This is a genomic window from Cupriavidus sp. IDO, assembly GCF_000812465.1.
Taxonomy (GTDB): Bacteria; Pseudomonadota; Gammaproteobacteria; order Burkholderiales; family Burkholderiaceae; genus Cupriavidus.
Genome location: NZ_JWMA01000178.1, coordinates 1 through 55,999, shown reverse-complemented (window position 1 = coordinate 55,999; position 55,999 = coordinate 1). Strand labels below are relative to the sequence as shown.

Annotated in this window: 53 protein-coding genes and 1 tRNA gene (1 of these 54 cut by a window edge); 31 read left to right on the top strand and 23 right to left on the bottom strand. The window is 66.7% G+C overall.

The features are described from left to right. Nucleotides 1-777, bottom strand: partial view of a 3-keto-5-aminohexanoate cleavage protein gene (locus RM96_RS32320; RefSeq protein ID WP_039015817.1) — the 5' portion only. Its footprint begins 81 nt before the window's first position; the window shows 777 of its 858 coding nt (coding positions 1-777); the start codon lies at nucleotides 775-777; the stop codon falls past the left edge of the window. Next, complete coding sequence (locus tag RM96_RS32315) at nucleotides 774-1,742, bottom strand: 3-hydroxyacyl-CoA dehydrogenase family protein (RefSeq protein ID WP_039015816.1); 969 nt, start codon at nucleotides 1,740-1,742, stop codon at nucleotides 774-776. The genes RM96_RS32320 and RM96_RS32315 overlap by 4 nt, the downstream gene beginning before the upstream one ends. Before the next feature lie 162 nt (nucleotides 1,743-1,904). Between RM96_RS32315 and RM96_RS32310 the strand changes: the two genes are divergently transcribed. The 12 genes from RM96_RS32310 (at nucleotide 1,905) to RM96_RS32260 (ending at nucleotide 11,947) form a co-directional block, all read left to right on the top strand. Then, a complete protein-coding gene (locus tag RM96_RS32310; protein ID WP_039015815.1) occupies nucleotides 1,905-2,861 on the top strand; it encodes a LysR family transcriptional regulator in 957 nt (318 codons plus the stop codon). Beyond that, on the top strand, nucleotides 2,858-3,013 hold the full coding sequence (locus tag RM96_RS39615; protein WP_193752566.1) for a hypothetical protein: 156 nt from the start codon (nucleotides 2,858-2,860) through the stop codon (nucleotides 3,011-3,013). Before RM96_RS32310 ends, RM96_RS39615 begins: the two co-directional genes overlap by 4 nt. A gap of 104 nt (nucleotides 3,014-3,117) precedes the next feature. Next, nucleotides 3,118-4,230: a PAS domain-containing sensor histidine kinase gene (locus RM96_RS32305; protein WP_052279876.1), complete on the top strand. Its 1,113-nt coding sequence runs from the start codon at nucleotides 3,118-3,120 to the stop codon at nucleotides 4,228-4,230. Nucleotides 4,231-4,234: 4 nt separating this feature from the next. After that, nucleotides 4,235-4,885 (top strand): response regulator, encoded by a 651-nt coding sequence (locus tag RM96_RS32300; RefSeq protein WP_039015814.1) that lies wholly within the window; start codon nucleotides 4,235-4,237, stop codon nucleotides 4,883-4,885. 322 nt (nucleotides 4,886-5,207) lie between these two features. After that, nucleotides 5,208-6,476, top strand: coding sequence for an amidohydrolase family protein (locus RM96_RS32295; protein WP_193752565.1), 1,269 nt, complete (start codon nucleotides 5,208-5,210; stop codon nucleotides 6,474-6,476). 62 nt (nucleotides 6,477-6,538) lie between these two features. Further along, nucleotides 6,539-7,078: a DUF1097 domain-containing protein gene (locus RM96_RS32290; protein WP_039015813.1), complete on the top strand. Its 540-nt coding sequence runs from the start codon at nucleotides 6,539-6,541 to the stop codon at nucleotides 7,076-7,078. 100 nt (nucleotides 7,079-7,178) lie between these two features. Next, nucleotides 7,179-8,888 carry a gamma-glutamyltransferase gene (gene ggt, locus RM96_RS32285; RefSeq protein WP_052279875.1) on the top strand — a complete coding sequence of 570 codons (1,710 nt, stop codon included), beginning with the start codon at nucleotides 7,179-7,181 and terminating at the stop codon, nucleotides 8,886-8,888. Nucleotides 8,889-9,154: 266 nt separating this feature from the next. After that, a tRNA-Leu gene (locus RM96_RS32280) sits at nucleotides 9,155-9,241 on the top strand. 53 nt (nucleotides 9,242-9,294) lie between these two features. Further along, nucleotides 9,295-9,663: a c-type cytochrome gene (locus RM96_RS32275; protein ID WP_039015812.1), complete on the top strand. Its 369-nt coding sequence runs from the start codon at nucleotides 9,295-9,297 to the stop codon at nucleotides 9,661-9,663. Nucleotides 9,664-9,702: 39 nt separating this feature from the next. Beyond that, nucleotides 9,703-10,656, top strand: a complete 954-nt coding sequence (pip, locus tag RM96_RS32270; RefSeq protein WP_039015811.1) for a prolyl aminopeptidase — start codon at nucleotides 9,703-9,705, stop codon at nucleotides 10,654-10,656. A 58-nt stretch (nucleotides 10,657-10,714) separates the two neighbouring features. Continuing rightward, a complete protein-coding gene (locus RM96_RS32265; RefSeq protein ID WP_039015810.1) occupies nucleotides 10,715-11,365 on the top strand; it encodes a dihydrofolate reductase family protein in 651 nt (216 codons plus the stop codon). Nucleotides 11,366-11,479: 114 nt separating this feature from the next. Next, nucleotides 11,480-11,947 (top strand): nucleoside deaminase, encoded by a 468-nt coding sequence (locus RM96_RS32260; RefSeq protein ID WP_039015809.1) that lies wholly within the window; start codon nucleotides 11,480-11,482, stop codon nucleotides 11,945-11,947. A gap of 21 nt (nucleotides 11,948-11,968) precedes the next feature. On the opposite strand, the gene RM96_RS32255 is transcribed toward RM96_RS32260, so the two are convergent. Further along, nucleotides 11,969-12,664 (bottom strand): GntR family transcriptional regulator, encoded by a 696-nt coding sequence (locus RM96_RS32255; protein WP_039015808.1) that lies wholly within the window; start codon nucleotides 12,662-12,664, stop codon nucleotides 11,969-11,971. A 3-nt stretch (nucleotides 12,665-12,667) separates the two neighbouring features. Next, entirely contained in the window at nucleotides 12,668-14,401 is a 1,734-nt protein-coding gene (locus tag RM96_RS32250) for an IlvD/Edd family dehydratase (RefSeq protein ID WP_039015826.1), read from the bottom strand. A 303-nt stretch (nucleotides 14,402-14,704) separates the two neighbouring features. Here RM96_RS32250 and RM96_RS32245 point away from each other — a divergent pair, with 303 nt between their 5' ends. From RM96_RS32245 to RM96_RS32235, 3 genes are all read left to right on the top strand, one after another. Continuing rightward, complete coding sequence (locus tag RM96_RS32245; protein WP_039015807.1) at nucleotides 14,705-15,724, top strand: Bug family tripartite tricarboxylate transporter substrate binding protein; 1,020 nt, start codon at nucleotides 14,705-14,707, stop codon at nucleotides 15,722-15,724. 326 nt (nucleotides 15,725-16,050) lie between these two features. Then, nucleotides 16,051-16,929, top strand: a complete 879-nt coding sequence (locus RM96_RS32240) for an NAD(P)-dependent oxidoreductase (RefSeq protein WP_039015806.1) — start codon at nucleotides 16,051-16,053, stop codon at nucleotides 16,927-16,929. 123 nt (nucleotides 16,930-17,052) lie between these two features. Beyond that, a complete protein-coding gene (locus tag RM96_RS32235; RefSeq protein ID WP_039015805.1) occupies nucleotides 17,053-17,229 on the top strand; it encodes a glycine zipper 2TM domain-containing protein in 177 nt (58 codons plus the stop codon). A gap of 92 nt (nucleotides 17,230-17,321) precedes the next feature. Here the strand turns inward: RM96_RS32235 and RM96_RS32230 are convergent, their stop codons facing one another. From RM96_RS32230 to RM96_RS32215, 4 genes are all read right to left on the bottom strand, one after another. Beyond that, nucleotides 17,322-18,596: a cytochrome P450 gene (locus RM96_RS32230; protein WP_039015804.1), complete on the bottom strand. Its 1,275-nt coding sequence runs from the start codon at nucleotides 18,594-18,596 to the stop codon at nucleotides 17,322-17,324. Nucleotides 18,597-19,538: 942 nt separating this feature from the next. Further along, on the bottom strand, nucleotides 19,539-20,330 hold the full coding sequence (locus tag RM96_RS32225) for a glycosyltransferase family 2 protein (protein ID WP_238587491.1): 792 nt from the start codon (nucleotides 20,328-20,330) through the stop codon (nucleotides 19,539-19,541). A 32-nt stretch (nucleotides 20,331-20,362) separates the two neighbouring features. Further along, complete coding sequence (gene fabG / locus RM96_RS32220; RefSeq protein ID WP_039015802.1) at nucleotides 20,363-21,100, bottom strand: 3-oxoacyl-ACP reductase FabG; 738 nt, start codon at nucleotides 21,098-21,100, stop codon at nucleotides 20,363-20,365. 45 nt (nucleotides 21,101-21,145) lie between these two features. Then, the gene (locus tag RM96_RS32215) at nucleotides 21,146-21,406 is read right to left on the bottom strand and encodes a phosphopantetheine-binding protein (protein WP_039015801.1); all 261 of its coding nucleotides are present in this window, start codon (nucleotides 21,404-21,406) and stop codon (nucleotides 21,146-21,148) included. A gap of 305 nt (nucleotides 21,407-21,711) precedes the next feature. Here RM96_RS32215 and RM96_RS32210 point away from each other — a divergent pair, with 305 nt between their 5' ends. The 9 genes from RM96_RS32210 to RM96_RS32170 are packed head-to-tail and all read left to right on the top strand — an operon-like array spanning nucleotide 21,712 to nucleotide 31,667. Then, nucleotides 21,712-22,443, top strand: a complete 732-nt coding sequence (locus tag RM96_RS32210) for an acyl carrier protein (protein ID WP_052279873.1) — start codon at nucleotides 21,712-21,714, stop codon at nucleotides 22,441-22,443. Between the two features lie 29 nt (nucleotides 22,444-22,472). Beyond that, nucleotides 22,473-24,236 (top strand): AMP-binding protein, encoded by a 1,764-nt coding sequence (locus RM96_RS32205; RefSeq protein ID WP_039015800.1) that lies wholly within the window; start codon nucleotides 22,473-22,475, stop codon nucleotides 24,234-24,236. Continuing rightward, complete coding sequence (locus tag RM96_RS32200) at nucleotides 24,230-25,204, top strand: LpxL/LpxP family acyltransferase (protein ID WP_039015799.1); 975 nt, start codon at nucleotides 24,230-24,232, stop codon at nucleotides 25,202-25,204. The genes RM96_RS32205 and RM96_RS32200 overlap by 7 nt, the downstream gene beginning before the upstream one ends. 11 nt (nucleotides 25,205-25,215) lie before the next feature. After that, on the top strand, nucleotides 25,216-25,827 hold the full coding sequence (locus RM96_RS32195; RefSeq protein ID WP_039015798.1) for a LolA-related protein: 612 nt from the start codon (nucleotides 25,216-25,218) through the stop codon (nucleotides 25,825-25,827). Next, a complete protein-coding gene (locus RM96_RS32190; protein WP_052279872.1) occupies nucleotides 25,824-28,271 on the top strand; it encodes an MMPL family transporter in 2,448 nt (815 codons plus the stop codon). Before RM96_RS32195 ends, RM96_RS32190 begins: the two co-directional genes overlap by 4 nt. Next, on the top strand, nucleotides 28,268-29,116 hold the full coding sequence (locus RM96_RS32185; RefSeq protein WP_039015797.1) for a polysaccharide deacetylase family protein: 849 nt from the start codon (nucleotides 28,268-28,270) through the stop codon (nucleotides 29,114-29,116). The genes RM96_RS32190 and RM96_RS32185 overlap by 4 nt, the downstream gene beginning before the upstream one ends. A 57-nt stretch (nucleotides 29,117-29,173) precedes the next feature. Continuing rightward, nucleotides 29,174-30,397 (top strand): beta-ketoacyl-[acyl-carrier-protein] synthase family protein, encoded by a 1,224-nt coding sequence (locus RM96_RS32180; RefSeq protein WP_039015796.1) that lies wholly within the window; start codon nucleotides 29,174-29,176, stop codon nucleotides 30,395-30,397. A gap of 9 nt (nucleotides 30,398-30,406) precedes the next feature. Then, a complete protein-coding gene (locus tag RM96_RS32175; protein ID WP_039015795.1) occupies nucleotides 30,407-31,219 on the top strand; it encodes a beta-ketoacyl synthase chain length factor in 813 nt (270 codons plus the stop codon). Then, nucleotides 31,206-31,667 carry a hotdog family protein gene (locus RM96_RS32170; protein ID WP_039015794.1) on the top strand — a complete coding sequence of 154 codons (462 nt, stop codon included), beginning with the start codon at nucleotides 31,206-31,208 and terminating at the stop codon, nucleotides 31,665-31,667. The genes RM96_RS32175 and RM96_RS32170 overlap by 14 nt, the downstream gene beginning before the upstream one ends. Before the next feature lie 3 nt (nucleotides 31,668-31,670). On the opposite strand, the gene fahA is transcribed toward RM96_RS32170, so the two are convergent. The 6 genes from fahA to RM96_RS38180 form a co-directional block, all read right to left on the bottom strand. After that, nucleotides 31,671-32,939: a fumarylacetoacetase gene (gene fahA, locus RM96_RS32165; RefSeq protein WP_039015793.1), complete on the bottom strand. Its 1,269-nt coding sequence runs from the start codon at nucleotides 32,937-32,939 to the stop codon at nucleotides 31,671-31,673. A 79-nt stretch (nucleotides 32,940-33,018) separates the two neighbouring features. Next, complete coding sequence (gene hmgA / locus RM96_RS32160) at nucleotides 33,019-34,338, bottom strand: homogentisate 1,2-dioxygenase (RefSeq protein WP_152624258.1); 1,320 nt, start codon at nucleotides 34,336-34,338, stop codon at nucleotides 33,019-33,021. A 48-nt stretch (nucleotides 34,339-34,386) separates the two neighbouring features. Then, nucleotides 34,387-34,602 carry a DUF2783 domain-containing protein gene (locus RM96_RS32155; protein WP_039015792.1) on the bottom strand — a complete coding sequence of 72 codons (216 nt, stop codon included), beginning with the start codon at nucleotides 34,600-34,602 and terminating at the stop codon, nucleotides 34,387-34,389. Further along, a complete protein-coding gene (locus RM96_RS32150; RefSeq protein ID WP_152624257.1) occupies nucleotides 34,593-36,284 on the bottom strand; it encodes an FAD-dependent oxidoreductase in 1,692 nt (563 codons plus the stop codon). The genes RM96_RS32155 and RM96_RS32150 overlap by 10 nt, the downstream gene beginning before the upstream one ends. A gap of 54 nt (nucleotides 36,285-36,338) precedes the next feature. After that, complete coding sequence (locus tag RM96_RS32145) at nucleotides 36,339-37,298, bottom strand: MBL fold metallo-hydrolase (RefSeq protein WP_039015790.1); 960 nt, start codon at nucleotides 37,296-37,298, stop codon at nucleotides 36,339-36,341. Nucleotides 37,299-37,751: 453 nt separating this feature from the next. Further along, nucleotides 37,752-38,132, bottom strand: a complete 381-nt coding sequence (locus RM96_RS38180; protein ID WP_082016817.1) for a helix-turn-helix domain-containing protein — start codon at nucleotides 38,130-38,132, stop codon at nucleotides 37,752-37,754. A 292-nt stretch (nucleotides 38,133-38,424) separates the two neighbouring features. On the opposite strand from RM96_RS38180, the gene RM96_RS32130 reads away from it, so the two are divergent. The 3 genes from RM96_RS32130 to RM96_RS32120 all read left to right on the top strand — a co-directional run bounded on the left by RM96_RS32130 (nucleotide 38,425) and on the right by RM96_RS32120 (nucleotide 40,546). Then, complete coding sequence (locus tag RM96_RS32130; RefSeq protein WP_039015821.1) at nucleotides 38,425-39,042, top strand: TetR/AcrR family transcriptional regulator; 618 nt, start codon at nucleotides 38,425-38,427, stop codon at nucleotides 39,040-39,042. 161 nt (nucleotides 39,043-39,203) lie between these two features. Next, entirely contained in the window at nucleotides 39,204-40,241 is a 1,038-nt protein-coding gene (locus tag RM96_RS32125; RefSeq protein WP_052279877.1) for an alpha/beta fold hydrolase, read from the top strand. Next, nucleotides 40,217-40,546: a DUF2917 domain-containing protein gene (locus RM96_RS32120; RefSeq protein ID WP_039015789.1), complete on the top strand. Its 330-nt coding sequence runs from the start codon at nucleotides 40,217-40,219 to the stop codon at nucleotides 40,544-40,546. Before RM96_RS32125 ends, RM96_RS32120 begins: the two co-directional genes overlap by 25 nt. A gap of 161 nt (nucleotides 40,547-40,707) precedes the next feature. On the opposite strand, the gene aliA is transcribed toward RM96_RS32120, so the two are convergent. The 4 genes from aliA to badH form a co-directional block, all read right to left on the bottom strand. Beyond that, nucleotides 40,708-42,351 carry a cyclohexanecarboxylate-CoA ligase gene (aliA, locus tag RM96_RS32115; protein ID WP_039015788.1) on the bottom strand — a complete coding sequence of 548 codons (1,644 nt, stop codon included), beginning with the start codon at nucleotides 42,349-42,351 and terminating at the stop codon, nucleotides 40,708-40,710. Nucleotides 42,352-42,399: 48 nt separating this feature from the next. Continuing rightward, nucleotides 42,400-43,551 (bottom strand): cyclohexanecarboxyl-CoA dehydrogenase, encoded by a 1,152-nt coding sequence (gene aliB / locus RM96_RS32110; protein ID WP_039015787.1) that lies wholly within the window; start codon nucleotides 43,549-43,551, stop codon nucleotides 42,400-42,402. Nucleotides 43,552-43,614: 63 nt separating this feature from the next. Beyond that, nucleotides 43,615-44,397, bottom strand: a complete 783-nt coding sequence (gene badI, locus RM96_RS32105; RefSeq protein ID WP_039015786.1) for a 2-ketocyclohexanecarboxyl-CoA hydrolase — start codon at nucleotides 44,395-44,397, stop codon at nucleotides 43,615-43,617. A gap of 26 nt (nucleotides 44,398-44,423) precedes the next feature. Further along, entirely contained in the window at nucleotides 44,424-45,191 is a 768-nt protein-coding gene (badH, locus tag RM96_RS32100) for a 2-hydroxycyclohexanecarboxyl-CoA dehydrogenase (RefSeq protein ID WP_039015785.1), read from the bottom strand. 136 nt (nucleotides 45,192-45,327) lie between these two features. On the opposite strand from badH, the gene RM96_RS32095 reads away from it, so the two are divergent. From RM96_RS32095 to RM96_RS32080, 4 genes are all read left to right on the top strand, one after another. After that, a complete protein-coding gene (locus tag RM96_RS32095) occupies nucleotides 45,328-45,840 on the top strand; it encodes a MarR family winged helix-turn-helix transcriptional regulator (protein ID WP_039015784.1) in 513 nt (170 codons plus the stop codon). A 121-nt stretch (nucleotides 45,841-45,961) separates the two neighbouring features. Then, the gene (locus RM96_RS32090) at nucleotides 45,962-46,390 is read left to right on the top strand and encodes an antitoxin Xre/MbcA/ParS toxin-binding domain-containing protein (RefSeq protein ID WP_039015783.1); all 429 of its coding nucleotides are present in this window, start codon (nucleotides 45,962-45,964) and stop codon (nucleotides 46,388-46,390) included. Beyond that, the gene (locus tag RM96_RS32085; protein WP_039015782.1) at nucleotides 46,390-46,857 is read left to right on the top strand and encodes an RES family NAD+ phosphorylase; all 468 of its coding nucleotides are present in this window, start codon (nucleotides 46,390-46,392) and stop codon (nucleotides 46,855-46,857) included. Before RM96_RS32090 ends, RM96_RS32085 begins: the two co-directional genes overlap by 1 nt. A gap of 307 nt (nucleotides 46,858-47,164) precedes the next feature. Further along, nucleotides 47,165-47,458 carry a GYD domain-containing protein gene (locus RM96_RS32080; protein ID WP_039015781.1) on the top strand — a complete coding sequence of 98 codons (294 nt, stop codon included), beginning with the start codon at nucleotides 47,165-47,167 and terminating at the stop codon, nucleotides 47,456-47,458. A gap of 68 nt (nucleotides 47,459-47,526) precedes the next feature. Here RM96_RS32080 and fdhF read toward each other — a convergent pair whose 3' ends face one another. From fdhF to RM96_RS32055, 5 genes are all read right to left on the bottom strand, one after another. Beyond that, nucleotides 47,527-50,358 carry a formate dehydrogenase subunit alpha gene (fdhF, locus tag RM96_RS32075; RefSeq protein ID WP_039015780.1) on the bottom strand — a complete coding sequence of 944 codons (2,832 nt, stop codon included), beginning with the start codon at nucleotides 50,356-50,358 and terminating at the stop codon, nucleotides 47,527-47,529. Between the two features lie 9 nt (nucleotides 50,359-50,367). Next, nucleotides 50,368-52,077 carry an NADH-ubiquinone oxidoreductase-F iron-sulfur binding region domain-containing protein gene (locus RM96_RS32070; RefSeq protein WP_039015779.1) on the bottom strand — a complete coding sequence of 570 codons (1,710 nt, stop codon included), beginning with the start codon at nucleotides 52,075-52,077 and terminating at the stop codon, nucleotides 50,368-50,370. Nucleotides 52,078-52,272: 195 nt separating this feature from the next. Then, nucleotides 52,273-53,592: an oxalate/formate MFS antiporter gene (oxlT, locus tag RM96_RS32065; protein WP_039015778.1), complete on the bottom strand. Its 1,320-nt coding sequence runs from the start codon at nucleotides 53,590-53,592 to the stop codon at nucleotides 52,273-52,275. A gap of 788 nt (nucleotides 53,593-54,380) precedes the next feature. Beyond that, nucleotides 54,381-54,599: a hypothetical protein gene (locus tag RM96_RS32060; RefSeq protein ID WP_039015777.1), complete on the bottom strand. Its 219-nt coding sequence runs from the start codon at nucleotides 54,597-54,599 to the stop codon at nucleotides 54,381-54,383. A gap of 151 nt (nucleotides 54,600-54,750) precedes the next feature. Further along, complete coding sequence (locus tag RM96_RS32055) at nucleotides 54,751-55,674, bottom strand: LysR family transcriptional regulator (protein ID WP_039015776.1); 924 nt, start codon at nucleotides 55,672-55,674, stop codon at nucleotides 54,751-54,753. Between the last annotated feature and the right edge of the window lie 325 nt (nucleotides 55,675-55,999).

The window sequence follows — 55,999 nt, the reverse complement described above, 5'->3', positions numbered from 1 at the left end:
TTGTGCCACCAGCGCCGCATTGCCAGCCGCCAGGCTGCCATCGCGCAGGAACAGGTTGTTCTCGAACCCCACCCGCACGTGTCCGCCGAAAGCGGCGGCTGCGGTGACGCAAGCATTCTCCTCGCGGCCGAACGCACAGATCGCCCACGGCAACGTGCCGTCCGCCACCTGCAGGAATGGCAGCAGGTCGCGGGGCGAGGATACTTGCCCGGCCGAGTAGCGGCCCAGCACATACAGCACCGACCACGCTCCCGGCGGCACCAGCCCACGCTCGCGCATCGACTGCCAGCGCTGCACGTCCGCCGCGTCATACAGGATGATCTGGGCCATGATGCGCTCGCGCGCGATCCATGCAAAGAATGCCGCCAGCTCGCTCTCCGGAATGTCGGGCACGGCAACTTCGCGCAGGCCGATCGAGACTGCTTCCGGCCGCAACTCACGCACCATTGCCATCTGCTCGGCCGCCTTGTAGATGCCGGCGGCCTCGCTGGTGACCTGCACCAGCAGCGCATCGCCCACGGCCTGCTTCACGGCGGCCAGGGCGTCGCGGTAGGTCTGCGCGTCTAGCGAGTGCCGCCCTTCCGCATCGCGCACATGCATGTGCATCATCGCGGCGCCGGCATCGAGGCAGGCCTTCGCATCGGCCGCCAGCGCCGCGGCGGTCAGCGGCACGGCCGGATGGTCGGACGCACGCTTGTAGGCACCATTCGGCGCGACGGTGATAATCAGCGGCGAATCGGCAAGCGGCACGCCGGCAACGGTAGTGGGTTGGGTCATGGCTGGATCTCCGGCAGTTCTGGTGCAATCAGGTCAAGGCCGGCGCGCAGCAGGCGGTCATAGCGCGCACGTTCGGCGGCAATGGTTTCCGGCGTCCACGGGTAGAAGCCTTCCCCTCGCTTCATGCCGTGGCGCCCGTCCGCCGCGCGCTCGGTCAGGCAGCGCGCCGGATGGTCATCGTTGCAGAAAGTCGGGTACATGGTAGCGCCGGCCGCCGCATGCACTTCGATGCCGGCATGGTCGCGCTGCAGCACGGGGCCTGCTGCCAGGAAGCGGAAACCGAATCCGAACCGCACTGCTGCGTCCACGTCTTCGGGCGAGGCAATGCCGCGATCGATCAGGCTGAAGGCCTCGCGCGACAGCGCATGCTGCAGCCGGTTGGCAAGGAAGCCTGGCAGGTCCTGCCGCACCTTGACCGGCACCATGGCGCAACGGCGCATGAAGGCGATCAGCGCATCCGCGCAGGCCTCGTCGCTGTCGGCGCCCATCACCACTTCCACCAGCGGCACCAGGTGGGCCGGCATGAAGAAGTGCAGGCCCAGCATCCGCCCGCGCGTGGGCAAGCCGGCGCCGATGGCGCTGATCGGGAAGCTCGAGCTGTTGCTGGTCAGCACGGCGTCGGGCCGCGCGCGGGGCACCAGGTCGGCAAACAACTGCTGCTTGAGCTCCAGGCGCTCGGGAATGCACTCGATGACGAGGTCCACCGTGGACCAGTCGATGGCATCCAGATCCGCGACCACAGCCAGCCGGGTGGCGCCTTCTGCACGGCCGATGGCGGACAGGTTTTCGGCAACGCGCACGGGCAGCGCGGCGGCGCGGCCTGCGTCGGGCTCGACCACGGTGGTGCGGCATAGCGCGCGGGTCAGGACGACAGCCACGTCGGCGCCCATGGTGCCGCCGCCCACCACCACCGCATGTGCGGCGCCGGGGCGGGTCAGGGTGACCGGAGCGGTCGGATTCTGCATAGGATCTCCAGGAATAGCGGTACGCCAGCACCACGGATCGGAATGGCAGCAGTGTAAAGAAGCCGCTTTGATAGATGAAGTCGATTTTATGGATAGAATGATCGCCAACCCAGATCAATCTCATTCCTTTTCCATATCGCCCTCCCGGGCGTCCGCAGGCTTATGAAGATCAACCTGTCGATGCGCGATATCGAGACCACGCTGGTCCTCGGCCGCACCCTGAACTTCCGGCAGGCGGCCAGCCAGCTGCACCTGTCGCAATCCGCCCTCTCCACCCAGATCCTGCGCATCGAAGAATCGCTCGGCGTGCGCCTGTTCGACCGCACCACCCGCACCGTGCGCCTGACGGCGGCCGGCAAGGTCTTCATGCAGCAGGCCGCGCTGCTGCAGACCGCCTTTCGTGGCGCCATCGATGCGGTGACCGGCATTGCCAGCGCCGAAAAGGGCCAGGTGGCCGTAGCGGCGCTGCCGTCGCTGGCGGCGCGCATGCTGCCGCGCGTGCTGATGGCCTACCACCGCGCGCGGCCGGAAGTGGCGCTCAAGGTGTTCGATACGCTGTCCGGCCCCGCCTTCGACCTGGTGCGCTCGGGCGACGTGGATTTCGCCCTGACCGCCGCCGACCCGCAGCAGGCCGACCTGCACTATGAGCCGCTGCTGTCCGACCGCTTCGTGCTGCTGATTCCGGCGGCGCACCCGCTGGCGCGCGCCTCCGGTCCGCTGCGCTGGGCCGATACCGCCAGCGCGCCGCATGTATCGATGACCCACCCGAGCAGCGTGCGCCAGTACGCCGAGTGGGCCTTCCTGCAGAACCGCATCCGCTTCCAGCCGGTATTCGAGGCGGAGCACCTGGCCACCATCGCGGCCATGGTCGAATGCGGCTTTGGCGTGGCGGCCCTGCCGGAAATTGCCGCCGGCACGGTGCGCCAGCCCGGCATTGTCGAGCGGCTGCTGACGGCGCCGCTGACCGAACGCTCGATCGGGCTCGTCACGCTGCGCAACCGCAGCCTGTCCCCGGCTGCAACCGAGCTGGCCGAGGCGGTACGCGCACACCTGAAAGGCGACGGGAGCGGCAGCGGTGCCCACACCAGCCAGGAAAGCGGAGCGGAAGCTGGAGCATGACGATGCGCGAGGAAACCGTGATCTCGAAGGCAGCGTTCAACCAGATTGCGCAGGTGATACAGCATGCGTGGCAGGCGAACCTGCAGCGGCCGGCATTGCGCAGTGGCGGCACGCACGGAGAGCGCTGGCACGATCCCACCGCGTGCCAATAGTGGAAAACTAGCAGAGCATTCCCCCCGCTGCCGATCTATATTGCCCACAGCCCGGCAACAGCACCTGCCGCAATGCCGCGACTGATGAGCCATCGGCATCAATCATGGCGATTGTCGCGATCGGCGCATACGACACGACCGGAGCGTTGGGGGAGACGGTGGACATCTATTCGGCACTGCACAGGGCCATACTCAACAACATTCCCGACCAGGCCTGGCTGAAGGACCGGGATTCGCGCTACATCCTCGTCAACGACGCCTTCATGGCCGCCTGCGGCCTGCCCGAGGAGAACATCCTCGAGCGCACGCCCGCCGACGTGTGGTCGGCAAGCTGGGCGCGCAAGTACCTGCGCACCGACCGCGCGGTGGTGCGCAGCGGCCAGCGCAGCCGCTATGAGGAAAGCCGCTGCGGCAAGGACGGCAAGCTGCGCTGGTACGACACCATCAAGACGCCGATCCGCGACGAACACGGCGAAGTCATCGGCACCGTCGGCATCTCGCGCGATATCACCGAAAGCAAGCGGGCGCAGCAGGAGCTGCTGGCCTCGCGCACGCAGCTGCGCGAATTGTCGGCCTACCTGGAGTCCGTACGCGAAGCGGAGCGCACGCGCATCTCGCGCGAGCTGCACGACGAGCTGGGCCAGTCGCTCACCGCGCTGCGGCTCGGCCTGAACCTGCTTGAATCCCAGGGCCATGGCGCCCACGACTGGCGCACGCAAGTGCAGATGCTCAAGGACATTGCCGATTCGACGGTGGAATCCGTGCAGCGGATCGCCGCCGACCTGCGCCCGCCCATGCTGGACGAGCTTGGCCTGATCGCCGCCATCGAGTGGCTGGCGGAATCCATGGCCGAGCGTGGCGGCATGCAATGCACCCTGCGCCTGCCCGCCACGCCTTGCGCGTTCGGACGCGAACTCAGCACCGCCATTTTCCGCATTACCCAGGAGTCGCTCACCAATGCCTGCCGCCACGGCCGTGCCAGCCATGTGCTGGTGGTGATGTGCGAAGAGCCGGCGCTGGTCCGGCTGCGCATCTCCGACAACGGACGCGGCATCGATTCCAGTCCGGACAGGCGGCATCGCAGCCTCGGTCTGCTCGGCATGCATGAACGCGCGCTGATGCTGGGCGGCCGCCTGACGGTGCAAAGCGAGCCGGGCGCCGGCACCTGCGTGGAAGCAGAACTCCCGAAAGCCGGCGCACGCGCCGCAACGGAGTGACGCGATGATACGCATCATGATTGCCGACGATCACGCCATCATCCGCGACGGCCTGAAGAAGATCATCGCGCTGGAGCCGCAGATGTGCGTGACCGACGAGGCCGCCGATGGTGACGAGGTGCTGGCCAAAGTCCGGCAGAGCACCGCCGACATCCTGCTGCTCGACATGTCGATGCCGGGCCGCAGCGGCATCGCCCTGATCCGGCAGATCCGCGCCAGCCGGCCCGAACTGCCGGTGCTGGTCCTCAGCATGTACCGCGAATCGCAGTACGCGGTGCAGGCCATCCGCGCCGGCGCCGCCGGCTACCTGACCAAGAATGCCGAGGCCGTTCAGCTGGTCGGCGCCATCCGCAAGGTCGCGCTGGGCGGCACCTTCGTCTCCGCGCAGATCGCGGAGAAACTGATCCGGCAGATGCATCATCCGGAAGCCGATCTCCCGCACACCTCGCTGAGCGCACGTGAACTCCAGATCTTCACGATGCTGGTGGAGGGCAGCGGCATCAACGAGATCGCCAACGCGCTGTCGCTGAGCAACAAGACGGTCAGCACGCACAAGGCCAACATCCTGCACAAGATGGACATTGCCTCCACCGCCGGACTGGTGCACTACGCCATCCGCCACGGGCTGCTCGGCGAAGTTTGCGGCGCGCCATGAACTCACCGGCTGGCGGCTAAGAGACGCTATCAAAATGAAGCGAAGCGGTTCTGGCTAGGCGCGCGGCCGCAGACAGTACAAGTAGTACGGCAAGGCCGCGCAACGACGCCAGAATCATTTTGATAGCGTCTCTAAGGAAATCCTTAGGCAAAAACCAGCCGATCCCGATGCCATCCTCCGGCTCGGACGTCTAGCCTTACTTCCAACGCAGCGCCTGCGCGCTACCGTCCAGGTCCATCGGAACCCGCGGGAGCCCCGGGAAATGCCGACCTGCGCCCGGTGCGCCCCCTGCCAGCCATCCGAACACTGAAGGAGACCAGCCATGCCCATGGACCTGCTGATCCGCAACGCCTGCGTCCGCGACGATGAACCGCTGACGGATATCGCCATCCGCGACGGACGCATCGTGCATATGGAGCCCGGCATCGACATCGGCGCTGCCGAAATCATCGACGCCGGCGGCCGCGCCGTCATCCCGGGGCTGGTGGAACCGCACCTGCACCTGGACAAGGCCTTGCTGCATCGCCGCCTGCCGGCGCGCTTCGGCACGCTGGACGAAGCCATTCGTGTCACCGGCGTGCTCAAGAGCAAACAGGAGCGCCACGATGTGCTGGACCGCTCGCGCCAGGTGCTCGACATGGCCGTCAGGAACGGCACGGTGGCGATCCGCGCCCATCCGGACGTCGACCTTATCCAGGGGCTGATCGGCGTGGAGACCGCGCTTGAACTGAAGGACGAGTACAAAGACCTGCTCGACCTGCAGATCGTCGCCTTTCCCCAGGAGGGCATCCTCAAGTCGCAGGGCACCACCGACCTGATGCTCGATGCGTTGCGCCTGGGCGCCGATGTGGTGGGCGGCTGCCCGTACAACGAGCTGAACTGGGACGATACCCGGCGCCATATCGACATCGTGTTCGAGCTGGCGCAGCGCTTTGACCTGCCCATCGACATGCATGCCGACTTTGCCGACGATACCGGCGACCAGCGCTTCGCGGCGGTCTCGTACATCGCGCAGAGAACCATCGAGACCGGTTATCAGGGCCGCGTTTCGCTCGGGCACGTGACCAGCCTCGGCGCGCTCGATCCGGACCAGCTCGGGCCGCTCATCGATCAGTTGCGCGAGGCGCAGATCAGCATCGTCACGCTGCCTGCCACCGATCTCTATCTCGGCGGCCGTAAAGACCGCAGCAACCCCCGGCGCGCACTGACGCCCGTCAAGGCCTTGCACAGCGGCGGCGTCAACGTGGCGTACTCGTCCAACAATATCCGCAATGCCTTCACGCCTTTCGGCAAAGCCGACATGCTGCTGATCGGCAACATGCTGGCGCACGTGGCGCAGTTCGGCGTGCCCGATCACCAGCAGGCGATCCTCGACATGGGCACGCACCACGCCGCCCGCGCCATCGGCCTGGGCCGCGACTACGGCATCGCCGTCGGCAAGCAGGCCGACCTGGTCATTCTCGACACCTTCAAGGTAGCCGACGCGCTGCTCGACATCCCTGCCCGCCTGTGGGTCGTCAAGCGCGGAAAGATCACGGTGGTCACCGAGCATCGCTGCACGATCCACCGCCACCAGTGCTGCCCGCACTGAAATCCGGGCCCGGCCCGGCAAAAGCACGAAGAGGGCAACACAACTACACCGAGGAGACCACCATGAAAAAGCTGCCACCCGAAATTGCCGCATCGCTGCTGGCCGTCACTACCGTGCTGATCGCACTGCCGCCCTACCACCTGCCGCCGTGGGCGATCTTTATCAGCTGGGCCGCCACCTTCGCCATGGGCGGGCCAACGCCGCGGAACCTGCGGCGGATCTGGCCCACGCTGCCGGTAGGCTCGCTGTTTGCCTTCCTGATCGTGCTCGGATTCAGGCAGGCGTCCGGCCACTTCACCGGCACTTCGTTCATCGTCGCGCAGATGGTGATCCTGTTCTGCCTGAACGCCAGCATGATGGCGCTGGCCCGGTTCATCCCCATGCTCAGCTTTATCCCGGGCATGTTCTTCGGCTTCGCTTCCTACTTTGCCACGCTGTTCGGCGGGTTCGGCCCTGTGCCGCACGATCCGCTGGTCGCGCTCGGCGCGGTGGTCGCCATGAACGCCCTCGGGCCGGCCTATGCATGGCTCAAGGACCGCCTCTCGGCGCCGGAAGCCGTCAGCAAGGGCAAGGCCTGGCAAGGCGCGGAGCTCGAGGCCTGAGGCTGCCTGCACTGGGCGGGCCGGATATTCGACGGCCCCGCCCAGTGGAACCAATCCGGGCATTGCCGCGTGCAATGCCAGACCACTGTGAGGGAGATACATGGCTTCGATCGGAGAGAAAGGCGATATCGGCGTAGACGTGGCACGCCGCGATTTCCTTGCCTGCTCGGCAACACTGGCCAGCGCCGCCGTGCTGCCGGCCCCGGCGCGGGCGCACGTGCCTGCGGCCCCGGCAGGGCTGGCGCAATCGACGCGCGGCATGGCCACCAGCCCCCATGACCTGGCCACCCGGGCCGGGCTGGAGGTACTGCAGGCAGGCGGCAACGCCATCGAAGCGGCCATCGCGATCGGCGCCGTGCTGTGCGTGACCTATCCGCACTTCACCGGCCTGGGCGGCGACGCTTTCCTCGTCATCAGCGACCGGAACGGCAATACGCGAACGCTGTCCGGCATCGGCCAGGCTGCCGCCCGGCCGCCGGCCTACACAGGCGCCATTCCGGTTCGCGGTCCCGCGTCTGCGCTGACCGCCGCCGCCACCGTGGCCACCTGGGAGCAGGCATTCGAATTCAGCAACCGGCACTGGGATGGCAAGCGATCGTGGCGCTCGCTCATGGCGCGGGCCGTCGAGTATGCGGGCAACGGCTTCCCGGTCACGCCGTCGCAGCGCTTCTGGCAGGATCTGCGCGCCAGCGAACTGAAGGACTGGCCGGGCTTTAGCCGCGTGTTCATGCCGCAGGGGCGGATTCCCGAGGTCGGCGAGACCTTCCGCCAGCCCGCACTGGCACGCACGCTCGAGCAACTCGCGGCGCAGGGCCCGCGCGAGTTCTACGAAGGCGACCTCGCAACCCGCATCGCCGCCGGCCTGCAGCAGGCCGGCTCGCCCCTGACCACCGCCGACCTGGCGGCCTGCCGGGCCCGCGAAGAGGCGCCACTGCGGGTGCCCTACCGCGACGGCGAGCTGCTGGGCCTGCGTCCGCCCACGCAAGGCATCACCACGCTTGAGATCATGGGCATTCTCAACCGCTTCGACCTCGCCGCCATTCCCGAAGGCAGCGCGGACTACTACCACCTGCTGGTGGAAGCGGTAAAGCAGGCCTTCCTCGACCGCAACCGTTACGTGGCCGATCCCGACTTTGTCGACGTGCCGGTCGAGCGGCTGCTGTCGCACGAGAATCTCGACGCCCACGCCCGGCGCATCCGCATGGATCGCGCGCTGTCATGGCCCTACGTGTTCAAGCCCGGCGACACAGCCTATATCGCCGCCGCGGACCAGGCCGGCAATTGCGTCAGCATGCTGCAGACCGTCTACTTCGACTGGGGCAGCGGCGTGGTGGCGGGCGACACCGGCATCCTCTGGCACAACCGCGGCGCGTCGTTCAGCCTGGATCCACGCAGCCCCAATGTATTGCAGCCGGGCAAGCGGCCGTTCCACACGCTGAACCCCGGCATGTACCTCAGGCAGGGCCAGCCGCACCTGCTCTACGGCACGCAGGGCGCCGACGGCCAGCCGCAGACACTCGCGGCGCTGCTGACCCGGCTGATCGACTACCGGATGGACCCGCTCACGGCGCTGTCGCGCCCGCGCTTCCTGCTCGGCAAGACCTTCTCCGACAGCCGCGACACGCTCAAGCTCGAACAGGACGCCGGCGAGGCGGTATTCGCCGCACTGACCGCACGCGGCCACGAAATGAGCCGGATTCCCGCGCAAAGCCAGCTGGCCGGGCACCCGGGCGCGATATGGATCGACGCCGCCGGCCGCATGACTGGCGCGCACGATCCGCGCAGTGATGGGATGGCGATCGGTATCTGAGTCTGGGGGTGGTTTTGGCGGCAGCGCTGTGGATGCCGTCTTTTTTTGTTAGGTCCTTCGACGGATTTCGGGTCTGGGTTCTTGGAGGCGCTGCTGTTTCGCCGGCGTAGCCGGCGACTCCCTTTTTGACGGCGTCAGAAAGTAACTCGCCCGGCAGGGCGAAACGGGGCCGTCGAACCTTCGACAACGCCCAACCGCAGCCCCTACATCCCCATCCTTGGGGCTTGCAATTTCCAAACAGTTGGGTAAAATTCGCGCCTCACCTTGCCCAGGTGGCGGAATTGGTAGACGCACTAGGTTCAGGTCCTAGCGGTGGCAACACTGTGGAGGTTCGAGTCCTCTCCTGGGCACCAGCATTGAAAGCAAGAGGCCTGCACCCGATGCAGGCCTCTTGCTTTGTACCCGCATGAACAAAGCCTCCCTGCTGATCCTGGCCCTGTTGGTCCACACCGGCGCTCACGCCGGGGCAGACATTCAGGCCGGCAAGGCCGTTTTCGACACGCGATGCGCGTCCTGCCACCGCGTCGGCCCCTCGGCGCGGGCCGGCTTTGGACCTCACCTCAATGCCGTCTTCGGCAGGACCGCCGGCGGCACCAGCGACTACCAGTACTCCCCGGCCATGAAGGCCTCCCGCATCGTGTGGACGGACGACACGCTGCGCGCGTTCATCCAGTCGCCTGGCAAGGTCGTGCCGGGCACCCGGATGCGCTTCTGGGGCATCAGCAACGAGAAGCAGATCAGCGATCTGCTGGCGTACCTGCATACGTACGGCTAGCGCTACACTCTGGCATTGCACGCATCCGCAGGGTCTGCCATGCCACAACTTCGCTCGCTCTATCCCGCCATTGAACCCTATGAGACCGGCACGCTGGATGTCGGTGACGGGCACGTGATCTACTACGAACGCGTCGGCACGCCCGGTGCCAAGCCGGCGGTATTCCTGCATGGCGGTCCCGGTGGCGGCATATCGGCCGATCACCGCCGGCTGTTCGATCCGGCGCGCTACGACGTGCTGCTGTTCGACCAGCGCGGTTGCGGCCATTCCACGCCGCACGCGGGGCTGGAGGCCAATACCACGTGGCATCTGGTGGAAGATATCGAGCGCCTGCGCGAGCTGGCCGGCGCGCAGCGCTGGCTGGTGTTCGGCGGCTCGTGGGGTTCCACGCTGGCGCTGGCCTATGCGCAGAAGTACCCCGAGCGGGTCAGCGAGCTGGTGCTGCGCGGCGTCTATACCGTGTCCCAGGCGGAGCTGGACTGGTACTACCAGTACGGCGTCTCGGAGATGTTTCCCGAGAAGTGGGCCCGCTTCCAGGCCCCCGTTCCGGAAGCCGAACGCGGCAACATGATGGCCGCCTACCGCAAGCTGCTGACCGGCAGCGACGTGGAGAAACAGCTGGAGGCGGCCAGGGCGTGGAGCGTATGGGAAGGCGAGACCATTACCTTGCTGCCAGATCCGGCCAACAGCGCAAAGCATGCCGACGGCCATTTTGCGCTGGCGTTCGCCCGGCTGGAGAACCACTACTTCACGCATCGCTGCTGGCTGGAAGACGGACAACTGCTGCGCGACGCGCATCGCCTTGCCGGCATTCCTGGCGTCATCGTGCACGGCCGCTACGATATGCCCTGCCCGGTCCGGTATGCGTATGCCCTGCACCAGGCATGGCCACAGGCCGATTTCCACCTGATCGAGGGAGCAGGCCATGCCTGGACCGAGCCCGGAATCCTCGATCAGCTGATTGCCGCCACCGACCGCTTCGCGGCACGGTAGCGGCAGGTATTGGCATCCCGACCCCTCGATACGAGATCGCGAACCGGAGGACCACCAAATGAGCAAAGTAAGAGTGAACGGCTTTGCCCTGTCAGTCGACGGCTATGGCGCCGGCCCCGGACAAAGCCTGGAGAACCCGCTTGGCGTGGGCGGCATGGCGCTGCATGAATGGGCGTTCGCCACGCGGAGCTTCCATGAAATGCTTGGCAAGGAGGGCGGCGACACAGGCGTGGACAACGACTTCCTGGTGCGCGGCTTCGCCAATGTGGGTGCGTGGATCCTCGGGCGCAATATGTTCGGCCCGGTGCGCGGCCCCTGGCCCGACGATGCCTGGAAGGGCTGGTGGGGCCCCAACCCGCCCTACCATGTGCCGGTGTTCGTGCTGACACATCACGCCCGGCCCTCCATCGAGATGGAGGGTGGCACGACCTTCCATTTCGTGACCGAAGGCATCCACGTTGCGCTGGCGCGTGCCCGCGAAGCCGCGCAGGGCCGCGACGTACGGCTTGGCGGCGGCGTGGCAACGATCCGGCAATACCTGCAGGCCGGCCTGATCGACGAGATGCACCTCGCCATTGCGCCCACCATCCTCGGCAGCGGCGAGTCCCTGCTGCAGGGCATCGACCTGCGGGCCCTTGGCTACGAATGCCCCGAGCACGTCGGCTCGACAGGCGCCATGCATGTGGTGCTGGGAAAGAAGACCGGCTAGCGTCTGCGCATATGCAGCCTCCTATACGCCTCATAACAGGCTGCACCAGTCCCGAAACGCATGCCGCCTTATATTTCCAGGCAACCGATTCCCTGACCGCAAAGGAGCGCATGCATGCCGGAGACAGAAGCCTATCTGATCGAATCGATCCGCCTCGCCATGGAGAACGTACGCGAGCGCAACACCTGGCCTTTCGGTGCGGTGGTCGTCAGGGACGGCAAGATCCTGGCGCGCGCCGTGAATGAGGTCGACGCAAAATGCGACCCGAGCGCTCACGCGGAGATGCAGGCCGTGCGCGCCGCCAGCGTTGCGCTCGGCAAGCCGGACCTGAGCGGCTGCACGGTATACGCGAGCGGGTACCCGTGTCCGATGTGCCTGACCGCGATGTACCTTTCGGGTGTGGAGGCCGTCTACTACGCCTACTCGAATGAAGACGGCGCGCCCTATGACCTGTCCGCCGAGCGTGGTTACGTGGAGTTGGCCAGGCCGCTTGACCAGCGGCAGATGAAGCTGGCCTATGTGCCGGCACGGGATCAGGGCAAGGATCTGTATGAGGCCTGGCAGGAAATCCAGGCCCGATAAGCCGGCACGCTGACGCGAGGCCTATGCCTCGCGCTGGCGTAGCCCGCCGCTCTCCCTCTCCCGCTCCGCCGCCAGATACGCATCCCGCGACGGCAGCAAATGGCGGCGGCACAAGTCGACCAGTTCTTCCCGGCACCCTTCGCGCAGCGTCTCGATCATCGCCCAGTGCTCCTGCCGCGCGCGCTCGCGATACGCCGCCGCAGCCAGCGTGCCGAAGCGGATCGGGTGCGTACGTCGGGCGTATTCGCCAATGGCCTGCTGCAGCACGGCGTTGTCCGTCAGCGCGAACAACTCGCGGTGAAACTGCTGGTTGATGCGGAACACGGCGCGCGCATCGCCCGCCGCCACTGCCGCGTCGTGGCGCTGCTGCACCGCCACCAGCGTATCCAGGCGCGCAGCGGGAACGGGCAAGGCGATCTGGCCCGCCGCGTGGCATTCAAGCACCTCGCGCAGGGCGTACAGCTCCATGACCTCCTGCGCAGGGAACGCGCGGACGACCGCGCCGATATTGCGCCTGCGTTCGACCACGCCCATCTGCTCCAGCCCCGCCAGCACCTGCCGCACGACGTGCCGCTTCAGGCCGAATCGCGCCATCAGCTCGTCTTCGGTCAGGCGCTCGCGCGGGTGCAGGCGGCCGAAGACGATGTCTTCTTCGAGCGTGTCCATTGCCTGCTGCGTGGCCTCGGGGACGGGTATTGCCGGATTCGCGTCACGCATGGCTCAGCGCTTGCGCGGTACGGTGTCCACCGTCTGCTCCGCGCGCAGGAAATCAAAGTCCACGCCCTGGTCAGCCTGCGTTACGGTTTCCAGGAACAGCTTGCGATAGCCGCGCTTTGCCGTCGGGCGCTCGGCCGGTTGCGCCGCGGCGCGCCGGGCCAGTTCGGCATCGTCCACCAGCAGCGCAATCTCGCGCCGCGCCACCGACAGGCGGATGCGGTCGCCGTTCTGCACCAGCGCGAGCGGGCCGCCAATTGCCGCTTCAGGCGTCACGTGCAGCACGATGGTGCCAGCCGCGGTCCCGCTCATGCGGCCATCGGAAACGCGCACCATGTCCTTGACGCCGGCGCGGGCGAGTTTCTTCGGGATCGGCATGTAGCCCGCCTCGGGCATGCCGGGCGCGCCGGTCGGCCCGATGCGCTTGAGCACCAGGATGTCATCGGCCTTCACGTCGAGGCCGTCATCATCAATGCGCAGCGCCATGTCCCCGGCGTCCTCGAACACCACGGCACGGCCCTCATGCTCCATCAGCACCGGATTGGCCGCCGACTGCTTGATGATGGCGCCGCCCGGCGCGAGGTTGCCGCGCAGCACGGCGAGGCCACCGGCCGGATAGATCGGGTCCGAGGCGGGACGGATCACGTCCTGCGCGAACGGCGGCGGCGGGGCGTCCAGTTCCTCGCCCAGCGTGCGGCCGGAGACCGTCAGTGCGTCCAGGTGCAGCAGCGGACGCAGCTCGCGCAGCAGCGCAGGCATGCCGCCGGCCTTGTGGAAGTCTTCCATGTAGTGCTGGCCTGATGGCTTCAGGTCCACCAGCACCGGCGTCTCGCGGCTCATGCGGTCCAGCCCGGCCAGGTCGATGTCGATGCCCAGCCGGCCCGCGATGGCGGTCAGGTGGACGATACCGTTGGTCGATCCGCCGATGGCCAGCAGCACCCGCAGCGCGTTCTCGAAGGCCTTGCCGGTCAGGATGCGGTCCGGCGTCAGGCGTGCGGCAGCCATGGCGACAGCGGTGGTGCCGGTGCGCTCGGCGACGCGGATGCGGTCGGCCGTCACCGCCGGGGCGGACGCGCCGCCGGCCACCATCATGCCCAGTGCCTCGGTGATGCAGGCCATGGTGCTGGCCGTGCCCATCACCGAGCAGGTGCCCACGCTGGCGACCAGCTGGTTGTTCACGTCGGCGATTTCCGTGCTGTCGATTTCCTCGGCCCGGTAGCGGCCCCAGTAGCGCCGGCAGTCGGTGCACGCGCCGACGCGTTCGCCGCGGTGCGCGCCCGTCAGCATCGAACCCGTGACCAGCTGGATGGCCGGCACGCCGGCCGAGGCAGCGCCCATCAATTGCGCCGGCACGGTTTTGTCGCACCCTCCGATCAGCACCACGGCGTCCATCGGCTGGGCCCGGATCATTTCCTCGGTGTCCATCGACATCAGGTTGCGCAGGTACATGCTGGTCGGGGCCGAGAAGCTCTCATGCACCGAGATGGTCGGGAAATCGACCGGCAGCCCGCCCGCCAGCATGACGCCGCGCTTGACCGCCTCCACCAGTTGCGGCGCATTGCCGTGGCACGGGTTGTAGCTGCTGCCGGTATTGACGATGCCAATCACCGGACGCGACAACGCGTCATCGGTATAGCCCGCGCCCTTGATAAACGCCTTGCGCAGGAACAGCGAAAAGCCGGTGTCGCCGTAGTTGGTCAGGCCCTTGCTGAGCCCCTGGGCCCCGGTGGTATCCGGCATGTCGGGGGTGTTCTGCGGCGCGTTGGGGTCGTTGGCGGAGGGCATCCGGCATCTCCAATAATATTATTGATAATCCAGCGGCGAAGCTTAGCCGGCAACCTGCATGTGGCGCAACCCATTCACTCAATCGGGAAAATTAATTCGAATTCAAGATCAGTCGATAGAAAAATGCTGATTCATCTATCAAGCGACGCCCCCTACACTTTGCCTCGATGACGCGCCGGGCGTCCTCACACAGGGCGGCGACCTGCTGCCCTGCCTCCCCCGACTACATTCCAACGATTCCCGGCATAGGAGACCTGCATGCCTGGCATCTTCCGCACGCCCAGCTGCGGCATTCGTCCGCGGCGGCGCACCCTGCTGCTCTCGTCGCTGGCCTGCGCCAGCCTGTTGCTGGCCCCGACATTGGCCGCCGCTGCCGACTACCCTGTCAAGCCGATCCGTCTCGTGGTGCCCTATCCGCCCGGCGGCGCCACGGACGTGATCGGCCGCACGCTGGCCCAGCACCTGTCGGCCACGCTCGGCCAGCAGGTGGTGGTGGACAACCGCGCCGGCGCAGCGGGCAACATCGGCGCCGAGCTGGTCGCCAAGGCGCAGCCCGACGGCTACACGCTGCTGATGGGCGCACTGACCAGCCACGCCATCAACGCCGCGCTGTACAAGAGCCGCGTGTCGTATGACATCGAGAAAAGCTTTGCGCCGGTCGCCATCGTCGGCACCGTGCCGCTCGTGTTCGTCGTCAATCCGTCGGTCAGCGCCACCACGCTGCCGCAACTGATTGCGCTGGCGAAATCGAAACCGGGCGCCATCACCTACGGTTCGGCAGGCAACGGTTCGCCGCAGCACCTGGCCGCCGAAATGTTCAAGCGCACTGCCGGCGTCGACATGCTGCACGTTCCGTATAAAGGCAGCGGCCCCGCCATGACTGACCTGATCGGCGGACAGGTGCTGAGCATGGTGGAAACCGTGCCCGCCGCACAGGCCTACGTGAAGGGCGGCAAGATCCGCGCGCTGGCCGTCACCACGTCCGAGCGCGTCAGCACGCTGCCCGAAGTCCCCACCACGGCCGAGGCCGGGATGAAGGATTTCGAAGTCAGCTCGATGTTCGGCATCGTTGCCCCGGCCGGCACGCCCGCGCCGGTGATCAACCGCCTGAGCGCCGACCTGAAGAAGATCCTGGACGAGCCAGATGTCAAGGCGACGCTGCTCAAGCAGGGCGCCATCGCCACCTGGACCACGCCGGCGCAGACCGGCGCCCGGATCAAGGCCGAAGTCACGCGGTGGAACACGGTGATCCGCGAAGCCGGCGTGAAGCCTGAATAAGACCAGGGAGAAGAGTAGCGCCCTTCCGCTGCGTGGGGAATCGCGTCCCAGGATCCCTTGCCTCACATTGCCAACCTCTTCTCGCGGAATGCCTCACTGCGCAACCGAGCATATCGATAGAAATCCGCTGCGCGGCCCGATGCCCGGCAGGCCGTATACTCATGGGCTGGAGCCGGGCAGACTTCCGGCACTCCCTGCGCAGCGGCCCGCCAGTCAGGCTCCAGAGGCAGCGCGCATCACCGATCATTCACTAAGAGCCCGTTTCACAATGAAGAAGGGGACCCTTCTTCATTGTGAAATGGGTTCTCAAGCAACGGAGCAGTAGCATGCGTGTCGCATTCCTAGGGCTGGGCGTCATGGGTTTCCATATGGCCGGCCATCTTGCCGCCAAGGGCCACGAAGTCACCGTCTACAACCGCACTGCGGCGAAGGCGCAGGCCTGGGTCGAAAAATTCGGCGGCAAGGCGGCGGCCACACCGGCCCTGGCAGCCAGGGATGCGGAAGTGGTCTGCTCCTGCGTGGGCAACGATGACGACCTGCGCACCGTGCTGACCGGCCCGGACGGCGCCTTCTTCAACGCGCCCACCGGCTGCATCTTTGTCGATCACACCACGGCAAGCGCCAACGTTGCGCGCGAACTCTACGCGGCGGCGCGCGAGCAAGGCCTGCATTTCATCGATGGCCCGGTATCGGGCGGCGAAGTGGGCGCGGAAAAAGGGATCCTCACCATCATGTGCGGCGGCGATGCCGACGCGTACGCGCGCGCCGAACCGGTGATTGCTGCCTACGCCCGCGCAGTCACACGCATTGGCGAGGCCGGTGCCGGGCAACTGGCCAAGATGGTCAACCAAATCAGCATTGCCGGGCTTCTGCAGGGCCTGTCCGAAGCCATCGCTTTCGGCGAGCGCGCCGGGCTCGACATGCGGCAGGTGCTCGACGTCATCAGCAAGGGCGCGGCCGGCTCGTGGCAGCTGGAGAACCGCGGCCCCACCATGATCGACAACAAATTCGACTTCGGCTTTGCGGTCGACTGGATGCGCAAGGACCTGGGCCTCTGCCTGGATGAAGCCCGCCGCAACGGCGCCTCGCTGCCCGTGACCGCGGTGGTCGACCAGTTCTACGCCGACCTGCAGCAGATGGGTTGCGGACGCGCCGACACCTCCTCGCTGATCAAGCGCCTGCGGGGCCCCAAAAACTCGGCCTGAGATGCACGGGACGACACTTGCCGTCGTCCGATTCCTACATCGCAATCGGCAGGTGTCTGAAGGGACGCGGCCGCCTCGCCGCTTAAGCTGAAGGCACGCCAAGAACGATGCAGGAGAAGCATCATGTGGAAACTCGCAGGCGCGCTCCTGGCGGGCGCAAGCATGGCGCTGGCTGGCTGTACCGCCACCGGTGCAGTCGCCGGCGGCGTGGCGGGCCATGAACTGACGCACGGCAGCACGGCGGGCACGATCGGCGGTGCCGTGGTTGGCGGCGTGGTCGGGCACGAGCTAGGGAAGTAATCAGCATCGCCCGTGATGACTTGCCGCACATCGCCCGTTGCATGCTGACGGGCGATGTGCCTTCAGCACCCATTTCACAGGGAAGTCGGCTCTTAGCCTGGAATGCGCACGGGCAGATGCGTGAATCCACGCACGAAGGATGAGCGCACCCGCTCCGGCGTGCCGACGATCTCGATCACCGGAAAGCGCGGCAACAGTTCTTCCCACAGGATCTTCAGTTGCAGCTCCGCGATCCGGCTGCCGATGCAGCGATGGATGCCGAAGCCGAACGACAAATGCTGGCGCGGCCGTTCCCGGTCGATGATGAAGCGGTCCGGCTCGCTGATCATCTCGTCGTCGCGGTTGGCCGAGAGGTACCACATGGCCACCTTGTCGCCCTTGCGGATCTGCTTGCCGCCCAGCTCCGTATCCTGCGTGGCGGTGCGGCGCATATAGGCCAGCGGGGTCTGCCAGCGGATGATTTCCGGCACCAGGCTGTCGACCAGCGCGGGATTGGCACGCAGCTTCTCCATCTCCCGGGGATGCTGGTGCAAGGCCAGCAATCCACCGGTCATCGAGTTGCGTGTGGTGTCGTTGCCGCCCACGATCAGCAGCGCCAGGTTGCCCATATATTCCATCGGGCTCATATTGCGCGTCGTCGGGCTGTGGGCCAGCATCGACACCAGGTCCATGCGCGGCGGCGCGTTGACGCGTTCGTTCCACAGCCGCGTGAAATAGCCGAGCATCTTGCGCAACTCGGCCATGCGGACTTCGGGCTCCGGCGCATCGGGATTGGTGAGCTTGTTTGCCGTGACCATGTCCGACCAGTGCGTCAGCAGCCGGCGCTCCTCCTGCGGGAAATCAAACAGGGTGGCAAGCATCAGCGTGGTCAGCTCGATGGAGACCTTGTCGACCCAGTCGAAGGTCTCGTTGCGCGGCAGGCTGTCCAGCACCCGGCACGTGCGCTCGCGAATCAGGCTTTCCCATGCGCCGAGATTGCCCGGCGAGGCGATCGGGCTTACCACCTTGCGCTCTTCGTCGTGCTTAGGCGGATCCATCGCAATGAACATCTGCAGCTGCTGCTCGCCCGGCGGGAAATCCATCAGTGTGATGCCGCCCCGGGTCCAGTCCGAGGAGAAGATCTCGTGATGCGTTTCCACCTGCATGATGTCGCGATACCGCGTCACCGACCAGTACGCGCCAACGCCCTCGATCGAACTGAAAGAGCGGTGGACCGGGTCTTCACGGCGCAGGCGCGCAAAGATGTCGCCAACGGTATCGTCCATGAACCATTGCGGATCGGCCGGATTGATGCCCTCCAGCGACATGGACTGGATCTGCGCGCGCGCAGCCAGGACTGCAGGATCGGACATCAGGTTCACCCTCATGGTTAGTTCTCGTGCCAGCCTGAATGGATCGCTCATTGGTGAGCTCGTTTTACTTCGCCTCCAGTGCATCGCCGGCCGGCATCCATACAGCGCCGAGCCGGACCAACGGCGAGAATCGCCTCGCGCCACTCGCTTGTCAACACGCTGCATTCGCATTCGTACGGATGTTTCATTGCGCGGTGCGGCATTTTCCTGATGGGCCATATTGGCGAGGTTCGCAAAGAAAGGTTTGTGGGGTGTGGTGCTGATGTGCCTGAGGGTGGTGGCTGCGGTTTGACGCTGTCGATGGTTCGACGGCCCCGTTTCGCCCTGCCGGGCGAGTCACTTTTGTCCGAGCGACAAAAGTAACCAAAAACGCGTTTTCTGTCCTCGGCGGACGGCCAGTCTTATCGTAGTGTTCGACGGTTTTTGTACGGGTATGGGCTTCAGGGCATAGCCGGACTGCCTGCCGCGCAGATCGCCAGGGGCAACGCCGGGAACAGCGCTGTCCTCCCGACCTCGTGAGAGCGGAGTGGCTCGGTTTTCGAGCGGCGTGCCTGCGGCAAGAGGTTCTGGACCACAACCGTGGTGCGCGATGTCGCTGGGCATACTGACTGGCATCAAGCTGCTTGCCACTCCGCTCTCACGAGGTCGGGAGGACGGCCTGTCAATGCCTCGCGCCGTCTCGTCCCAACGCGGCAGGCATCGTAGCTATGCCCTGAAGCAAATACCCGTACAAAAACCGTAGCTCACTACGATAAGACTCCCGCCCGGCGGGCAAGCAGGCGCTTTTTGCCTCCTTTTTGGCGCCGTCAAAAAGGAGGTCGCCGGCTACGCCGGCGAAACAGCCACGCATCCAAGAACCACAAGAACCACAAGAACCACAAGAACCAAACCCCAACAATCCGGCGAAGAACCCAAAAAAAACCGCATTACGCGACCCTTCGCACCCTGCAAGCGGCCTCAGGCGGCGCGATTCGGCGGCGTTTGCGAGTTGGTGCCGGACGCCTGCAGCCGGCGCCGGAGCAGGCGCGGCAGCCTCACCAGAAAGCCTGCGATCAGCCGCAGGTGCATCCACGTCAGCAGCAGGTTGTCGCGCAGGTAGCGGAAATGCGAGACGCCGCCCTCCTGGCGGCCGAAGTAGCGCACCGGCGCATCGAGGTTGATGGGCCGCACGCCGCGCCAGCACAGCCGCACCGCCACTTCGGGATCGAAATCGAAGCGACGCATCCAGCGGTCTTCATCCATGACCGCGCGTAGCGGTGCGATCGGGTAGACGCGAAAGCCGTAGAGCGAATCGCCGATGCCTGCCCAAAGCGTCTCGATATTGGCCCAGAGGTTGGACATGCGGCGCCAGTACACGCGCTCGCGCGGAGCGCTTGCGTCGAAGACCGGACGCCCAAGCACCATCGCGGCAGGATCGTGCTGGGAAGCCGCCATGAACTGGCCGATCAGACCGGCCGGATGCTGGCCGTCGGAATCCATCACCAGGGCATGCGTGAAGCCCTCGGCGGCCGCCGCGTCGATACCGTGCATGACGGCCGCGCCCTTGCCGCGGTTCTCGGGCAGCACCAGCACGCGCAGCCCCAGATCGTCGGCGGCCTGCCGGAGCAGCCATGCCGTGCTGCCGTCGGTACTGCCATCCACCACGACCCACACCGGGCTCCAGGCCTGGCGCGCGGCGCGCAGCGTCTCCTGCAGCTTGCTCCCGGGGTTGTAGCTCGGGATCAGCACGAGGTGGGTGGATGAGGGCATGGCAGGCTGCGGCGATTGGGTCATGACATGACCTATACCATGCCGCCGTTGATCGACAGCGTCTGCCCGGTTACGTATGCCGCCGCGTCGGAGACAAGGTACGCCACCATGGCCGCCACCTCGTCCGGCGTGCCGGCCCTGCCGGCCGGCACCAGCTGCCGGATGCGTTCGGCGGGAAAGCTGGCTTCGCTCATCGGCGACTCGATCACGCCGGGCGCGACCGCATTGACCGTAATGCCGCGCGAAGCCATTTCGATGGCGAGCGAGCGCGTGGCGCCGATCAGTCCCGCTTTTGCGGCGGCATAGTTGGCCTGCCCGCGGTTGCCCGTCACGCCGGCGGCGGATGCCATATTGACAATGCGGCCCCAGCGCGTGCGCATCATCGGCATCAGCAAAGGCTGCGTGACGTGGAAAAAGCCGTGAAGGGAAACGTCGATCACGCTGCGCCATTGCTGGCGCGTCATGCCCAGCAGCGGAGCGTCGTCATGGATGCCGGCATTGTTGACCAGGATCTGCACCGGGCCATTGGCCAGGATGCCCTCGAGGGCGGTTTCGGTGGCATCGGCATCGGTGACGTCGAAGGCCACGGCATGGGCCAGGCCGCCGGCGGCGCGGATGGCCTGCGCGATGGCTGCGGCCTGCGGCAGGTTGTGGTGGGCGTGAACCCAGACTTCATGCCCGGCTCCCGCCAGCGCACGGCAGATCGCACTGCCGAGGGCGCCGCTGCCGCCGGTGACCAGCGCCAGCTTGCGCGTTCCTTGCTGCGGCATGTCTGCTCCCCTGTCTGCCCCTGCCCGGCATGCCCGGGCCTTCCCTCAGCGTGTGCGGTTTGCCGCCACGTACGCCGCCAGGCTGCCCAGCGATGCGAAAATCGTCTTGTTGTCGGGATTGTCCGAACGAAGCTCGACACCGTACTTCCGGGAGACCAGCAAGGCGATCTCCAGGATGTCGATGGAATCCAGCCCGAAGCCATCGCCATAAAGCGGCGTATCGGCAGCGATGTCTTCCAGGCGAAGCTCTGTGATATCGAGTTCGCCGATCATCAGTTGGGCAAGTTCAGTTTCGAGTTCGGTCATTGTCTGTCGCTGGCAAAAAGGCCGCGTTCCGGGGCGTCTTCAAGATGGCAGCCGGGGCGGGCACCGGCCCGCGAATCCTTGTGGAAACACGGGAAGATGGCGGAAACGATGCTACCAAGCCGAGCATCCGCAGACCAGTCAGGAGAAGTTTAGTAACAACATTGACGTTACTTTCGGGAAACATCACCCCACCCCGCCGGTCTTTAAGGTATAAAGCGTTCGCCTTGCTGCCAGTGCGTCGGGCATCCCTTCCGCACCGGGCATTTACCAGCGATCGCAAGCGCCCCAAGCCGCACAAAAATACCATGTCATCGAGCCCCCTTCCTAACCCGCACGGCCCGGCCGCCCCAGGTGCCGGCAAGACCGGCGCCGCACAGCCGCTGGCGCAACGGTACGGCTGGGTCGCCGCGGTAGCCGCTTTCGTCACATACGAGGCGGCCCTGCACCACGCAGCGCACCAGCACGGCGCCGAGATTACGGCGCTGCTGCTCGGGGCCGCGCCCTTCCTGCTGCTTGCACTCTCCGCTGCCCGCCAGCCGGCGTGGCGCGTGCCGGCACTGCTCGCCGTCGCGCTCGCCGCCGCAGCCCTTTGGACGTGGCGCACACCTCTGGCCCTGCATTTCGGCTGGACCTACTTCCTGCAGCATTTCGGCATGAACGCCGCCCTGGCGGCCATGTTCGGGCGGACGCTGCGACACGGGCATACACCGTTGTGCTCGCAGTTTGCCGCCGCCGTGCGCGGCCCGCTGTCGCCCGAGCTGCAGCGCTACACGCGCCGGGTGACGCAGGCCTGGACACTGTTCTTCGCGCTGACTGCCGCAGTATCGGCCGTCCTCTTCGCGGCGGCGCCGATGACAACCTGGTCGAACTTCGCCAACCTGGGCACGCCGGTGCTGGTGGCGCTGATGTTCATCGCCGAGTCCGCCTGCCGCCGGCTGGCCATGCCGGGCATGGCACACGCCGGTGTGCTCGAAGCCGTCCGAGGCTACCGCGCCGTGATGGAGAAGCGGGCGGAACAGGCCGGACTGCTGCGCTGACGGCGCCGGACTCGCTGCGGAAGACCTCCATGACGACGTTCCCGCTCGTAACGCATGCCTCGCCGGAAAGCATCGTAGCCTGGTCGCATGGCCGGCCGGTCACCGTGCGTGCGTTCCTGGCCGAAGTGGGCCGGCTCGCAGGCATGCTGCCGCCCGGCGGGCACGTCTTCAATGCCTGCACCGATCGCTATCGCTTCACTGTCGGGCTTTGCGCGGCGCTGCTGGCGGGCAAGACCAGCCTGCTGCCGTCGACCCATACGCCCGAAATGGTCCGGCAGCTCCTGGCGTTCGCTCCCGACGCGTTCTGCCTGCACGACTTCCCGGACTGCGACTTCGCCATGCCTCGCTTCTCCTTTGACGGGGAAGCGGGCGGGCCGGCTGGCCCGTGTCCCGTGCCGCAGATCCCGGCCGACCGGATCATGGCCTGCGTGTTCACCTCCGGCTCCGCCGGCCGGCCGGTCGCGCACCGCAAGACCTGGGGCGCGATGGTGCGCGGAGCACGTGCCACGGCGGCCAGGCTGGGCATGCTGGACGGGAAGGCGTGGACGCTGGTCGGGACCGTGCCGCCGCAACACATGTTCGGCTTCGAGGCGACCGTGATGCTGGCCCTGCAAGCCGGCGCGGCACTGACCGCTGCCCCCAGCTTCTATCCGGCGGATATCCGCGCCGCATTGGAAGCCGCGCCGCGCCCGCGCGCGCTGGTGACGTCACCGGTTCACTTGCGGACGCTGCTGCAGGCAGGCATGGACCTGCCGCCGGCCGACCTGATCCTGTCGGCCACGGCGCCGCTGGGCAGGAAGCTGGCCGGCGAGGCGCAGACGATGCTGGCCGCGCCGCTTGTCGAGATCTACGGCAGCACGGAGACCGGGCTGCTTGCCACCCGCCGCACTGCGCAGACCGATACCTGGGAACTGGCGCCGGCTGTGAGGCTGCAGCCGCGGCGCAACGCGCACGCGGAATCCGCCGACGACCCCGACAGCATCGACATGTGGGCCGAAGGCGGCCACATCGAACAGCCGGTTGCGCTCGGCGATGCCATCGAGCTCCTGGACGCCACGCATTTCCTGCTGCATGGCCGCAAGGCCGACCTGATCAATATCGCCGGCAAGCGCACCTCGCTGGCCTACCTGAACCACCAGCTCAACGCCATCCCCGGCGTGGCAGACGGTGTCTTCTTCATGCCGCCCGACACGCATGAAGGCGACGCCGAAGGCCACGTGGTGCGCCTGGTCGCACTGGCCGTGGCGCCGGGCGTTCCCGTTGCGCGCATCCAGCAGGCGCTGCGCGAACGCATCGATGCGGCTTTCCTGCCGCGCCCGCTGCTGCTGGTCGACAACCTGCCGCGCAACGCCGCCGGCAAGCTGCCGCGCGAGCGCCTCGAAGCGCTGGTGGGCAGCCTGATTGCCGCGCGCCACGGCGGCGTGCACGAACCCATCCGGAAGGAAAAGGAAGAACAAGTCTTGCAGAGCTTTGTCATCCCTCACGATCACCCCGCCTTGCCCGGCCATTTTCCCGGCCATCCCGTGGTGCCGGGCGTGGTGCTGCTCGACCATGCCGTGCTGCAGATCGGCGCCGCGCTGCAGCGCCCGCTGACAGTCAGCCAGGTGGCCTTGGTCAAGTTCCTGAACCCGGTCCGGCCCGGAGAACGCGTGGAGGTGCGCCATAGCATCGAGCCCGGCGCCGGCGGCGATGACACGGTCCGCTTCGCGCTCAGCGCGGCCGGCCGTGATGTAGCCAGCGGCACGCTGTCGGTACGCACCGCTGCGCAAGCCGCGGAGGGCGCGCCATGCTGACATCGCCCGGCAAGCGGCAGCAGGCGCTGAATGCGGACTGGTCCAGCCGCGAGGAGCGCAGCAACATTACGCTGCTGCGCATCATGACCTGGATCTCGCTGACGCTCGGCCGCCCGGCCGGGCGCGTGGTGCTGCGCCTGATTGCCGCCTACTTCACGCTGTTTTCCCCTACCGCGCGCCATGCCTCGCGCGCCTACATGGACCGCGCGCTGGGCCGGGAGGCCGGCTGGATCGACGGCTTCCGGCACGTCTTCACCTTCGCGTCGACGATCCACGACCGGATCTATCTGCTGAACAACCGCTTCGACCTGTTCGATATCCGCCTGCACGGCGAAGCGCACATCGAAGCGGCCATGGCCCGCGGCCGCGGCGCGTTCCTGCTGGGCGCGCACCTTGGCAGCTTCGAAGTCGTGCGCGCGCTCGGGCGGCAACACCCGGCGCTGCAGGTGGCGATCACGATGTACGAGGAGAATGCGCACAAGCTCAACGACGTGCTGCAGTCCATCAATCCGTCCATGCGCCAGGACGTGATCTCGCTCGGCAAGTTCGACGCCATGCTGAAGGTGCGCGACTACCTGGAGCGCGGCTACATGATCGGCATGCTGGCCGACCGCACGCTGTCCCAGCGGGCCACCGACCCGGTGCAGCAATGCAGCTTCCTTGGCTCACCCACCGGCTTCCCGACCGGCCCGCTGCGCATGGCCGCCATGCTGCGCCGGCCGGTGTTCTTCATCACCGGCCTCTACCGCGGCGGCAATCGCTACGATGTGCACTTCGTGCCGCTGGCGGACTTCACGCAGGTTGCGCGCGGGCATCGTGAAGAGGAAGTGCAGGCCGCCTTACAGCGCTATGTGGGGCTGCTGGAACGGTTCTCCCGCAGCGCTCCGTACAACTGGTTCAATTTCTACGACTTCTGGCACGCCGGCCCGCCGCTGTCGGAACAACCGCCCCCGGGCAACGAACCCTGACGCCAATCCGCATGCGCCGCTTCCGCACGATCCTGCCGACCCTGCTGCTCGCCGCCGCGACGGCAATCATCGCCGTGCCGGCCGCAAGCGCTGCCGATGCCGCGCCCTCTGCAAGCCTGAGCGTGGACCAGCTGATGGCCGCACTGGCGCAGCGCAAGTCCGGCCGCGTCCTGTTCACCGAGAAGAAGTACCTGGCCATGCTGGAGCGGCCGGTGGAATCCTCCGGAGAGCTGGTGTTCGTCGCGCCCGATCGCCTGGAAAAGCGCACCGTCACGCCCAAGCCCGAGAACCTGGTGATCGAGGGCGACATGATGACCGTGCAGCGCGGCGGCAAGACGTTCACCATGCCGCTGCAGAACTACCCCGAGATCGCCGCGTTCATCGAAAGCATTCGCGGCACGCTTGCCGGTAACCGCACCGCGCTGGAGCGCTACTACCGCCTCGGTGTGGAAGGCCGTGCCGGCCGCTGGACGCTGACGCTGACACCGGCCAATTCACGCATGGCCGCTATCGTCAGCCAGGTCCGCATCGACGGCGCCAACGACGCGCTCGACAGCGTCGAGATCCGCCAGGCCGACGGCGACCGCTCGGTCATGAAGATCCGCCCGGCCGGCAAGCCATGAGCCAGGCCCAGCGCGGCAAGCCGCGCCGCCTCGCCCTGCCGGCCGCGCGCATCGCCATAGGGCTCTGGCTGGTCTTCCTGCTGGCCTGCGCCGCGGTGGTGACACGCACCAGTTTCACGGCGGACCTCTCTGCGTTCCTCCCGCGCATGCCGAGTCCGGAACAGCAGCTGCTGGTCGACCAGTTGCGCGAAGGCCTGGTCTCGCGCCTGATCCTGGTCGGCGTGGAAGGCGGCGATGCGGACGGGCGTGCCGCCGTGTCGAAAAAGATGGCGGAGCAATTGCGGCGCGACACGCGCTTCACCGCGATCACCAATGGCGAACCGGTCAACCAGGCGGCCGACCAGCGCTACGTGTACACGCACCGCTACCTGCTGAGCCCCACCGTCACCCCGGAGCGCTTCACGGAACGCGGGCTGACCGCGGCGGTGGCGGAAACCTTCGACCTGCTCGCCTCGCCCGCCGGGCTCTTCACCAAATCGCTGCTGCCGCGCGATCCGACCGGCGAAGTGGCTTCGATGATGGAACAGCTCGACGCCGGGCAGCGCGTGCCCATGCATGCAGGCGCGTGGGTGTCGCGCGATGGCCGTCGCGCCGTGCTGCTGGCGCAGACCGCCAGCGCCGGCTCCGATACCGACGGGCAGGCGCACGCCATCGACGCCATCCGGCAGGCCTTTGAACAAGCGGCCGACGGCAAGACCTACCGGCTCGCCATGACCGGCCCCGGCGTGTTCTCGGTCAATGCGCGCGACACCATCCGGCATGACGTGGAGCGCCTGTCCACGATCGGGCTTGCCATCATCGTCACGCTGCTGCTGCTCGTCTACCGTTCGGTGCCGCTGCTGGTGCTGGGCCTGCTGCCGGTGCTGTCCGGTGCGCTGGCAGGCGTGGCCGCGGTAAGCCTCGGTTTTGGCGGCATGGTGCACGGGCTGACGCTCGGCTTTGGCACCACGCTGATCGGCGAGGCCGTGGATTACTCCATCTACCTGTTCGTCCAGTCGGCACAGTACACCCGCGGCGGGCAGCGGGATGACCGGGCATGGATCGGCGGGTTCTGGCCCACGGTCCGGCTGGGTGTCCTGACTTCAATCTGCGGCTTTGCCTCGCTGCTGCTGTCCGGATTTCCGGGACTGGCGCAACTGGGCCTGTATTCCATCGCCGGCCTGGCCACCGGCGCGCTGGTCACGCGCTTCGTGCTGCCGCACCTGGTGCCGGCCACGCTGCAACTGCGCGATGTCACGCCGCTGGGCGCCCGGCTTGGCAGGGTCGTGGCCGGGGCGCGCAAGCTGCGCTGGCTGGTGGCGGCGCTGGTGCTGGCGGCCTGCGCAGTGGTGCTCACGCACCGTACAACGCTGTGGGAACGAGAGCTGGCATCGCTCAGCCCGGTTTCGGCGCGCGACCAGGCGCTGGACGCTTCCCTGCGTGCCGACCTGGGCGCGCCGGATGTGCGCTATCTGGTGGTCCTGTCCGGCCCGGATCAGGAATCGGTGCTGCAGGGCGCCGAGCGCGTGGCGCGCGAACTCGATCCGCTGGTGGCAAGCGGCGTCATCGCCGGCTACGAGAACCCGGCCCGCTACCTGCCGAGCGCCGCCACCCAGCGCGCGCGGCAGGCCAGCCTGCCGCCGAAGGAGGTACTCGCCCGGCGCCTGCAGGCCGCCGTTGCGTCGCAGCCGGTCCGCCCGGGCCTGTTTGCACCGTTCCTTGAAGACACCGAACAGGCGCGCAATGCGCCACCGCTGCAGCGCAAGGATCTGCAGGGCACTTCGATGGCCCTGGCTGTCGATGCGCTGCTGTCCCACCGCGACGGGCGCTGGACCGCAACGCTGCCGCTGCGTGCGCCTGCCTCCGCAGGGAGCCGGCCGGACGCGGCCAGCCTGGACAGCCAGCCCGTGCGCGCCGCGCTGGCTCGTGCCGGCGTGCACGATGCCCTGTTCGTCGACCTCAAGCGCGAATCGGATCAGCTCTACACCGGCTACATGCGCGAGGCGCTGCACCTTTCGCTGGGCGGACTGGTGGCCATCGTGGTGCTGCTCGCGATCGCCCTGCGTTCGCCCCGGCGCGTGCTGGCGACCGTGCTGCCGCTGGCCGCCGCGGCACTGGTGGTGATGGCCGGGCTGGCAGCCTTCGGCCAGACGCTGACGCTGCTCCATCTGGTCGGCCTGCTTCTGCTGGTGGCGGTGGGGTCCAACTACGCGCTGTTCTTCAACGGCCAGGCTGCTGGCAGCCGGCTCAGCGCGATTTCTCCGCATACACTGGTATCGCTGCTGCTGGCGAATCTGACGACGGTTGCCGCCTTCGGGCTGCTGGCGTTCTCCGGTCTGCCACTGCTCAAGGCGTTCGGCCTGACAGTGGGGCCGGGTGCTGTGCTCGCACTGTGGTTTTCGGCTATCCTCGCGCCGGCACCCGTTACAGCACCAGCGCCGGCCACGGCCGGGAGTTCAGAATGAATCACGTTTCCACATCCGGCGCGCCAGTGCATGACGCCGCCCCCACCCGCCAGTGGCGCCCCGGCGCCCTGGTCTGCAGTGCCGCCGCCGTCCATGCCGGCGCCGCGGGCGCCGTGCTGGCGATTCCTGGCAGCGTTGGCTGGGCCGTGGGGAGCGTGCTCGCATCGCATCTCGCGCTGGTCGGGGCTGGCTTGTGGCCGCGCAGCACGCTGCTGGGGCCGAACCTGCTGCGGCTGCCGGCTTCGGCAGAAGGCTGCGTGGCGCTGACCTTCGATGACGGCCCTGATCCCGAACTGACGCCGCGCGTGCTGGATATGCTGGATGCGCATGGTGTGCGGGCCACTTTCTTCTGCATCGGCGAACGGGCCGCGGCACATCCCGCACTGGTGCGCGAGATCGTCCGGCGCGGCCATGCCGTGGAAAACCACAGCATGCATCACCGCTGGCACTTCTCCCTGTTCGGCCCGGGCCGCATCTGGAAGGACGTCAGCGCCGCGCAGCAACTCCTGACCGACCTCACCGGACAGGCGCCCCGCTTCTTCCGTGCGCCCGCCGGATTGCGCAATCCGTTCCTGGAGCCGGTGCTCTGCAAACTGGGCCTGCACCTGGCCACCTGGACCCGGCGCGGCTTCGACACGCGCTCCGGGGACAACGCCGACCGCGTGACCCAGCGCCTGACCAACGGCCTGGCGGGACGCGACATCCTCCTGCTGCACGACGGCGACGCGGGCACCGACAGCACGGGCCGACCGCACTGCACCACCGTCCTGCCGCGCCTGCTGGCGGCAATCGATCAGGCCGGCCTGCGCTGCGTCACGCTGCGCGCCGGGGTGGCGGCGGGCTGACCCGGCACGCTTGATACAATCGACACCCCCCCGCGAAACACCAGGATCGACGACGCCGTGACCCCGCTCCATCTCTCGTTTTTCACGGCCACCAGTTGCATTGGCACCGGCCTGGACGCAACGCTGGCCGCGCTGCGCGACCAGCGCGGCGGCCTGGCGCCGTGCCATTTCGGGGATGTGAAGCTCAATACCTGTGTCGGTGAAGTGCCGGGGCTGGAAGCCTTGGCGCTGCCGCCGGAACTGGCCGGATTCGATTGCCGCAATAACCGGCTCGCGCTGCTGGCACTGGAGCAGGACGGCTTTGCCTCGCGTGTGCGCGAGGCAGTTGCCCGCTACGGCGCGCAACGCGTCGGCGTATTCCTCGGCACCAGTACCGCGGGCGTGCTGCAGACCGAGATGGCGTACCGGCAGCGGGATCCGCAAACCGGTGCGCTGCCTGCCGGCTTCAACTACGCGGGTTCGCACAATCCATTTTCATTGCCGGGCTTCGTACGCACCCATCTGGGCTTGCAGGGGCCAGCCGCCGCGATCTCCTCGGCCTGCTCTTCCGGCGCGAAGGTGTTTGCCTCGGCGCGCCGCATGCTGGAAGCTGGCCTGATCGATGCCGCCGTGGTGGGTGGCGTCGATACCCTGTGCCTGACCACGCTGTACGGCTTCAATTCGCTCGAACTGCTGTCGGCGCAGCCCTGCCGGCCCTACGACGTGAATCGCAACGGCATTTCGATTGGCGAAGGCGCTGCGTTTGCCCTGCTCGAACGCGTTCCCGCGCAAGTGGCGGACGATGCCATCCTGCTGCTCGGCATCGGCGAATCCAGCGATGCCCACCACATGTCCGCGCCGCATCCCGAGGGTCTGGGGGCGCGCCTTGCCATGGAACAGGCGCTGGCCAGCGCCGGTATCGAGCCTTCGCAGGTCGATTACGTGAACCTGCATGGCACCGCCACCCGCAGCAACGACGCGGCCGAAGCGCAGGCGATGGCCGCCCTGCTGCCGTCCACGGCCTGCAGTTCCACCAAGGGTGCGACCGGTCACACGCTTGGCGCCGCCGGCGCCGTGGAGGCAGTGATCTGCGCCCTGGCATTGCGTCACGGGCTGCTGCCTGCCGGCATCAACACCACGCAGCGCGATCCGGCGCTGCTGGTCGACTATCGCCTGGCCAGCAGCATGCAGCCGTTGCAATATGTGCTGAGCAACGCGTTTGGTTTTGGCGGCTCCAACTGCAGCCTGCTGTTTGGACGCGGCGATTCCGGCGATGCCTCGAACGCCGCCTCCCGTCACTGAGCAAACGTCATGCCGTCAAGCGTATTCATCGAAAGCATCGGCCTGCTCGGCCCCGGCCTCGGCGACTGGACGCAAGGCAGCGCCGTGCTGGCCGGCCAGCAGCCTTACATCCACGCCCCCACGGCGCTGCCCGCGCCCGCCGGGCTGCCGCAGGCAGAGCGCCGCCGCACCGGCCCGACCGTGCGGCTGGCGCTCGCCATCGGCCAGCAGGCGGTTGCCGCCAGCGGCATGGACGCGGCGGACCTGCCGACCATCTTCACCTCGTCCAGCGCCGACGGGCAGAACTTCCACGCCATCTGCGAAGCGCTGGCCGCGCCCGATCCGCTGATGTCGCCGACGCGCTTCCATAACTCCGTGCACAACGCGCCGGCGGGCTACTGGTCGATCGCCGCGGGCGCGATGCGCCCTTCCAACGTGCTGTGTGCGATGGATGGCAGTTTTGGTGCGGGGTTTCTTGAAGGCGTGGCGCAGGTCGCCGCCGATCAGGCGCCATGCCTGCTGATCGCGTACGACACAGGCTATCCGGAGCCGCTGCACAGCCACCGGCCGATTCCCGATCCGTTCGGCGTGGCGCTGCTGCTCACGCCGCAGGCGACGGCGCGCACACTGGCGCAAGTGTGGGCAGGCGTGACGCACGCACCGGCAACAACCATGGCTGACGCCGCGCTGGAACAACTGCGCAAATCGGCGCCGGCTGCCCGCGCATTGCCCTTGCTGCAGGCCGTCGCCACGGGCACCACCGGCACGGTGGTGCTCGACTACCTGGATGAACTGAGACTGGAAGTCGGCATCACGCCGATGGTTCCCGATGCGCGTGACTGACGACGCGGCGCCGCTCGACCGCGCGTGGATCGCGGCAAGGATTCCGCACCAGGGCGCGATTTGCCTGCTGGACAGCGTGCTCGACTGGGGGCCCGACCACATCCGCTGCCAGGCCACCAGCCACACGCAAATGGACAACCCGCTGCGCGCGCAGGGCCGGCTCGCTGCCGTGTGCGGCATCGAATATGCGGCACAGGCAATGGCGGTTCATGGTGCCGTACTGCAGCAGGCCGGAGAGCGGCCGCGCATGGGCTACCTCGCCAGCGTGCGCAAGCTGGTGCTGCATGTGGAGCGGCTCGACGAGATCGCCGGGCCGCTGATCGTGGACGCGCAGCGCATCAGCGGCGAAGCCGCCAACGTGCTCTACAGCTTCGAGATCCACGCTGGCGGCAGATTACTGCTGGCCGGCCGGGCCGCGGTCATCCTCGATGTCGCGCTGCCCGGCTGAGCCTCAGGCCGAGCGTGCCGGGAGGATCGTGCCCGACACCTGGCCGAAGCCCACGCGGTAGCCGTCGCCCTCGCAGTAGCCGGTCATGATGACGTCGTCGCCGTCTTCCAGGAAGCCGCGGCGGCTGCCGTCTGCCAGCGTTAGCGGCTCGGCGCCGTTGCGGGTCAGCTCCAGCATGCTGCCGTAGGAATCCGGCGTGGTGCCGCTGATGGTGCCTGAGCCCATCAGGTCACCCACGCGCACATTGCAGCCCGACACGGTGTGGTGGGCCAGCTGCTGCGCCATGGTCCAGTACATCGCCTTGAAGTTGGTGCGGCAGATGGTACTGGCGGCAGCGGCGCCCTGCGGACGCAGCGCCACTTCCAGCGCGATGTCATAGGCATTCTTGCCGTGCTGCTGCAGGTACGGCAGCGGCTCCGGCGTCTGCACGGGGTTCTCCCGGCGGAACGGCTCCAGCGCTTCCATCGTCACCACCCACGGCGAGATCGAGGTGCCGAAGCCCTTGCTGTTGAACGGCCCCAGCGGCACGTATTCCCACTGCTGGATATCGCGTGCGCTCCAGTCATTGAGCAGCACCATGCCGAACATATGGTCCGGCGCGGCGTCGGTGCTGACCGGCTCGCCCAGTGCGGATTCCCTGCCGACGATAAAGCCGACTTCCAGTTCGAAATCCAGCTTGCGGCAAGGGCCGAAGATCGGGCGCGCTTCATTGGGCAGCTTGATCTGGCCGTTCGGGCGATGCAGTTCGGTCCCGCTCACCACCACGGAGCTGGCGCGGCCGTTGTAGCCGATCGGGATCTCGAGCCAGTTCGGCAGCAGCGCATTCTCCGGGTCGCGGAACATGCGGCCGACGTTGGTGGCATGTTCCTTTGACGAGTAGAAATCGGTGTAGCCCGGAATCTCGACAGGCAGATGCAGCCTGACCCAGTCCATCGGCACCAGCGCCACGTCGCGCAGCGAGTCATTGTCGCGCAGCGCGCCGTCGGCGCCCGACAGCAGCGCGGTCAGGCGCTTGCGGGTTTCGGACCACACGGGCTTGCCCAGCGCAATGAACCGGTTGAGGCTGGCGCCGGCAAAGGTGCCCCTGGCGGCGGCCGGCAGCAGGCCGGCCTCGTCGAGCGCGGCGAGGTCAAGCACGAAGTTGCCAATGGCAACGCCGACGCGCGGACCCTGCCCGCTCGGGGAAAAGACGCCGTACGGCAGGTTCTGCAGCGGGAAATGGGTCTGGCCGTCGTTGGCCGAATCGATCCAGCTGGTGGTTGGGGCGGTCATGTCGATACTCCGGAAGATGTTCCCGGCACGCGGCGCTGTGAGCGCCGTTGCGTGCCGTGTCAGGTTGTAGTTGTGGGAATCAGCGGGCGTTCGGGTTGAAGTGTTTCTTCAGGCCCTGCCAGCAGGTGTAGTAGTCCTGTTGCAGCGACGCCGACTGCGCCGCATACGGCGTCGGCCGGATCACGCCCGGGGTTTCGAACATGAAGGCCATGGTGTTTTCGATATGGTGCGGCTGCGAGGTATCGGCCGCGCTGGCCTTCTCGAACGTTTCCGCGTCGGGCCCATGGCCACTCATGCAGTTGTGCAGGCTGGCGCCGCCCGGGGCGAAACCCTCGGCCTTGGCGTCGTACACGCCGGTGATCAGGCCCATGAACTCGCTGGCGATGTTGCGGTGGAACCAGGGCGGGCGGAACGAGTCCTGCATCGCCAGCCAGCGCGGCCCGAAAATGACGAAGTCGATGGTGTCGACGCCCGGCGTGTCGGACGGGCTTTGCAGCACCAGGAAGATCGACGGGTCCGGATGGTCGAAGCTGATCGAGCCGATGGTGTTGAAGTGGCGCAGGTCGTACTTGTATGGCGCGTAGTTGCCGTGCCAGGCCACCACGTCCAGCGGCGAATGGCCGATCTCGGCGCGCCACAGGTTGCCCTGGAACTTGGCCACCAGCTCGAAATTGCCTTCGCGGTCTTCATAGCTCGCCATCGGCGTGAGGAAGTCGCGCGGGTTGGCCAGGCCGTTGGAGCCAATCACGCCCAGGTCCGGCAGCTTGAACAGCGCGCCGTAGTTCTCGCAGATATAGCCGCGCGCCTCGCCATCGGGCAACTCCACGCGGAAGCGCACGCCGCGCGGGATCACCACGATTTCCTGCGGCTCCACTTCCAGCCGGCCAAGCTCGGTGGCGATCAGCAGGCGACCCTGCTGCGGCACGATCAGCATTTCGCCGTCGGCGTTGTAGAAGAAGCGGTCGTGCATCGAGCGGTTGGCCAGGTACAGGTGGATGCCGCAGCCGGTCATGGCGTCGGGGCCGCCGTTGCCGGCCATGGTGACGATGCCGTCGACGAAATCGGTCGGCGCGGCCGGCATGGCGGGCGGACTCCAGCGCATCTGGTTGGGCGACGGCGGCACTTCGTCGAAGCGGCTCATCCAGCGCGACTGCTCGATCATCGTGAACGGCTTGTGCATTGCGCCCGGGCGAATGCGGTACAGCCACGAACGGCGGTTGTGCGCGCGCGGCGCGGTGAAGGCCGTGCCGCTCAGCTGCTCGGCATAGAGGCCGTACGGCGCGCGTTGCGGCGAGTTCTGCCCGACGGGCAGCGCACCGGGCAGCGCTTCAGTGGCGAATTCATTGGCAAAGCCAGACATGTAGCCGTTGTCGGCCAGTTGCGTATGCGTCAGTTTCATGGTGTCGTCGGGATCGGGATGGCAGTGGCGGTGGTTCGGTCGGATTGGCTATGGCGTCGGGGGCGCGATGTCGAGCACGCCTTCGCGCGCAAGATCCATGGCTTCCCGCAGGATTGCGAGATCGCCGATGTGGTTGGCCAGCAGCAGGATCAGCTGCGCGTTGGCGGACTGGCTCTGCGCATCGGTCAGATCGCGATGCATGTCGATCAGCGCCTCGTAGAAATCGTCCGGCCGGGCGAGATTGGAATCGGTGATCAGTGGCATTGCCTTGCCTCCTCGATGCACAAGGCGCGCAGCAGCGCCGCGCGTACGGCCGCGGCGGAAAACGCGCGCCAGCGGGCGCAGACATGCTGATCCGGGCGCAGCAGGTAGCAGGTGCCGGGCCGGGCGTCGTAGCGGCGTGCCGCCAGCCCTTCGGCGTCGGTCACGCAGCGGAATGTCTCGGACGTGGCGCTCCGTCCTGGCGGCACGACGCAGACGACGGTCAACGGGACCGGCCCCATCGCGAGGGCATCGGCCGGAACATTGCCGTCATCGCTGAACATCATCAACGTGAAGCCGCCGCCGAGATGCCCCAGCAGCCAGCCCGACTGCGCGGACGGCCCGCCGGTCACCGGTGCATCCGCGCAAGCGGCGCCCGGCACCATGACGCCGGCAAAGTCATCCGCATCGGGCGTGTTGAGCGGCGAATCAGCCAGCACGGAGGGCAGCGACAGCCGTCCGCTGTTGACCAGTTGCCGCGCAAAGGCATGGCGGCGCGCCAGCCGCAGCACCGCATCGCGGAATGTGCGGCTGACCGCGCTCTTGGGCGTAATGAAATCGGTGGAGCGCGTGGAATGGCGGATGTTCTCGTCGGCGGCCGCTTCGCGTTCACTGGCGTAGGTGTCGAGCAACGCGTCGCCCGCCTTGCCGGCCAGCACGAGATCGAGCTTCCACGCCAGGTTCTCGGCATCCTGCACGCCGCTGTTGGCGCCACGTGCGCCAAACGGCGAGACACGATGCGCGGCGTCGCCGGCAAACAGCACGCGCCCGTGACGGAAGCGGTCCATGCGCTGGCAGCAGAACGTGTACACGCTGACCCACTCCAGCGAAACATCGACATCGTTGCCGAGCATGGCGCGGATGCGCGGCATCACGCGCTCGGGCTGCTTCTCGAGATCGGGATCGGCGTCCCAGCCGAGCTGGAAATCGATGCGCCAGACGTTGTCGGGCTGGCGATGCAGCAGCGCGGACTGGTTGCGGTTGAACGGCGGATCGAACCAGAACCAGCGTTCGCTGGGGAAAGGCGCCGACATCCTCACGTCGGCAATCAGGAAGCGGTCGCGGAACACCCGGCCCTTGGTCTCCAGGCCCATCAGCTGGCGCACCGAGCTGTGGGCGCCGTCGGCTGCAATCACATAGCGGGCGCGCAGTGCATAGCCGCCGTCGGGGGTTTCCACGGTCAGCGTCACACCGTCCGCATCCTGCGACAACCCGGCCAGGCGATGCTTCCAGCGCAGGTCGATGGCGGGCAGTTCGGCGGCCCGGTCGACCAGATAGCCTTCCAGGTAGTACTGCTGGAGATTGATGAAGGCCGGGCGGCGATGGCCGCTTTCGGGCAGCAGGTCGAAGCTGTAGACCTGCGCATCGTTGAAGAACACCTTGCCCACGTGCCAGCTCACGCCTTTGTCGACGATACGGTCGCCGCAGCTGAGGCGGTCGAGGATGTCGAGCGTGCGCTTGGCGAAGCAGATCGCGCGCGAGCCGGTGGCCAGCGTGCAGTCGTCGTCGATCAGCACGACCGGCGTGCCGCGCTGCGCGAGGTCGATGGCCGCGGCCAGCCCGACCGGACCCGCGCCGACTACCACCACGGGGTGCACGGCGCGCGCCTCGCCCCCGGCCTGCGGCGAGCGTTGCTCGGCGCAGGGCTGGTACGCGAAGGTGCGAGTCTGGTAGCTGGTTTCCACGATGTCTCCGTCATGCCGCCCGGCGCTGCATTGGCGCCGGGGCTGGCGCGCGCTTCAGTCCTGCAGCGCCGCCCACATCTCCTTGTCGCGCTCGGCGGTCCAGATGCGCGGGTGCTTGATGCCGCTGGCCTCGTCGTAGGCGCGGGTCACGTCGAACGGCAGGCAGTGCTCGTAGATGAAAACGTGGCCGAACTTTTCGTCCATGGCGGCGCGGGTGTGGGCCATCGCACCCTTCAGGTCCAGCTTCTGCGCCACGGCCTCCTTGCCCCGACGCAGCAGTGTGCTGACGAAGTCGCGGGTGTAGTCCAGCCCCTTGTCGACGTCTTCCGGCGTGACCAGGGCCGGGCCGCGGCCGGGCACCAGCGCAAGCGGTTTGAGCGCGCGCAGGGCATCGAGCGTGGCGGGCCACTCTTCGAGCTGCGCATCGCCGCAATAGCAGGCAGCGTCGTACTCGACCAGGTCACCGGAAAACAGGATGCGCTGCGACGGAATCCACACCACGGTGTCGCCCTTGGTATGGCCGGGGCCGGGATGGAGGATCTTCACCTCCAGCTTGCCGAGGAACAGCGTCAGCTCGCGCTCGAAGACCAGGTTCGGCCAGGTCAGCCCGGGCACGGTCTCGACGCCGGCAAACAGGCGCGGAAAGCGTTCGATCTCGGACTTCATGTCGGCCTCGCCGCGCTCGGCGATCATTTCGTAGGTGCCGCGGCTGGCGATCACGTTCTGCGCGCCCTCGGCGAAATAGGCCGAAGCGCCCAGCACGCGCACCGCGTGATAGTGCGACAGCACCACATGCCGGATCGGCTTGTCGGTCACGCTGCGAATGCGGGCAATCAGGTCCTGCGCCATCGCCGGGGTGGCGGTGGTATCGACGATCAGCACGCTGTCATCGCCGATGATCACGCCGGAATTGGGATCCCCTTCGGTCGTGTATGCGTAGGCGTTCTCTGACAACCGGGTAAAGGTCACCTGCTTTTCCTGCAGGTCGGCCTGCGATGCAAAAGCCTTTGCCATGGGGTTGCTCCTCACATTCTTGTCGTCATCACTACTCAGTCGCAAAGAATTACGGAATACGTAATTCATTTACCATATCGTAATCATCAAGTCCGGACGTGTCAAACCGCTGACAACAGGCGAGCGCCTTGCGTCACAGACGTTGTAGGCCGGGACAAGCGGAAAGGCGAAGGAAAAGGGAGACGGGCGAACGCGGCCCACTGCACGCGCGTTCACACGCGGAACATGGGAATTCGCGGAAAAACGGAAAAGAAGGGAAAGGATGTGCCGCGGTCGCCACGGGCGCGGCAGACCGCACTACGTCGGCGGAGCAGCATTCCCGCCACGCAGCGTCAGGACGACACCAACCGGCGCGGTGCGCACGACACCGCGCCGGTTGCGGTACTGTTGGCCTGGCTCCCGGCTGTCTGCGCCGGCCCGTCTGGAACGTGGCCGGTCAGGCAGTCAGTCTCGTCAGACCGGCTTGTGGCCTTCGCCTGTGCCGGAGCCAAAGCCTCCGGCGGCAGGTGCGGCGGGCGCCGGCTGGCTCGCGGCGGCCGGCTGGCCTGCCATCGATGCTGCCGTGACGCCGCCGTTGCGGCTGGCGATAAATGCGTTTACGTCGGCGGCAAGGTGCTGCGGTGCCAGGACGACTTCAAGCCCAAGGGCTTCACATGCGGCAAGGAATGTGGACATGCGGGGATCGGCCTGACCCGACTCCGCCCGCAGGTATGCCTCCCGCGAAATTCCCGCCTTTCGGGCGACGTCCTCCTGCTTGAGCTTGCGCGCTCGACGCAACGCCCGCAGTTGCCGGAACGGTTCGCTAGCGCCTCTTGGCACGGCTGTACTGTTCATGTCGGTCTCCAGTCACCAGTGAAAAAAAAGTGCGCGGACGTGCATTCGAGTATAGAGCACGCAAAGCGTTCCGTATGTAATTGCCGAAACACTTTGTGCAGATTTCTTATGACGGCGATATTCGACCTCGCAGACCCATGTCAAAAGGCCGGATACCGCACAACAACCTTACTCCGCCCTGATTCTAACGAGAAGATTGCGATTAGGTTGACGCAATCTGCACATGAATGTGCGCGCGGCCGCTTATTCGCTTTATGTTGACAAACCGACCGGTCGTGCTATTCTTCAGCCCATGCAAAAAGGCCAGCTCACCCGCACCGCAATCATCGAACAGGCGTTGGACAGCGCGACCAAGGTCGGCTTTGAACAGTTGTCGCTCGCGACGCTGGCGGCCGACACCAATATGTCCAAGAGCGGGCTGTACGCGCACTTCAAGTCGAAGGAGGCGCTGCAGCACGCCGTCCTCGAACTGGCGGTGGAACGCTTCGCGGAGATCGTGGTCCGGCCGGCGATGCGCCAGCCGCGCGGCCTGCCGCGTCTGCAGGCATTGTTCGACGGCTACCTGAACTGGCTGGGCGGCACGGTTACCAAGGGGCGCTGCCTGTTCATGGCGCTGAGCCAGGAATATCGCGACAAGCCGGGCTCGATCCGCGATCTCGTCGTGCAATCGCTGAAGGACTGGCACAGCAGCATTGCCAGGGTCGCCGGCGACACCATCGACGAGGGCGAGTTCGCGGCGGACCTGGACCCGCGGCAGTTCGCCTTCGATATGGTGGGCATCGGCATGTCGTTCCAGCAGTCGTTCAAACTGCTGGGCCGCGACGATGCGGAGGCGATGGCGCGCCGGGCGTTCGCGGCACTGGTCGAGCGTGCCCTGGCCAGGAACAGCGCCAGCCGCACGCAGGCGTAACCGGCTGCGCCCAGTGGGCGTTCACGCGGCAGGACAGATCTTCTGTCGGCTTTTTAACCCACAAAAAGCACGACTGGTCGGTCTCTAAAAAAAATCAGCGCGGGCAAGACCTCCACCGAGGCCGCCGACGATCCGCGCGTCATCAGTTGGAGGTGTACGTCGTGACGCAAGTGCTTTCTCCCGCTTCGGCTTCTTCCTCCCGGCCTGCCCGGCCCACACCTTCCGCCGGACCGCTGCGGCGTGCCGTCGCGGCATGGCAACGCCTGCGCTGGCAGGCTGGCAGCCTGATCTACCCGGCCGGCGCGGCGCGCGCGCTGGAGCGCGCGTGGTTCTCCCCGCCCCGCGGTCCCGCGACATCCTCCGCGCTGCACCTGCTGGACCGCGCGCGTAGCGACTGGGCGCTGGTGACCGGCCAGGGCGCCAGCCGACGCGTGCGTATCTACCGCTGGGGCACGGCAGGCCCGGTTGTCCTGCTGGCCCACGGCTGGGGCGGCCATGCCGGGCAGTGGCATGCAGTCGTGCATGGACTGCTTGCCGCCGGCATGCGCGTGGTGGCATTCGATGCGTTGTCGCACGGTGCGTCGGACACCGGTGCGCGCGGCAACGGGCAGACCTCCGTGCTGGAGATGTCGCGCTCGCTGCTGGCGGCGGCATGGCACGCGGGGCCGGTGCACGCCGTGGTTTCGCACTCGCTCGGCGGCGCCGCAACGGCCCTGGCCATCCGCGAGGGGCTGCCGGTCCGGGCGGCGGTCATGATCGGCCCGCCCGCCGACATGCACGCCGCCTGCGCCGCGCTGGCGTGGCAGCTGGGCGCCGGCCCGGGCGTGCTGGCCCGCATGCAGCGGGACAGCGAACGCTGGCTGGGCATGCCGTGGTCGGCCTTCAATGTGCCGGAGGTAGGCCGCACGCGCGCCGTGCCGCCCACGCTCGTCATCCACGACCGGCAAGACAAGGAAGTGCGCTGGGAAGACGGTGCAGCCATCGCCGGCGCCTGGCCGGGGGCCCGGTTGCTGACTACGACAGGGCTCGGTCACCGGCGCATCCTGCACGACGCAGACGTGATCAGGCAGGTCGTGGAATTCATCAGGCCCGGCGCCGACCCGGTACCAAAGCGCGCCATCCCGCCCGCGGTGCGAGCCGGCATGACGGTGGACCGAACATCAGGAGAAGGACCATGTTTCTCGTCAGCAACGACGTGACGGCCACCCTGCCCGCGCGCAGCTCGCTGCGCCTGGTCGCCGACTCCGGCGAACGCGTTGCCGTGCGCTGCACCGAGGGCGAACTCTGGATGATTCGCGACGGCGACCCGAAGGACACCTCGATCGCGGCCAGCGAGTCATTCACCCTGCCCGAAGCCGGGCGCGTGGAGCTTTACGCCGTCAGGCGCGCGAGCATTCGCGTGACACGCTGCAAGACTGGCGTGGTGAATACGCGAGGATGGCGGCACAGGCTCTGGCGCATTCTGTCGCCGCGCCGGGCTGACTACGCCGGCGCGCGCGACTGATTCCCCTCGCCAATCCGCCCTCCCTCCTCTCACACAGACATTGCCGCTGGAAGCCGGGAGACGCACAGCGTCGCCCGGCTTTTTGAGAGGTGGTGAAAATTTTCGGCGGTTAATTGCATATTTTCCACCCTCCGAGAAGACGCAAACGACAACCCGGCCCGTCAAACCCTGCCGCCCTGCAAGCTCTCGCGCAGCCTGAACTTCTGGATCTTCCCGGATGGCGTGGCAGGCAGTGCGTCCTGCACGATCAGGCGCTCGGGGATGTACTGCATCGCCACCTTCTGCCCTTTCAGGTAATCCGCCATCGCTGCCATGTCGAATGCCTGCCCCGGCCGCGGCACCACGAACGCGCAGGCCCGTTCGCCGAGGCGCTCGTCGGGATAGGCAACGATCGCGACCTGCGCCACGGCAGGATGCTGGTACAGCAGCGTCTCGATCTCGACCACCGGGATGTTTTCGCCGCCGCGGATGATGACGTCCTTGCTGCGCCCGGCGATGTGCAGGTAGCCCTGCTCGTCCAGCCGCGCCAGGTCGCCGGTATCGAACCAGCCGTCGGCATCGGTGTCGTTCAGGTGCGGCCGCTTCAGATAGCCGCCGAAATTGGAGCAGGAACGCACCAGCAACCGCCCGATCACGCCTGGCGGCGCGGGCGCGTCGGCGTCGTCGACGACCTTGATTTCCACGCCGGGCAGCGGGCAACCATCGGTGGTGAACGATCGCTCGTCACTGTCATCGAGCCGGGTCGTCGTCACGGCACCGTTCTCCGTCATGCCCCATGCCGAGACGATCTTGGCCCCGAGGGCGTCTCGTGCCCGCTCCACCAGCGCGCCCGGGATCGGCGCGCCGGCGCACAGGAAGGTGCGCAGGCTCGGCACCGGCATGACGGTCTCGGCCACGGTGCGCGCCAGATCGGCCAGGAACGGTGTCGATCCCATGGTGAAGGTCACGCCCTCCGCCCGGATCACGGAGACGGCACGGGCGGGCTCCCACACGTCCTGCAGGACAGCGGTTGCGCCGAGCAGCACCGGCACCATCAGCCCGTACATGAAGCCGGTCTGGTGCGCCATCGGCGAGGCCATCAGCACCACGTCGTCCGCGCCCAGTTGCAGCCGCTCGGCATAGGGCACGATGTTGGCCATCAGCGTATTGGCGGAATGCATCACGCCCTTCGGTTCGCCGGTTGTGCCGGAGGTGTAGATCAGTTGCGTGATGTCGTCGGGGCCTGGCCGGTTGCGCATCAGGATGTCCTGCGCATCCGGCGCCGTTTCCCACGCCGGTCCGCTCAGCAACGTCTCGAAGCTGTCCTCTCCCTCGCCGTCGACCACCACGATGCCCGCAAGATCCGGCAGTGCCGCGCGCAAGCCGTAGAGCATCTGTGCATGGTCGAAACCGCGAAAGCGGGCGGGAACGATCGCCACCTTGCTGCGCGCGTGGGCCAGCATGAACGACAGCTCGCGCTCGCGGAAGATCGGCATCAGCGGATTGAGCACGGCGCCGATGCGCGCGCAGGCGAGGTAGAGCACGCTGACCTGCCACCAGTTGGGCAACTGGCAGGAGACCACGTCCTGCCGGCGCACGCCGAGCCGGGCCAGGCCGACCGCCACGCGGTCCGCGAGCGTGGCGAGTTCACGATAGGTGAAGCGCTCCGTCGTGCCGCTTTCCACCCTGAGCGCCGTGAGGGCAAGCTTCTCCGGCGAGGCCGCGACGCATGCGTCCAGGCAGTCGTTGATGGTCCGGTCATGCCAGAACCCGGCCGCAACGCTGGCGGCGCGGCGTGGTGGAATCAGGACGGCGTCGAAATCCATGCTTGTCTCCTCGTTCTGTTTTTGCCGGCAGGCCGGGAAGCTTCCGGCTCAGGCCGGCACGGCTTCGCGGCCGGCGCGGGTGCGGGCGATGATGGTCTTCATGATCTGGGCCGTGCCGTCGCCGATCTGGAAGCCGAGTACATCGCGCAGGCGTTGCTCCATCACGCCCCGGTCATAGCCGCCGTGCCCGAACGACAGCAGGCACTGGTGCACCACGTCGTAGGCAAGCTTGGGCGCCCACCACTTGCACATTGCGGCCTCGGCGGTGTGCGGCAGGCCATGGTCTTTCAGCCACAGTGTCTGCAGGCACAGCAGCCGGGCCGCGGTCACCTGCGTCTGGAAATCGGCCAGCGGATGCGACACCCCCTGGAATGCCGACAGCGGCTTGCCGAAGGCCTGCCGCCCGGCCACGTACTCCCAGGTCTCGTCCAGCGCCGCCTGCGCAACGGCAAGCACCTGCAGCCCGATCAGCGCGCGCGAGAAATCGAAGCCCTGCATCACCTGCACAAACCCCTCGCCTTCCTTGCCAAGCAGATGGCTGGCCGGCACCCGCACGTTCTCGAAGAAGATCGAGCCGCGCCCGATGGCACGCTGCCCATGGCAGTCGAAGCGATTGCGGGTGATGCCTGGCAGGTCCATCGGCACCAGCACCGCCGAGACGCCGCGGGCGCCTGCTTCGACGGTGCCGGTGCGTGCAAACACCACCGCAGCATCGGCCTGGTCGGCCGCCGAGATAGAGGTCTTCTCGCCGTTGAGCACGTACTCGTCGCCCACGCGCTCCATGCGCAGGCGCAGGCTGGCGGCATCGGAGCCGCCGCGCGGCTCGGTCAGCGCAATCGCAAACAGCGCTTCACCGCGTGTCAGGCGCTGCAGCCAGGGCCGGCCGATCTCCGGCGCGGCATGGTGCGCCAGGATCTGCCCGTTGAGCGAAGCCAGCAGGTTGATGTACGAGATGCTGAGGTCGGCGCGCGCCACCTCTTCATGGATGACGCCGGCGGCCAGGCACCCGAGGCCCTGGCCGCCGCATTCCTCCGGCAGCTCGGGCGCGATAAAACCCATCTCGCCCATCTGGCGCATCAGCGTCCGATCGAGCACGCGCGTCTTGTCGCGTTCCAGGAAACCGGGCGCGATGCACTCGCCGGCAAAACGGCGAGCGTGATCGGCCAGGGCAAGCAGGTCTTCATTGAGGTAGGGATTCATGATGTCTCCGGCATGGGTCCCGCTTCCGGCGCGCTCTGTGGGCGCGCACGGAAGCATCAGCAATTACTTCGCGTATTTGCGGAAGTCCGGCTTGCGCTTTTCCTGGAACGCCGTGACGCCTTCGCGCGACTCTTCGGTGTCGTAGTAGAGCTTCAGCGCGTACATGCCCATGCCGGCGATGCCGCTCTGGTGCGCCGTGTCCATGTTGAACGAGCGCTTGGCGATGGCGATGGCGGTGGGACTCTTCTCCAGGATCTCGTCGCACCACTTCTGCACTTCTGCGTCGAGCTGGTCATGTGGCACGACGGCATTCACCAGCCCAATCGCCAGCGCCTCCGCTGCCGGGTAGCGGCGGCACAGGTACCAGATCTCGCGCGCCTTCTTCTCGCCGACCACGCGGGCCAGGAAAGCCGTGCCGTAGCCGGGATCGACCGAACCGACCTTGGGTCCGACCTGCCCGAACACCGCCTTCTCCGAAGCAATCGTGAAGTCGCAGATCGTGCAAAGCACGTTGCCGCCGCCGATTGCATAGCCCTGCACGCGCGCGATCACCGGTTTTGGCACATCGCGAATGGCGTTGTGCAGCTCCTCCATCGGCAACCCGATGGTGCCGCGGCCGTCGTACTGGCCTTCGTGGGCAGACTGGTCGCCGCCGGTGCAGAAGGCTTTCTCGCCGGCGCCGGCCAGCACGATGGCGCCGATCTCGCGGTCGTAGCCTGCGCGGTTGATGGCGTGGATCAGTTCGTCGCAGGTGCGCCCGCGGAAGGCGTTCATCTTCTCGGGGCGGTTGATGATGATCCAGGCCGCGCCGTTGCGGACTTCATAGAGGATGTCTTCGTAATGCATGGTTGTCTCCGGGTCTGTTTTTCGTTTCAGCCGTTCATGGTCAGGCCGCCGGACACGCTCAGGACTTGTCCGGTGATAAAGGCGGCGTCATCGCTGGCGAAGAACGCGATGGCACCGGGCAGGTCGTCCGGCTTGCCAATGCGGCCGAGCGGAATCGAGCGGGTGAAGGCCTCGACCAGCTTCTCGGGGTTGCCGGCGCCCTGCTTGTAGTCCTCGAACAGCGCCGTCTCGGTCGGACCCGGGCACACCACGTTGACGGTGATGCCGTGGCGCGCGTGCTCGCGCGCAATGGTCTTCGAGAACGACACCAGCCCGCCCTTGCAGGCGGCATAAACCGCCTCGCCCGAGGAACCGACCCGCGCCGCATCCGAGGCGATATTGACGATGCGCCCGCGCTTGCGCTCGACCATGCCTGGCAGCACGGCGTGATGCATGTGCAGCGCGCCGGTCAGGTTGATGGCGATGAGGCGCTCCCACTGCACGGGCTCCGTCTTCGTGAAAGGCTTGAAGACATCCCAGCCGGCGTTGTTGACGAGCACGTCGACGGGGCCGAGCGACTCCTGCACCGCTGCCAAGGCCACATCCACGCTCACGCGGTCGGTAATGTCGCAACGCATTGCCAGGGCGCGGCCGCCCGCATCGCGGATCTGGGCCGCGATGCGCTCGGCCGCCTCGGGGTTGAGATCGAGCACACCCACCGCCGCGCCCTCGCGCGCAAAGCGCAAACACGTTGCGCCGCCGATACCACCACCGCCACCGGTCACGATGACCGTCTTGCCATTCAGTCCTTGCACAGCGTTCTCCTTCGAGGTTCCAGGTGCTATCGTGCGGCCTTGGCGCTGCACGTCTTCACCAATTTAGGTAAATATATTTACCTATACTAGAAGCTATGCAGGCGCAGCGCAAGCACGTATCTCCCTGGAAAGGATCATGGTTAACCCCGAAATCAGTGATGAAATTGGCCCCTCAGCCCGCATGGAACTCGCCAACCGGCTGTTCTTCCGTCTGTACCAATGCGCAAACATGTTGCACAAAACGGGGTCGCGCGCGGTGGAGGAAGAAGGACTGACCACGCAGCAGTGGGCCGTGCTGGGCGCGCTGTCGCGCCCGGAGGCGGCCGATGGCATGAGCGTGGGAGACCTGGCGCGCTACCTGATGGTGAGCCGGCAGAACCTGTCCGGCCTGATCAGCCGCATGGAACGGGATGGCCACCTGAGCATGGCACCCGACGGGCGCGACCGGCGCTCCAGGCTGGTCAGGATGAGCGAGTCAGGACGGGAGGTCTGGCTGCACCTGGCGCAGCCCAAGATCCGCGCCTACTACGAGCAGGCGCTGACCGGGTTCTCGACCAACGACCTGACCCACACCCTGCACTACCTGCTCAAGCTGCTGGACAATATGCGGGAGCTGGATGCGGGTTCGGGGGATGGGGAGCGTGAGTAGGTCCGAGGTGCCATGCAGGCAGCAGCGGGATCAAGCGCGCAATGCGTCACTCACGCTCGTTCTGCAGTTCAGTATCAATTGACCTATAATTCGGTATCAATTGAGCCAACCGGGAGTTCCCATGATGGTCGTCTCCCCAGAAAACATCAGCGCCGTGATGGCGCTGTCGCCGCCGCTGCTGTCCATTGCCGATCTGGACGCCGCAGTGCGCGAAGGCCTGCCCAAGTCCGCCTTGCGCGAGATCGTCGAGCACGTGGTCCGCTCGGCGGAAGAACGCCGCGCCCTGATGTCGCGCATCGTGCCGGAGGCAACCTTCAAGCGCCGCCGCGACCGGCTGACGCCCGATGAGTCCGAAAAGACGGAGCGCCTGGCGCGCATCTTTGCCACGGCCAACTTCGTCTGGGACGATGAGGACGATGCCCGGCAATTCCTCAGCGCCCCGCATCCCCTGCTCGGGGGCAGCAAGCCTCTGGACGTGGCCATGACGGAACTCGGCGCGCGGCGCGTGGAGGAACTGCTCTGGAGGCTCTTCTATGGCATGTCCGCCTGATGCAGATCTTCCGGATCGCAGACCGCCGCCACGAGGTGTGGAACGGCACGGGCGCGATGCTGGTTGGCGGCCGCTTCAACAGCGCCGGGCGGCCGGTCATCTATGGCCCGCTCACGTTCGCGGGTGCCATGCTCGAAGTGCTGGTGCATGCGCGGATCGGCAAGGTTCCCCGCCATCACGTCCTGGTGGTCGGCGCGGTGCCGGACAGCGTTTCGGTGGAACGCGCCGGAGCAGATTGCCTGCCGGACGGCTGGGATGCGCTGGATGACCCGCGTGCTGCCCGGGGCTTCGGCGATCGCTGGCTGGCCGAGGCGCGGTCGGCTGTCTTGCTGGTGCCCTCGGTCGTGGCGCGCCGGGAGTGGAATGCGCTGGTCAATCCGGCGCATCCGGACGCAGCCAGGATCATCGTTTCCGAGCCGGAAGCCGTGCACTGGGATGACAGGCTCTTCGCGAAAATCGGGCTGTGAGCCGCCGGCTGATCGCTCGAGCCGCAAGCAGCTGTTTCAGCACTGAAACCCATTGCCCCGCGATCTGACCGGGGCCGTGAGGGAATCGCCCCGAAAGCGCCAGCCAACGCCATTGGCGCGCAATATGCATGATCACGAACTTGCTCAGACTCCCGGGCGCCTTTCTCCCCGCAGTGCAGGCACTCTTGCCTCGCCTGACGCTCCGAAGCCCTGAACCACCGTCCGCACGTTTCCGTGCGACGCGGGTCGTCGCCCGCGTCAGCGGCATGTCCGGCCGGCGTCCGATCCATCCAGCCGGAGACGCATCATGACCCGATATATCGTGCTCGCAAGCTTTACCGACCAGGGCATCCGCACGGTCAAGGACACCACCAAGCGCGCGACCATCGTGCGGGAAATGGGTGCGCAGATGGGCATCCAGGTCAAAGACATCTACTGGACGCTAGGCAAGTACGACGTTGTTCTGACGCTCGAAGCCCCCGATGACGCCACCATGACCTCTTTTGGCCTGAGCATCGGCGCGTTGGGCAATGTCCGCACCCAGACGCTGCGCGCGTTCGATGCCGACGAAATGCAGGGCATTCTCGGCAAGATGCGCTAGCCGGCGCCAGAAATCATAAGGGCACCCGCCCGCGGGTGCCCTCGGCTGCGCCCACGAAGACGCGCTCCTTAAAAAGCTGAATCGTCACACACGCTGAGTATCTGCCCTCCCCCATAGCTCGACTGCTCCGGCACCAGGCCACCCGCCGTCATCTTCACCGCGCAGTACTTGAACTCCGGAATCTTCCCGAACGGGTCCAGCGCCGAATTGGTGAGCTTGTTAATCGCCGCTTCGTAGTAGCAGAACGGCACGAACACAGCGCCGCGCGGGGTTCCTGCGTCGGCTCGCGCATAGAGCGAGACTTCGCCCCGGCGCGATGCGAGCGTGACCAGTTCGCCGGCTTTGGCGCCCAGCGCATCCAGGTCCAGCGGATGCACCAGCGCCACCGGATCGGGTTCGATCGCATCCAGCACACCGGCGCGGCGCGTCATGCTGCCGGTATGCCAATGCTCAAGCTGGCGCCCGGTGATGAGCACCATCGGATATTCCGCGTCGGGGCGTTCCGCTGCCGGGATGATGTCGGCCGGCACAAAGCGCGCGCGACCGGTCGCGGTCGGGAAATCCTCGGTGAAGATCACGGGCTCGCCAGGGTCGCCTTCTTCGCGGCAAGGATAGGTCACCGCGTGCTCGCGCTCGAGCCGCTCCCAGGTCACGCCGGCGATGCTCGGCATGGCGTGGCGCATTTCGTCGAAGACGTCGGCCACGCCCGCGTAGTGCCAGTCCAGCCCGAGTTGCGCCGCCATCTGCTGGATGATCCACAGGTCCTGGCGGGCCTGGCCGGGCGGGTCGATGGCCTGGCGGCCGAGCTGGACGATGCGGTCGGTGTTGGTGAAGGTGCCGGTCTTCTCGGGGAAGGCCGAAGCGGGCAACACTACGTCGGCCAGGTAGGCAGTCTCGGTCAGGAAGATGTCCTGAACCACCAAGTGGTCCAGCGAGGCGAGCGCCTCGCGCGCGTGCTCGGCATCGGGATCTGACATCGCGGGGTTTTCGCCCATGATGTACATGCCGCGCACTTCACCGCGCTCGATCGCCTGCATCACCTCGACCACGGTCAGGCCAGGCTGGCGGTCCAGCTTCATGCCCCACAGCGACTCGAAGCTGGCGATGGCGGCGGGATCGTCGACACGGCGGTAGTCGGGGTACATCATCGGGATCAGGCCCGCGTCGGAGGCGCCCTGCACGTTGTTCTGCCCGCGCAGCGGATGCAGGCCGGTGCCGGGCCGGCCAATCTGGCCAGTCATCAGCGCCAGCGCGATCAGGCAGCGTGCGTTGTCGGTGCCGTGTACGTGCTGCGACACGCCCATGCCCCACAGGATCATCGACCCCTTCGAGGTGGCATACAGGCGCGCCACTTCGCGGATGGTCTCTGCCTCGATGCCGCACACCGGCGCCATCAGCTCCGGGCTGTACGCGGCAACGTTGCGCTGCAGCTCGTCGAAGCCGATGGTGCGGCTGTCGATGAAGTCCTGGTCCACCAGCCCTTCGTTCACGATGACATGCATCATCGCGTTGAGCAGGGCCACGTCGGCGTCGGGGTTGAACTGCAGGAAGCGATGGGCGAAGCGCGCCAGGTCGGAGCGGCGCGGATCGGCGACGATCAGCTTGGTGCCGTTCTTTACCGCGTTCTTGATCCAGCTGGCTGCCACCGGATGGTTCACGGTCGGGTTGGCGCCGATCACGATCACCACTTCGGCCTTGTCGACGTCCATCACGGGGTTCGATACCGCGCCCGAGCCGATGCCCTCCAGCAGTGCCGCCACCGACGAGGCGTGGCAAAGCCGCGTGCAGTGGTCGACGTTGTTGCTGCCAAACCCGGTGCGCACCAGCTTCTGGAACAGGTAGGCCTCCTCGTTGCTGCCCTTGGCCGAGCCGAAGCCGGCCAGCGCCCGCTTGCCGTGCGTGTCGCGGATCTGCGCGAGCTTGCCGCCGGCCAGCGCGAGTGCCTCTTCCCATGTGGCTTCGCGGAACACGTCCATCACGTGGTCCGGATCCATGACGAAGTCGCCGCGCTTGGGCACGCCTTCGCGGCGCACCAACGGCACCGTCAGCCGCTGCGGGTGCTGCACATAGTCGAAGCCATAGCGGCCCTTCACGCACAGCCGCTCATGGTTGGCCGGGCCGTCGCGCCCCTCCACGAACAGGATGCGGTTGTCCTTCACGTTGTAGGTGAGCTGGCAGCCCACGCCGCAATATGGGCAGACCGAGTCCACCTGCTTGTCGGGCACCGCCAGCGCCGCGTCGCGCGCGGGCATCAGCGCGCCGGTCGGGCACGCCTGCACGCATTCGCCGCAGGCCACGCAGGTGGAGGCGCCCATCGGGTCGTCCATGTCGAACACGATGCGGGCTTCGTCGCCGCGCAGTGCCAGGCCGATCACGTCATTGACCTGCTCGTCGCGGCAGGCGCGCAGGCAGCGCGTGCACTGGATGCAGGCATCCAGGTTGACGGCGATGGCCGGGTGCGACAGGTCCGCCGCCACGCGCTCGCGCGGCGCAAAGCGGGGCTTGCCGACTTCCAGCTTTGCCGCCCATTGGTCCAGCTCGTTTTGGCGGGTGTAGCCGGTCTCCGGCATATCCGACTGCAGCAGCTCCAGCACCGTGCGCTGGGCACGCAGCGCGCGCTCGGACTCGGTCTGCACCTGCATGCCTTCCGCCGGATAGCGGCAGCAGGACGGCGCCAGCACGCGCTCGCCCTTGATTTCCACCATGCAGGCGCGGCAGTTGCCGGCCGGCTCCAGGCCGTCCTTGTAGCAGAGGTGCGGCACCTCGAAGCCTTCGCGCTGCGCGACTTTCAGCAGGCTCTCGCCGGGCTGCGCGCTGACTTCCCGTCCATTCAGCGTGAAGGTGACGGCGGGCCCGGCGGATTCGACTAGCGCGCGTTCGGCGCGGGTCAGTGCATTCATGTCAGTCTCTCAGGCCAGTTCGTGCGGGAAATACTTGATCACGCAATCCACTGGATTGGGCGCGGCCTGCCCCAACCCGCAGATCGATGCATCGCGCATCACCGCGGAGAGGTCTTCCAGCGCGCCGAGGTCCCATTTGGGCTGGCGGATCAGGTCAAGCGCCTTGGCGGTGCCCGAGCGGCATGGCGTGCATTGCCCGCAGGATTCGTGCTTGAAGAAATGCATCAGGTTTCGCGCCGCTTGCGTGGCGCTGTCCTGGTCGGACAGGATCACCACCGCGGCCGAGCCGATAAAGCAGCCATAGGGCTGCAGCGTGTCGAAGTCGAGCGGGATACTGCCCATCGACGCCGGCAGGATGCCGCCCGACGCGCCGCCCGGCAGGTAGGCGTAGAACGCATGGCCGTCGAGCATGCCGCCGCAATATTCGTCGATCAGCGCCTGCACCGTGATGCCGGCCGGTGCCAGGTGCACGCCGGGGCGTTTCACCCGCCCCGACACCGAGAACGAGCGCAGCCCCTTGCGGCCGTTGCGCCCCTGCGAGGCAAACCATTCGGCGCCCTTCTCGATAATGTCGCGCACCCAGTAGAGGGTCTCGAAGTTGTGCTCCAGCGTAGGCCGGCCAAACAGGCCTACCTGCGCCACATACGGCGGACGCAGGCGCGGCATGCCGCGCTTGCCCTCTATCGATTCGATCATGGCCGATTCTTCGCCGCAGATATACGCGCCCGCGCCGCGGCGCAGCTCGATCGCGGGCAGGCCCGGCACCGGCGGATCTTCACGCAGGCGGCGCAGCGCTTCGGTCAGCAGCGCGCGGCAGCCGGCGTATTCGTCGCGAAGGTAGATGTAGATGGCGGACACGTTAACGACGGATGCCGCGATCAGCATGCCTTCCAGGAAGCGGTGCGGATCGCGCTCCAGGTAGACGCGGTCCTTGAACGTGCCCGGTTCGCCTTCGTCGATGTTGACGGCCATCAGTCGCGGTGCGGGCTCGTTCTGCACGATGCGCCATTTGCGCCCGGTCGGGAACCCAGCGCCGCCCAGTCCGCGCAGGCCGGAATCCTCCATCGTGCACAGCACGGCGGCCGGGTCGAGCGAGCCGTCCGTGAGCGACTTCAGCAAGCCGTAGCCGCCGTTCGCGCGATAGGCATCGTAATCGATAAAAGGCTCCGGCTCATGACGCACCGCGCCGGCCTGCACGGCCGATGCGATGGCCGAGGTGCTGGCGCAGTCCACCGGGTTTTGCCCGACCAGCGCTGCGGGTGCTTTCTCGCATCGGCCAATGCAGGGGGCAGCTACAACGCGCACGTCCGTGCCAAGCACGGCGGGAAGTTTGTCGATCAGCGCCTTCGCGCCGGCCAGTTCGCAGGCAATGCCCTCGCACACGCGCACGGTGAGCGCGGGCGGCGCGGCGATATTGCCGTCGGCGTCCTCGCGCACGACATCGAAGTGGTGGTAGAAGGTCGCCACTTCGTAGACCTCGGTCATCGACAGCCGCAGCTCACTGGCCAGCGCCACGAGGTGCGGCATGGCGAGCTGGCCGTAGCGGTCATTGATGCAGTGCAGATGCTCGATCAGCAGGTCGCGGCGGCGCGGCATGTCGCCGAGCACGGCCCTGACTTCGGCCAGCGCGGCGGCATCGACCTGCCTGCCCTTGGGCTGGCGGCGCTTGCGCTGCCGTCCGAGTCCTGTCGCTTCGAGGGGAATGACAACCTGGTTCATGGCAATGCCTGTGTTCTCTTGCGGGTTCCGGATGAACGATCAGGAAGGCGTCCTGGTGGACGGCCTTCCTGTCGCGGTTCTCTGGTTTTTGTATTGTGCTACCGGGTGCGGCGCCTGTGCAGGCATTCGCAGGTGCCGCGCCCGGGTACTGCCAGCGTCATGCGTGGTGTTGCATGCGCCGTACTGCTTTCTTCATCAGGTGAGGTCCTCCGGCACGGCGCGATAGCCCATCGGATGGCTGGTATTGGCATGCACGTATTTCCTGGCATGCGCCTCGCGCATCGGCTTGAGGACGAACAGGGCAAGGAAGGCTGACAGGCCTGCCATGGCCGAGGCAAGCACGAACACGGCATGCCAGTCGCCGGTAGCGGCAGTGATGACGCTGGAGAACGGCACCAGCAGCGCTGCCGTGCCCTTGGCGGTGTACAGCAAGCCGGCATTGGTGGCGGCAAACTTCGGACCGAACGTGTCGCCGCAAGTAGCCGGGAACAGGCTGTAGATTTCACCCCAGGCAAAGAACACTACGCCGGTCAGTACCACGAACGCAACCGGGTTGTGCCCGTACTTGGACAGCAGCAGGATCCCTACCGCTTCCACCGCGAAGGCGAAGAACATGGTGCGCTCGCGGCCGATATGGTCCGAGATCCAGCCGAAGAACGGACGGGTCAGCCCGTTGAGCACGCGGTCGATGGTCAGCGCGAAGGTCAGTGCCGGCAGCGTCAGGCCGAGGATCGAGACCGGCGAGTCATGCAGGCCGAAGTCCTTGGCGATCGGGCCCAGCTGCGCGGTAGCCATCAGGCCGCCGGCTGCCATCATCACGAACATCGCGTACATGATCCAGAAGATCGGCGACTTCAGCACCTGGCGCGGCGTGGCGTTGTAGGTCGCGGCGGCCTTCAGGGTCGTCTTGACCTCGCTCAGTATCCTGGCCGAAGGCGGATACAGGGCCAGGCCCAGCAGGAACACGATCAGGCCCTGGCCCAGGCCGAACCACAGGAATGTGGCCTCATAGCCGGCCGACTTGATCATGTTGGCGATGGGCACCACCGTCATCGCGGAGCCTGCGCCAAAACCCGCGGCAGTAATCCCCGCGGCAAGCCCCCGGCGATTCGGGAACCACTTCAATGCGTTGCCCACGCAGGTGCCATACACCGCGCCGGCGCCAATGCCGCCGATCGCCGCGGCGAAATACAGCATCGGCAGCGACGATGCCACCGAGTTCAGCGCCCAGGCAACCGCACACAGCAAGCCGCCGCCCACCACCACCGGACGCGGACCGTACTTGTCCACCAGATAGCCTTCGATCGGCACCAGCCACGTTTCCGTGACCACAAAGATGGTGAATGCCACCTGGATGGCCGTGCGGCCCCAGTGATACTTGTCGTCGATAGGATTGACGAACAGTGTCCACCCGTACTGCATGTTGGCGATCATCGCCATACAGATCACACCGAAGACCAATTGCACCCACGGCGACGCAAAGCGCGACGTGGACTCCCTTTGCTGCAGTTCCATGATGTCTCCTTCTAGCGGGCTCGCCGCCGGGGTGGAAGTTGGGCGCCTGTGGACGCCTCTGCGCAATGCTATTAATGAACAGCTGAGCCGTTCTAGTGCTATACGGTATGTGATATATCACCCAAGTCAAGTGTATTCTTTGTGGCCTTGCAGCATGCAAAGTCGAGGCTGTTCAGATGTATTGGAAATGCTGCAATGCGACTGGTGCGCGGCGCGCATCAACGGGGCGGTCGAACGGCATCAACGCCCTTTAAGATCAGACACTTAGGAAGTCTTCTCGCATGAATCCGGAGCGGCTGGACGCGAGGCAGATTGCCCAGGTTTCCAGCTCGGGAAAGTTGTTGAAAACGGCCCGTCCGGGAAAGTCCCTAGACCCATACAGGTAAGGGTTCATCCAGATGTATGACGTTTTCGGAGTGCCGGGAACCGGCGATTCGGAGGAAGGAGAGGACCTGATGAACCGGCAACACGTGGTGCCCGGCATGAACAGATCCCTTGGGCGCGACGCGGAAACTGGAGCTTCCGGAGCCCGAAAAAGTGGGAGGATGGCGGCCGTGGACCTGCCGACAAATCTGGCTGCCATTGGATCGCCACTACGGCGTTCAGGCACCCATGAGCCAGGACCAGGGAACTGCGACAACAAGTGCAAGAGTGCAACAAGGGGTGCCGACCGCTACAGCCCTTGTATTGTTGGAACTCGGTACTTCAGTTGACTAGCCATTGCAGCGGTTCACGCGTGCGTGCCCTGGCCGTCGGCGGCTAGCGGCTGACGGCCGATTACCCGCGCATCAGGCATGCGCCAGTTGCGGCGCAACACCGACCGTACGGGCCGGGCGAGCGCGGCCAACGCCTGCGTCTTCCTGGTTCGAACCCAGTCCTGCAAAGCGGCCATGCTCCTGCGCGGTGACGAGCAGATCCATCGGCACGCGGGTGGCGAGCAGGAAGGTCATGCCAACGCCGACAGCGATAAGGGCCAGGGCGAGGATCAGGAGAAGAGCGGCGTCCATTTGAAAACTCCAGGTTGGTAGTGATTAGGAGTTTTCATTATATGCTGCGCCGCACTATGTGTAAATATCCTGTATGTGATATATCAGTGAGAGTTTTGCTCGAAAACAACAGCCTCATGCCGCCAGCGTCACTCCTCGCATGAAGCCAGGCTCAGACAGTCGCGGTCTCCTGTCTTGCGAGAACGGGATCCCTGTATTCGAGCCCTCGAAGTGCGTCCCAGATCGCTGCGGCATTGGGCTTGAGCGAGCGGCTCTTGCGGCGGACCAGCATGACCGTGGATGTAACCTGCGGTCGCAGGGGCCGCATTACCGCGGCCGGATTGAGCCCGCCCGCCTGCGCCCGCGACGGCACCACGCCAATGCCCAGGCCCAGCGCCACCATGCCGAAGACCGCGGCGAAATGCCCGAGCAGCTGCAGCGACCCCGCCCTCACGTGATAACTGCTGAGCGCCTTTTCCACGGCGGGCTGCATGCCGCACTGCTGGTCCAGCGTCAGAACGTTGGCATCGCACAGGTCACCCCACCCGATCGATTCGCGTGAGGCCAGCGGATGTTGCGCCGGCAGTACCGCGTGGTAGGCATCGATGCACAGCGGCTCGCAGTACAGGTCGTCGCCGGACTGAGGATCGGTGGCAATGCCGAAATCAACCTCGCCGCTGCGCACGCTCTGCAGCACCGAATCCTGCGAGCGGTCCTTGAGCCGGATGGCGATGGCCGGCCAGGCCTTGCGGCAACCCGCCAGCCATGCCGGCACGGACATCGAGCTCAATACCGGATCGGAGGCAATCTGCACCAGGCCCTGGCAAGGCTTGCTGGCGCCATGGCTTTCGCGCAGGGTCTGCTCGACTTCCTCGATCAGGTGGCAGATGCGCTGCGACAGATGCTGGCCGGCGTCGGTCAGCTCTACCTGGCGCGTGGTGCGGTCGAACAGGCGCTGGTCGATCTCCTCTTCCAACTCGCGCACGCTGCGGCTGATCGCCGATTGAGTCAGGCCGAGCTCTGCGGCGGCGCGCGTGAAACTCTTCTGCCGCGCTACCGCGGCAAATGCCTTCAGTTGGGGGAGCGAGATATTCATGACCGCCCTCCCCGCCCGGGCGTCATGGTGGTGTGTGCCGAAGGCGATGCGCGAGTCACGGCTGTCTCCTGTGGCGGTCGTGCCGCCTGTTATGCGTTATTGCTGTGACGCTGTCTTGCGCTCGGAAAGCCGCCTGTCGTTCCCGCGCAGGCGGGACAATGCACTGAAGCACATTGTCCCGCCTGCGCGGGAACGACAGGCATGGGGCAGCAAGCTGCCAGGATTACTCTCCCTTGCGGGCGGAAGCGCTGACCATATAGGCCGCATCCGAGACCGGCACCGCATCCGGGCGTCCCGTGATGAACCGCTTGCGCATCGGCGCCAG

Excerpts from the sequence above, each read along its gene's own strand:
- RM96_RS32315 (WP_039015816.1), bottom strand. The coding sequence starts at position 1,742 with ATGCAGAATCCGACCGCTCCGGTCACCCTGACCCGCCCCGGCGCCGCA.
- RM96_RS32310 (WP_039015815.1), top strand. The coding sequence starts at position 1,905 with ATGAAGATCAACCTGTCGATGCGCGATATCGAGACCACGCTGGTCCTC.
- RM96_RS39615 (WP_193752566.1), top strand. The coding sequence starts at position 2,858 with ATGACGATGCGCGAGGAAACCGTGATCTCGAAGGCAGCGTTCAACCAG.
- RM96_RS32305 (WP_052279876.1), top strand. The coding sequence starts at position 3,118 with ATGGCGATTGTCGCGATCGGCGCATACGACACGACCGGAGCGTTGGGG.
- RM96_RS32300 (WP_039015814.1), top strand. The coding sequence starts at position 4,235 with ATGATACGCATCATGATTGCCGACGATCACGCCATCATCCGCGACGGC.
- RM96_RS32295 (WP_193752565.1), top strand. The coding sequence starts at position 5,208 with ATGCCCATGGACCTGCTGATCCGCAACGCCTGCGTCCGCGACGATGAA.
- RM96_RS32290 (WP_039015813.1), top strand. The coding sequence starts at position 6,539 with ATGAAAAAGCTGCCACCCGAAATTGCCGCATCGCTGCTGGCCGTCACT.
- ggt (WP_052279875.1), top strand. The coding sequence starts at position 7,179 with ATGGCTTCGATCGGAGAGAAAGGCGATATCGGCGTAGACGTGGCACGC.
- RM96_RS32275 (WP_039015812.1), top strand. The coding sequence starts at position 9,295 with ATGAACAAAGCCTCCCTGCTGATCCTGGCCCTGTTGGTCCACACCGGC.
- pip (WP_039015811.1), top strand. The coding sequence starts at position 9,703 with ATGCCACAACTTCGCTCGCTCTATCCCGCCATTGAACCCTATGAGACC.
- RM96_RS32265 (WP_039015810.1), top strand. The coding sequence starts at position 10,715 with ATGAGCAAAGTAAGAGTGAACGGCTTTGCCCTGTCAGTCGACGGCTAT.
- RM96_RS32260 (WP_039015809.1), top strand. The coding sequence starts at position 11,480 with ATGCCGGAGACAGAAGCCTATCTGATCGAATCGATCCGCCTCGCCATG.
- RM96_RS32255 (WP_039015808.1), bottom strand. The coding sequence starts at position 12,664 with ATGCGTGACGCGAATCCGGCAATACCCGTCCCCGAGGCCACGCAGCAG.
- RM96_RS32250 (WP_039015826.1), bottom strand. The coding sequence starts at position 14,401 with ATGCCGGATACCACCGGGGCCCAGGGGCTCAGCAAGGGCCTGACCAAC.
- RM96_RS32245 (WP_039015807.1), top strand. The coding sequence starts at position 14,705 with ATGCCTGGCATCTTCCGCACGCCCAGCTGCGGCATTCGTCCGCGGCGG.
- RM96_RS32240 (WP_039015806.1), top strand. The coding sequence starts at position 16,051 with ATGCGTGTCGCATTCCTAGGGCTGGGCGTCATGGGTTTCCATATGGCC.
- RM96_RS32235 (WP_039015805.1), top strand. The coding sequence starts at position 17,053 with ATGTGGAAACTCGCAGGCGCGCTCCTGGCGGGCGCAAGCATGGCGCTG.
- RM96_RS32230 (WP_039015804.1), bottom strand. The coding sequence starts at position 18,596 with ATGAGGGTGAACCTGATGTCCGATCCTGCAGTCCTGGCTGCGCGCGCG.
- RM96_RS32225 (WP_238587491.1), bottom strand. The coding sequence starts at position 20,330 with ATGCCCTCATCCACCCACCTCGTGCTGATCCCGAGCTACAACCCCGGG.
- fabG (WP_039015802.1), bottom strand. The coding sequence starts at position 21,100 with ATGCCGCAGCAAGGAACGCGCAAGCTGGCGCTGGTCACCGGCGGCAGC.
- RM96_RS32215 (WP_039015801.1), bottom strand. The coding sequence starts at position 21,406 with ATGACCGAACTCGAAACTGAACTTGCCCAACTGATGATCGGCGAACTC.
- RM96_RS32210 (WP_052279873.1), top strand. The coding sequence starts at position 21,712 with ATGTCATCGAGCCCCCTTCCTAACCCGCACGGCCCGGCCGCCCCAGGT.
- RM96_RS32205 (WP_039015800.1), top strand. The coding sequence starts at position 22,473 with ATGACGACGTTCCCGCTCGTAACGCATGCCTCGCCGGAAAGCATCGTA.
- RM96_RS32200 (WP_039015799.1), top strand. The coding sequence starts at position 24,230 with ATGCTGACATCGCCCGGCAAGCGGCAGCAGGCGCTGAATGCGGACTGG.
- RM96_RS32195 (WP_039015798.1), top strand. The coding sequence starts at position 25,216 with ATGCGCCGCTTCCGCACGATCCTGCCGACCCTGCTGCTCGCCGCCGCG.
- RM96_RS32190 (WP_052279872.1), top strand. The coding sequence starts at position 25,824 with ATGAGCCAGGCCCAGCGCGGCAAGCCGCGCCGCCTCGCCCTGCCGGCC.
- RM96_RS32185 (WP_039015797.1), top strand. The coding sequence starts at position 28,268 with ATGAATCACGTTTCCACATCCGGCGCGCCAGTGCATGACGCCGCCCCC.
- RM96_RS32175 (WP_039015795.1), top strand. The coding sequence starts at position 30,407 with ATGCCGTCAAGCGTATTCATCGAAAGCATCGGCCTGCTCGGCCCCGGC.
- RM96_RS32170 (WP_039015794.1), top strand. The coding sequence starts at position 31,206 with ATGCGCGTGACTGACGACGCGGCGCCGCTCGACCGCGCGTGGATCGCG.
- fahA (WP_039015793.1), bottom strand. The coding sequence starts at position 32,939 with ATGACCGCCCCAACCACCAGCTGGATCGATTCGGCCAACGACGGCCAG.
- hmgA (WP_152624258.1), bottom strand. The coding sequence starts at position 34,338 with ATGAAACTGACGCATACGCAACTGGCCGACAACGGCTACATGTCTGGC.
- RM96_RS32155 (WP_039015792.1), bottom strand. The coding sequence starts at position 34,602 with ATGCCACTGATCACCGATTCCAATCTCGCCCGGCCGGACGATTTCTAC.
- RM96_RS32145 (WP_039015790.1), bottom strand. The coding sequence starts at position 37,298 with ATGGCAAAGGCTTTTGCATCGCAGGCCGACCTGCAGGAAAAGCAGGTG.
- RM96_RS38180 (WP_082016817.1), bottom strand. The coding sequence starts at position 38,132 with ATGAACAGTACAGCCGTGCCAAGAGGCGCTAGCGAACCGTTCCGGCAA.
- RM96_RS32130 (WP_039015821.1), top strand. The coding sequence starts at position 38,425 with ATGCAAAAAGGCCAGCTCACCCGCACCGCAATCATCGAACAGGCGTTG.
- RM96_RS32120 (WP_039015789.1), top strand. The coding sequence starts at position 40,217 with ATGTTTCTCGTCAGCAACGACGTGACGGCCACCCTGCCCGCGCGCAGC.
- aliA (WP_039015788.1), bottom strand. The coding sequence starts at position 42,351 with ATGGATTTCGACGCCGTCCTGATTCCACCACGCCGCGCCGCCAGCGTT.
- aliB (WP_039015787.1), bottom strand. The coding sequence starts at position 43,551 with ATGAATCCCTACCTCAATGAAGACCTGCTTGCCCTGGCCGATCACGCT.
- badI (WP_039015786.1), bottom strand. The coding sequence starts at position 44,397 with ATGCATTACGAAGACATCCTCTATGAAGTCCGCAACGGCGCGGCCTGG.
- RM96_RS32095 (WP_039015784.1), top strand. The coding sequence starts at position 45,328 with ATGGTTAACCCCGAAATCAGTGATGAAATTGGCCCCTCAGCCCGCATG.
- RM96_RS32090 (WP_039015783.1), top strand. The coding sequence starts at position 45,962 with ATGATGGTCGTCTCCCCAGAAAACATCAGCGCCGTGATGGCGCTGTCG.
- RM96_RS32085 (WP_039015782.1), top strand. The coding sequence starts at position 46,390 with ATGCAGATCTTCCGGATCGCAGACCGCCGCCACGAGGTGTGGAACGGC.
- RM96_RS32080 (WP_039015781.1), top strand. The coding sequence starts at position 47,165 with ATGACCCGATATATCGTGCTCGCAAGCTTTACCGACCAGGGCATCCGC.
- fdhF (WP_039015780.1), bottom strand. The coding sequence starts at position 50,358 with ATGAATGCACTGACCCGCGCCGAACGCGCGCTAGTCGAATCCGCCGGG.
- RM96_RS32070 (WP_039015779.1), bottom strand. The coding sequence starts at position 52,077 with ATGAACCAGGTTGTCATTCCCCTCGAAGCGACAGGACTCGGACGGCAG.
- oxlT (WP_039015778.1), bottom strand. The coding sequence starts at position 53,592 with ATGGAACTGCAGCAAAGGGAGTCCACGTCGCGCTTTGCGTCGCCGTGG.
- RM96_RS32060 (WP_039015777.1), bottom strand. The coding sequence starts at position 54,599 with ATGGACGCCGCTCTTCTCCTGATCCTCGCCCTGGCCCTTATCGCTGTC.
- RM96_RS32055 (WP_039015776.1), bottom strand. The coding sequence starts at position 55,674 with ATGAATATCTCGCTCCCCCAACTGAAGGCATTTGCCGCGGTAGCGCGG.